General features: G+C 46.1%; 47 protein-coding genes and 4 pseudogenes (2 of these 51 only partly in view). 6 read left to right on the forward strand and 45 right to left on the reverse strand.

Features of this window, described 5'->3' with window-relative positions; genetic code table 11:
* A protein-coding gene (locus QMK20_RS23575) for a helix-turn-helix domain-containing protein (protein ID WP_283653508.1) crosses the window boundary here: on the reverse strand, window positions 1-176 show its start. It extends 1,222 nt beyond the left edge of the window; only the first 176 of its 1,398 coding nucleotides appear in the window; the start codon lies at window positions 174-176; its stop codon lies off the left edge, out of view.
* Window positions 177-473: 297 nt separating this feature from the next.
* Here QMK20_RS23575 and QMK20_RS23580 point away from each other — a divergent pair, with 297 nt between their 5' ends.
* A complete protein-coding gene (locus QMK20_RS23580) occupies window positions 474-1,049 on the forward strand; it encodes an RNA polymerase sigma factor (RefSeq protein WP_283653509.1) in 576 nt (191 codons plus the stop codon).
* A complete protein-coding gene (locus tag QMK20_RS23585) occupies window positions 1,021-2,166 on the forward strand; it encodes a DUF4179 domain-containing protein (protein WP_283653510.1) in 1,146 nt (381 codons plus the stop codon). Before QMK20_RS23580 ends, QMK20_RS23585 begins: the two co-directional genes overlap by 29 nt.
* 56 nt (window positions 2,167-2,222) lie before the next feature.
* On the opposite strand, the gene QMK20_RS23590 is transcribed toward QMK20_RS23585, so the two are convergent.
* The 10 genes from QMK20_RS23590 to ftsE form a co-directional block, all read right to left on the reverse strand.
* The gene (locus QMK20_RS23590; RefSeq protein ID WP_283653511.1) at window positions 2,223-2,585 is read right to left on the reverse strand and encodes a BLB8/JUQZ-1 family protein; all 363 of its coding nucleotides are present in this window, start codon (window positions 2,583-2,585) and stop codon (window positions 2,223-2,225) included.
* A 422-nt stretch (window positions 2,586-3,007) separates the two neighbouring features.
* On the reverse strand, window positions 3,008-7,045 hold the full coding sequence (locus QMK20_RS23595; protein WP_283653512.1) for a glycosyl hydrolase: 4,038 nt from the start codon (window positions 7,043-7,045) through the stop codon (window positions 3,008-3,010).
* Between the two features lie 132 nt (window positions 7,046-7,177).
* Window positions 7,178-7,393, reverse strand: a complete 216-nt coding sequence (locus QMK20_RS23600) for a hypothetical protein (protein WP_283653513.1) — start codon at window positions 7,391-7,393, stop codon at window positions 7,178-7,180.
* Window positions 7,394-8,069: 676 nt separating this feature from the next.
* The gene (locus tag QMK20_RS23605; protein WP_192512777.1) at window positions 8,070-8,453 is read right to left on the reverse strand and encodes a hypothetical protein; all 384 of its coding nucleotides are present in this window, start codon (window positions 8,451-8,453) and stop codon (window positions 8,070-8,072) included.
* A gap of 287 nt (window positions 8,454-8,740) precedes the next feature.
* The gene (locus tag QMK20_RS23610; RefSeq protein ID WP_283653514.1) at window positions 8,741-9,298 is read right to left on the reverse strand and encodes a class I SAM-dependent methyltransferase; all 558 of its coding nucleotides are present in this window, start codon (window positions 9,296-9,298) and stop codon (window positions 8,741-8,743) included.
* A 177-nt stretch (window positions 9,299-9,475) separates the two neighbouring features.
* Window positions 9,476-10,786 carry a serine protease gene (locus QMK20_RS23615; protein WP_283653515.1) on the reverse strand — a complete coding sequence of 437 codons (1,311 nt, stop codon included), beginning with the start codon at window positions 10,784-10,786 and terminating at the stop codon, window positions 9,476-9,478.
* A 165-nt stretch (window positions 10,787-10,951) separates the two neighbouring features.
* On the reverse strand, window positions 10,952-12,418 hold the full coding sequence (locus tag QMK20_RS23620) for a S41 family peptidase (protein ID WP_283653516.1): 1,467 nt from the start codon (window positions 12,416-12,418) through the stop codon (window positions 10,952-10,954).
* Between the two features lie 207 nt (window positions 12,419-12,625).
* On the reverse strand, window positions 12,626-13,909 hold the full coding sequence (locus QMK20_RS23625; protein WP_283653517.1) for a murein hydrolase activator EnvC family protein: 1,284 nt from the start codon (window positions 13,907-13,909) through the stop codon (window positions 12,626-12,628).
* An 84-nt stretch (window positions 13,910-13,993) separates the two neighbouring features.
* Window positions 13,994-14,911 (reverse strand): permease-like cell division protein FtsX, encoded by a 918-nt coding sequence (gene ftsX, locus QMK20_RS23630; protein ID WP_283653518.1) that lies wholly within the window; start codon window positions 14,909-14,911, stop codon window positions 13,994-13,996.
* A complete protein-coding gene (gene ftsE, locus QMK20_RS23635) occupies window positions 14,901-15,587 on the reverse strand; it encodes a cell division ATP-binding protein FtsE (RefSeq protein WP_014278394.1) in 687 nt (228 codons plus the stop codon). Before ftsE ends, ftsX begins: the two co-directional genes overlap by 11 nt.
* Before the next feature lie 224 nt (window positions 15,588-15,811).
* On the opposite strand from ftsE, the gene QMK20_RS23640 reads away from it, so the two are divergent.
* On the forward strand, window positions 15,812-17,230 hold the full coding sequence (locus QMK20_RS23640) for a VanW family protein (RefSeq protein WP_283653519.1): 1,419 nt from the start codon (window positions 15,812-15,814) through the stop codon (window positions 17,228-17,230).
* 94 nt (window positions 17,231-17,324) lie between these two features.
* Here QMK20_RS23640 and QMK20_RS23645 read toward each other — a convergent pair whose 3' ends face one another.
* Window positions 17,325-18,494 (reverse strand): S-layer homology domain-containing protein, encoded by a 1,170-nt coding sequence (locus QMK20_RS23645; protein ID WP_283653520.1) that lies wholly within the window; start codon window positions 18,492-18,494, stop codon window positions 17,325-17,327.
* Between the two features lie 233 nt (window positions 18,495-18,727).
* On the opposite strand from QMK20_RS23645, the gene QMK20_RS23650 reads away from it, so the two are divergent.
* A complete protein-coding gene (locus QMK20_RS23650) occupies window positions 18,728-19,516 on the forward strand; it encodes an alpha/beta hydrolase (protein ID WP_283653521.1) in 789 nt (262 codons plus the stop codon).
* A 113-nt stretch (window positions 19,517-19,629) separates the two neighbouring features.
* Here QMK20_RS23650 and QMK20_RS23655 read toward each other — a convergent pair whose 3' ends face one another.
* The 16 genes and pseudogenes from QMK20_RS23655 to hpf form a co-directional block, all read right to left on the reverse strand.
* Entirely contained in the window at window positions 19,630-21,261 is a 1,632-nt protein-coding gene (locus QMK20_RS23655) for an ArnT family glycosyltransferase (protein ID WP_283653522.1), read from the reverse strand.
* A gap of 46 nt (window positions 21,262-21,307) precedes the next feature.
* Entirely contained in the window at window positions 21,308-21,727 is a 420-nt protein-coding gene (locus tag QMK20_RS23660; protein ID WP_044646920.1) for a GtrA family protein, read from the reverse strand.
* The gene (locus QMK20_RS23665) at window positions 21,690-22,697 is read right to left on the reverse strand and encodes a glycosyltransferase family 2 protein (protein ID WP_044646921.1); all 1,008 of its coding nucleotides are present in this window, start codon (window positions 22,695-22,697) and stop codon (window positions 21,690-21,692) included. The genes QMK20_RS23660 and QMK20_RS23665 overlap by 38 nt, the downstream gene beginning before the upstream one ends.
* Window positions 22,698-22,720: 23 nt before the next feature.
* Window positions 22,721-25,183, reverse strand: coding sequence for a cyclic di-GMP-binding domain-containing protein, MshE-related (locus QMK20_RS23670; protein ID WP_283653523.1), 2,463 nt, complete (start codon window positions 25,181-25,183; stop codon window positions 22,721-22,723).
* Window positions 25,176-25,427: a hypothetical protein gene (locus tag QMK20_RS23675; protein ID WP_283653524.1), complete on the reverse strand. Its 252-nt coding sequence runs from the start codon at window positions 25,425-25,427 to the stop codon at window positions 25,176-25,178. The genes QMK20_RS23670 and QMK20_RS23675 overlap by 8 nt, the downstream gene beginning before the upstream one ends.
* A 524-nt stretch (window positions 25,428-25,951) precedes the next feature.
* A complete protein-coding gene (gene argH / locus QMK20_RS23680; RefSeq protein ID WP_283653525.1) occupies window positions 25,952-27,364 on the reverse strand; it encodes an argininosuccinate lyase in 1,413 nt (470 codons plus the stop codon).
* An 88-nt stretch (window positions 27,365-27,452) separates the two neighbouring features.
* The gene (locus QMK20_RS23685; protein ID WP_044646925.1) at window positions 27,453-28,688 is read right to left on the reverse strand and encodes an argininosuccinate synthase; all 1,236 of its coding nucleotides are present in this window, start codon (window positions 28,686-28,688) and stop codon (window positions 27,453-27,455) included.
* A gap of 114 nt (window positions 28,689-28,802) precedes the next feature.
* The gene (gene argF / locus QMK20_RS23690; protein WP_134912217.1) at window positions 28,803-29,759 is read right to left on the reverse strand and encodes an ornithine carbamoyltransferase; all 957 of its coding nucleotides are present in this window, start codon (window positions 29,757-29,759) and stop codon (window positions 28,803-28,805) included.
* Between the two features lie 43 nt (window positions 29,760-29,802).
* Window positions 29,803-31,071 carry an acetylornithine transaminase gene (locus QMK20_RS23695; RefSeq protein ID WP_283653526.1) on the reverse strand — a complete coding sequence of 423 codons (1,269 nt, stop codon included), beginning with the start codon at window positions 31,069-31,071 and terminating at the stop codon, window positions 29,803-29,805.
* 53 nt (window positions 31,072-31,124) lie between these two features.
* The gene (gene argB, locus QMK20_RS23700; RefSeq protein WP_283653527.1) at window positions 31,125-31,964 is read right to left on the reverse strand and encodes an acetylglutamate kinase; all 840 of its coding nucleotides are present in this window, start codon (window positions 31,962-31,964) and stop codon (window positions 31,125-31,127) included.
* A gap of 80 nt (window positions 31,965-32,044) precedes the next feature.
* Window positions 32,045-33,272 (reverse strand): annotated as a pseudogene (gene argJ / locus QMK20_RS23705) (bifunctional glutamate N-acetyltransferase/amino-acid acetyltransferase ArgJ).
* Window positions 33,273-33,378: 106 nt separating this feature from the next.
* The gene (gene argC, locus QMK20_RS23710) at window positions 33,379-34,428 is read right to left on the reverse strand and encodes an N-acetyl-gamma-glutamyl-phosphate reductase (protein WP_283653528.1); all 1,050 of its coding nucleotides are present in this window, start codon (window positions 34,426-34,428) and stop codon (window positions 33,379-33,381) included.
* A gap of 266 nt (window positions 34,429-34,694) precedes the next feature.
* Complete coding sequence (locus QMK20_RS23715) at window positions 34,695-35,594, reverse strand: YitT family protein (protein WP_283653529.1); 900 nt, start codon at window positions 35,592-35,594, stop codon at window positions 34,695-34,697.
* 99 nt (window positions 35,595-35,693) lie between these two features.
* Window positions 35,694-36,807 (reverse strand): peptide chain release factor 2 gene (gene prfB / locus QMK20_RS23720; protein WP_283653530.1). Its coding sequence is split into 2 segments (ribosomal slippage): window positions 35,694-36,734 and window positions 36,736-36,807, totalling 1,113 coding nucleotides; the frame shifts between segments, so codons are not numbered across the junction.
* Window positions 36,808-37,078: 271 nt separating this feature from the next.
* On the reverse strand, window positions 37,079-39,529 hold the full coding sequence (gene secA / locus QMK20_RS23725; protein WP_283653531.1) for a preprotein translocase subunit SecA: 2,451 nt from the start codon (window positions 39,527-39,529) through the stop codon (window positions 37,079-37,081).
* A 413-nt stretch (window positions 39,530-39,942) separates the two neighbouring features.
* Window positions 39,943-40,497, reverse strand: coding sequence for a ribosome hibernation-promoting factor, HPF/YfiA family (gene hpf / locus QMK20_RS23730; RefSeq protein ID WP_137060524.1), 555 nt, complete (start codon window positions 40,495-40,497; stop codon window positions 39,943-39,945).
* 307 nt (window positions 40,498-40,804) lie between these two features.
* Between hpf and QMK20_RS23735 the strand changes: the two genes are divergently transcribed.
* Window positions 40,805-40,948, forward strand: coding sequence for a hypothetical protein (locus QMK20_RS23735; RefSeq protein ID WP_283653532.1), 144 nt, complete (start codon window positions 40,805-40,807; stop codon window positions 40,946-40,948).
* Window positions 40,949-41,351: 403 nt separating this feature from the next.
* Here QMK20_RS23735 and QMK20_RS23740 read toward each other — a convergent pair whose 3' ends face one another.
* The 4 genes and pseudogenes from QMK20_RS23740 to QMK20_RS23755 all read right to left on the reverse strand — a co-directional run bounded on the left by QMK20_RS23740 (window position 41,352) and on the right by QMK20_RS23755 (window position 43,702).
* The gene (locus QMK20_RS23740) at window positions 41,352-41,549 is read right to left on the reverse strand and encodes a cold shock domain-containing protein (RefSeq protein ID WP_013373372.1); all 198 of its coding nucleotides are present in this window, start codon (window positions 41,547-41,549) and stop codon (window positions 41,352-41,354) included.
* Between the two features lie 267 nt (window positions 41,550-41,816).
* Window positions 41,817-41,945: a hypothetical protein gene (locus QMK20_RS23745; RefSeq protein WP_283653533.1), complete on the reverse strand. Its 129-nt coding sequence runs from the start codon at window positions 41,943-41,945 to the stop codon at window positions 41,817-41,819.
* A 368-nt stretch (window positions 41,946-42,313) separates the two neighbouring features.
* A pseudogene (locus QMK20_RS23750) lies at window positions 42,314-42,632 on the reverse strand (NucA/NucB deoxyribonuclease domain-containing protein); the annotation flags it as partial.
* A gap of 161 nt (window positions 42,633-42,793) precedes the next feature.
* Window positions 42,794-43,702 (reverse strand): annotated as a pseudogene (locus QMK20_RS23755) (IS30 family transposase).
* A 290-nt stretch (window positions 43,703-43,992) separates the two neighbouring features.
* On the opposite strand from QMK20_RS23755, the gene QMK20_RS23760 reads away from it, so the two are divergent.
* Window positions 43,993-45,093, forward strand: coding sequence for a fibronectin type III domain-containing protein (locus QMK20_RS23760; protein WP_283653534.1), 1,101 nt, complete (start codon window positions 43,993-43,995; stop codon window positions 45,091-45,093).
* Window positions 45,094-45,260: 167 nt separating this feature from the next.
* On the opposite strand, the gene QMK20_RS27465 is transcribed toward QMK20_RS23760, so the two are convergent.
* From QMK20_RS27465 to fliD, 13 genes and pseudogenes are all read right to left on the reverse strand, one after another.
* Complete coding sequence (locus tag QMK20_RS27465) at window positions 45,261-46,019, reverse strand: transposase (protein ID WP_349361875.1); 759 nt, start codon at window positions 46,017-46,019, stop codon at window positions 45,261-45,263.
* A gap of 24 nt (window positions 46,020-46,043) precedes the next feature.
* Window positions 46,044-46,442 carry a hypothetical protein gene (locus tag QMK20_RS27470; protein WP_349361876.1) on the reverse strand — a complete coding sequence of 133 codons (399 nt, stop codon included), beginning with the start codon at window positions 46,440-46,442 and terminating at the stop codon, window positions 46,044-46,046.
* Window positions 46,443-46,708: 266 nt separating this feature from the next.
* The gene (locus QMK20_RS23770; protein WP_283653535.1) at window positions 46,709-48,691 is read right to left on the reverse strand and encodes a glycosyltransferase family protein; all 1,983 of its coding nucleotides are present in this window, start codon (window positions 48,689-48,691) and stop codon (window positions 46,709-46,711) included.
* Window positions 48,692-48,742: 51 nt separating this feature from the next.
* Complete coding sequence (locus tag QMK20_RS23775) at window positions 48,743-49,897, reverse strand: DegT/DnrJ/EryC1/StrS family aminotransferase (protein ID WP_283653536.1); 1,155 nt, start codon at window positions 49,895-49,897, stop codon at window positions 48,743-48,745.
* Window positions 49,898-49,915: 18 nt separating this feature from the next.
* Window positions 49,916-50,542, reverse strand: a complete 627-nt coding sequence (locus QMK20_RS23780) for an acetyltransferase (RefSeq protein WP_283653537.1) — start codon at window positions 50,540-50,542, stop codon at window positions 49,916-49,918.
* Between the two features lie 14 nt (window positions 50,543-50,556).
* The gene (gene neuC / locus QMK20_RS23785; protein WP_283653538.1) at window positions 50,557-51,696 is read right to left on the reverse strand and encodes a UDP-N-acetylglucosamine 2-epimerase; all 1,140 of its coding nucleotides are present in this window, start codon (window positions 51,694-51,696) and stop codon (window positions 50,557-50,559) included.
* Complete coding sequence (neuB, locus tag QMK20_RS23790) at window positions 51,693-52,721, reverse strand: N-acetylneuraminate synthase (RefSeq protein WP_283653539.1); 1,029 nt, start codon at window positions 52,719-52,721, stop codon at window positions 51,693-51,695. Before neuB ends, neuC begins: the two co-directional genes overlap by 4 nt.
* Before the next feature lie 28 nt (window positions 52,722-52,749).
* Window positions 52,750-53,454 (reverse strand): acylneuraminate cytidylyltransferase family protein, encoded by a 705-nt coding sequence (locus QMK20_RS23795; protein ID WP_283653540.1) that lies wholly within the window; start codon window positions 53,452-53,454, stop codon window positions 52,750-52,752.
* Window positions 53,454-54,474 (reverse strand): annotated as a pseudogene (locus QMK20_RS27805) (UDP-N-acetylglucosamine 4,6-dehydratase family protein). Before QMK20_RS27805 ends, QMK20_RS23795 begins: the two are co-directional and overlap by 1 nt.
* Before the next feature lie 29 nt (window positions 54,475-54,503).
* The gene (locus tag QMK20_RS23810) at window positions 54,504-56,312 is read right to left on the reverse strand and encodes a motility associated factor glycosyltransferase family protein (RefSeq protein WP_283653543.1); all 1,809 of its coding nucleotides are present in this window, start codon (window positions 56,310-56,312) and stop codon (window positions 54,504-54,506) included.
* Between the two features lie 127 nt (window positions 56,313-56,439).
* Window positions 56,440-56,727: a hypothetical protein gene (locus QMK20_RS23815; protein WP_283653544.1), complete on the reverse strand. Its 288-nt coding sequence runs from the start codon at window positions 56,725-56,727 to the stop codon at window positions 56,440-56,442.
* Between the two features lie 56 nt (window positions 56,728-56,783).
* Window positions 56,784-57,167, reverse strand: coding sequence for a flagellar export chaperone FliS (gene fliS / locus QMK20_RS23820; protein WP_053326240.1), 384 nt, complete (start codon window positions 57,165-57,167; stop codon window positions 56,784-56,786).
* Window positions 57,168-57,181: 14 nt separating this feature from the next.
* Window positions 57,182-57,671, reverse strand: partial view of a flagellar filament capping protein FliD gene (fliD, locus tag QMK20_RS23825; RefSeq protein WP_283653545.1) — the 3' portion only. 983 nt of this gene lie beyond the right edge of the window; only the last 490 of its 1,473 coding nucleotides appear in the window; its start codon lies beyond the right edge, outside the window — the gene reads right to left on this strand; it ends in the stop codon at window positions 57,182-57,184.

The raw sequence follows: 57,671 nt of genomic DNA on the forward strand, positions 1-57,671 counted from the left end.
GCCTTGGTAATCAAGTCCATCTGCCGAACCGAGATCGGCTTGGGCGGGTTACTGTTCAGCATGGTGCTGAATGTGCCACGGTTAATACCGGAGATTTTACTAAAGCTGCTAAAGCTATAGCCCCTTTGCTTCAATTCTGTCTCTATCTTTGAGCGGATCGTAGGTGTATGTTCCATGTCAATCCCCCTCATCGAGTTTCAATCATATGAATAATGTTTCTTTTTATGTAAAATACGTCCTAAAAATAATCTTAAAATAATACAATAATGTGAAAGAAGAGAAATAAATGGTTTATATACTCACTCTAATTTATGATGCCTTAGACAGAAGTTTTTTTTTAACGAATCCCGTGATAATTGAAAAGTTGAATGAAGTACATAAAGAGAGGCATTAAAGCAAACTTCAAGTTTTTTTATTTGAATGTCACAAATGCATCCCTTTTTCAGTTATATAGGCAGAGAGGAGGGAAGTTAATGGAAAAACTACATGTAAATAAGCAAGATGCAGATATCAACCTTGTAATAGAACAGGTACAAACGGGCGACAAACAAGCATACACACATATCATACGGCGTTATCAACAACAGATCTTTTTATATTGCTACTATTTACTTAAAAATCAGGAAGAAGCGGAAGATGCTGCTCAAGAAATATTTATTAAAGGGCTTGAGCACATCCATCAGTTCGTACCTACAGCCTCCTTTTCAGCTTGGCTATACAAAATTGCTCAAAATCACTGTAATGACTTATTAAAAAGAAACACTAGAACGTTTAAATCCTTCATCCAGTATAAATTGAACCTGAAGCAACAACCAGTACACGAATATACAGATTTAATTCACGAGTTACTGGATCATCTAACGTTAGAAGAGAGGCAAATTTTATTGTTGCGCTCGTTGGAAGAATACAGCTATGAAGAGATTGCGACAATTATGGAACTAAAACCATCAAATATCCGGAAAAAATATGAGCGACTCCGTAAAAAACTAAATCACCAAAAGGAAAAGGGAGGAAAAAAGTATGAACAATCCTTTAAAACCGGAAGATAAAGAAATCGAGCATTTACAAAAGCTTATTCGGAATACTCCAATACAAGTTGATTTAATTAATAAAACGATGGAGCGCTATGGGAAAGTAGAAGGAAAACGATATAAGCGATCTAACATTCGACCAAAAAGGAAACGTAATACAATTATTGTGACTTCTATTATGCTTGCAATGACATTTATGCTTATGGTTGGTACTGGCTTCATTTCCCCGACAATGGCCGCCTCCTTAAAACAAATTCCAGGCATGAATTCTATATTCCAGCTAGCTGGTGATCTTGGTTTACAAACAGCGGACGAAAAAGGGCTGCTATCAAAACCAAATCTTAGCGACACCCATGATGGTCTGACTCTCAGCGTACCAGAGGTCATATTCGACGGAACACGAGTATCTATAGCATTAGAGCGAAAAACTTCCGATAAAAGATTTTTAAACACCGAATTACCCTTATTACTTGATGATTTAATACTTTCCATTAATGGCGAAGAAATTAATTCTTCTTATGTACCTACAAACACCAGCAGCTCCATTGACTCATATACGATACCTGGAAAAAATTCGAATTCAACCATTATACAATTTTCAGATTTACGTAATCAAGGAGGAAAACCTTTTCCAGATAAGTTTGATTTAACAATTTCCATGCCTGTCTCCGGCATTAAGCAGCCATTTAAAATAGAAATTCCTGTGGAAAAGAATACTAAGAATAACTTAGTTTTTACACCATCCCTTAAGCGAGAGTATAAAAACATTGACTATACTCTAGAAAAAGTTGAGCTCACGCCGATTACAACCAGCATCACAACTCGCATAAAGCTACCTGCTAATTCAAAAATTTCTTCGTCACTTCCTTTGTTCTTGAGTTATGAAATTTACGATGATAAAGGAAAGCAACTAAATTTTATTAGCAACAATGGTTGGAGTGCAACTGATGGCAACGTTCTGATAAATGATTCACGATTTGAACCTTTCCTCTCTCTTCCCAAAGAAATTACTATAAAGGTTTACAAATCTATCTTAAAAAAGGGTGATAGGAGTAAATTCGAACTAGGGAAAGATGGAAATCCAAAAAAAGAGTATTTCCCTGATTTAGAAATTACTTACCCAATTAATCCATAAAAATAAGTAAGTGAAGGAAGTGAAGCGTACTTCACCTCCTTCACTGCATACAAATACTATCTTTCAACCTTAAAAGTATAAACCCCAAGTTTGTCTCCATTAGATTTATATGCCGCCACTTGAGCTGTTCCGTAACCTATCATTTTAGCCTTATTGCCATGAAGTTCGACAACATCACTTCCGTACAAAATCATCCAGTTAGAACCTTCCATTCTATATGTGCTACCTATGCCTAAACGAAGTATGGGACTATCCTGCTTTGTAATGGGTGCTTTTTCTCCGTTGGCAGGACTAAAGGTTACGGTTACTTTTGCCGGAGTTACAGCTGATGCCGTTGAACTTACTGGTGAAGCCGATGCTACTCCCCCTAAAGATAACGCTAGCGCAGAAATTGATAATGCTAAGATGGCTTTTTTCATTTGTCATTTCTCCTCTTTAATAGTCTTCTTTCTAAGCTACTAAATGCCTTGCTTTATGTCTGTGACTACGTTTCTGTTGTTCTCAAGCTATTAGTACTTAACTAATCAAACATTGAACTTCCAATCATTTATAGATCATCAAGATATTAACCTTTTCATTTCCCCATCTCCTTTCTTCTAATTAATTCCATTATATTTCTTGATGTCTTTTGAAAAGGATATTTTTAAACAAATCATTTCTTTTTTTACAAAATAATCAATAAAAAGACCAATCCCTTAAGATTGGCCTAGTCTAATTGCATATGATCTTGAAGACTCTCCATAGAAACTGGTGGCTTAAACCAAGAGAAGAACGTAATGCCCCCCCCTCTCTTAGCAAATAATCCGTTGATTCACATGTTGCCGTATAACGGACGCTTGTCTTAATTAGCTGTCGGTTCAGTTCCCCAAACAAGTACGCCATTATGATACAACGTAGCTTTCGTATGATCAGCATATGAAGTCTGCGTGCCTTTATAAGAGTAATCGTCACTTTCGTTATAGTTCGACCAGTCTGTTTTATGAATACGGGTTTGAATTTCGCCCGTGCTTCCTCCAAGTGCTAACACGCCTGCATTCGAGTTGAAGCTGACTTCCAAATAATAATCAGCGCCTGTTACAGATTTATCCATTTTAACCAGCTTGCCATTCAGCTTCGAGCAGCTCAGCGTCGCATAGTCGCAGTTGAATGTCTGCGCGCGGTCGCCGTCGATCGTGTAGTAGTAGCGAATTTTCAACTCGTTGATCGGTACGGAGTTTGTACCTTTGTTTAAAATTTGGAAATACGGCTTCAATTGATTGTCGTTCACATTGGTATCCGCTGCGTGATACTGGAGCAACAGTCCCTTTGGCGGCTCCTGAGCATCCGCTTTCGGCGCTGCGCTAGCCGTGTTCGAAACCGATTGTCCTGCATTGTTCTTCGCTACGACTTGGTAGTAGTACGTCGTGTCTGCCGTTACGGCTGTGTCGGTGTAGCTGCTTCCGTATACATCGCTCGCTACTGTGGCGAACGCGCCGTTTTCAGCCGTCGAACGCTTCACTTCATAGCTTACCGCATTCGCCGATGCTGTCCAGCTCAGCTTTACTTTCGCCGTTTCGCCCGCTGCGTTCAGCGTGAAGCTGCCCGGTACTGACGGCTGTTCGGTAATGCCATACGTTTTTAAGTTAGTCGGGAGCTTTTCAAGCGTAATGACGTTCGGATGATTATACACTTTTTTCAGATGCTCAAGGCTGTTTTGTTTGCCGTCTCTCAGAAAATCCCCATACCATGTAGCAAACCAGCTCCAATGGGCTTGATACGCCTTCATCAAATCAGGATCCGGGATAGGTCCGTTTTCGCTCATGGCAACTAACTTTTTGTCCTTGCCCAATGTAACAAGGTCTTCATATTTTGCAATTTGCGGACTGTAGTCGCCTGCTTGCGGATAAGAGTCAAAGCTCAAAATATCCACATACTCGTCTCCCGGATACCAATCCGGAGCAACAGAATTCCAAACCCAAATCAGATTGTTCAATTTGTGCACATTAGTCAAACGGTCGTGCATTAAAATATACAATTTTTTAACAGGCTCAGGACCTTTAGCGCCCCACCAGAACCATTTGCCTTCCGCTTCGTGCAAAGGACGGAACAGGACAGGAACTTTCGCATCCTGCAACTTCTTCAATTGCCCTGCAATCACATCGATGTCGCGAATAAGCAATTTATAATCTTCGGACTCTGGATTATTCATCGCATATTCTATATCGAATGTAGTCGAATCGGCATAGAAGCCTCTCCACCATTCTTTTCCTTGCGTATCGATAAGACCTTTCGGCGCGTTCCAGTGCCATGCAAAGGTAACGATGCCCCCTTGCTTATCCCATTCAATCGCCTTTTCCGTCTCTGTGGAACTAAGACCGTGTTCCGCTCTGCTTGGCGAATAGTCAATCAGGTCAAGCGCCGCAATAGCCGGCTTTTTACCTACATTTGCTTGAAGCCAATCAATTTCGGGCATATCCTCTTGACCGGAAAGCATATTCTTCCCGTATTGATCAACCAGGTAGTTCATCAATGCTTTTGCTTCTACCGTCGCATTCGGATTGATGAGCGTTTTGGTTACCGCATGCGGTGGACGGTCAGCAGCAGGCTCCAGCTTGACGTAGTCGATATCGTACCAGCCCCAGCCTGTTTCAAAACCAATCGTATTCGCCCCTGCATTCAACAGAACCTTACCACCGGAAGTTTCTTTAAAATCAGCCGATTTCCAAAGTACCAGCTCGCCAGACGCTTTGCCGTTTAAAGAGAAATTCGTGCGTTTGTCATCATGAGGAGAACGGTAGCCGATTGTAAGATTGTACAAGCCTGCCGTTGGAGCCTGAATCGTCATCGTCAGGGAATCCCCTGCATTGTGGAAATTAGTTACATAACCAGTACCTGAGAAGCCGGTCCCGCTGGATTCCACAATGGTTCCCTTCAGCGTGCCATCTTCGGCTTCATAGCGAACAGGACCGTCTACAGGCGTCCTCGGAACCGCTTTCAAGACATTGGATTCGCTCGTTCCCGCATTTGTTTTTGCGGTTACTTTATAATAGTAAAAAGTGCCGTTCGTTACGTTAGTATCCGTATAAGACGTTTCGATCAAGTTGGATGCTACAGCAGTAAAAGGACCGTTTTCATACGTTGCCCGCTGTACACTGTAACCTACAACTCCGCTGGAAGCGTCCCAGGACAAATCGACTTTCCCATCGCCAGCCTCAGCTCTCAGCGCAAAGCTTTCAGGACCTTCCCCAGGTGGCACAGACGTATCATTGCCGGCAGTCAACACGATGTGATAAGCCGTCAAAGGCGGTACTGTATAGGTAAAGCGGTTGCCTGAAATTTGCGTAATTGGCGCTGCTTCCTTAATTTGCGAGCTATTTTTGTCGAAGCCCCATACTTTACCGGAACCGTAAGTCGTCTCGCCGGAAAGATCGAATTGGGCGTCGAATGCACTGTCCATGCTTTTATTCATGACAACGAGGTGCAGTTCTTTGTAGGATGCATCCGTTACGGAAGCATGCACCGAGCTATTGACAATATCCGACGTTTGCACATTAACGCTGATATCACCGAAAGTAGAGCTTTTTCCGTCATAATTGCGGTAAAGCTTGTAAGCGGCACTAACGTAGTTGTTGGCACCATCCTTTAACTTCCAGTAGTTTGCCATATAAACATCGTTTTTGCCCAAGATGCCCAGCACATCGGTCATAGCGATACCGCCGGAAATATCATTTTCGCCGCCATAGCTATACTCGGTCAAAGCCAGCTTGGTTCCCGGGTAATACTTATCCACCGACTGCTTCAATCGAGGCAGTAAAGGCAAGAATTCGCTGTTCCATTGAGCGATCCAGCTATCTTCCTTGTAGGTCGGATCCCACAAAGTACGAGGCGCCTGCATTCTGGCTTTCTTCGTTTCGTCGTTGCCTACCTCATTCGTAATTCGTATGCCTCCGCCCATCGCTTCGGGATACCAGTGTACATCGAAAACATCCAGCAATCTCTTGCCTTCGGCTTGCGAGCTGAGACGCATTTGATCCAGGTAATAGTCCACGAACCAGCTGTAGTTTCCTTTTACAGAGTTCCAATCAGGTGCAGTTTGAAGATCTTTATAGGCGCCAAAACCGTAAAGAACCGGCCCAAAAATTTCCGCACCCGCGTCAACCGATTTGACAGATTTGGATAAACTTACCGACCGATCTACCAACTCTTTCGCTCCGACATTTTCACCATGAATGCGTGGATGCGTATGCGACCAGAGAGCGGGTTCATTGTCAAGCGCATATCCTTTCACACCCGTCTTTGTTGAAGCAGCGCCGTACTTTTTCACTAAAAAGTTGACGAATTCATCCGCATAAACCTGATTGTCATTCAGATCAGGCTGCAGTTGAAACGGCGCATTTTTAGCGTTTACGACCTGATTCCAACGAGCGGAAGGAGCCTTTTCGCTTTCCTGCACACTTCCATTTCCATCCTTGGCCACATAACCGGCCATCGGCAGCGTAACTAAAGAATAAGTGCCTAGCTTCAGCGATTGATCATGAAACGAAGTCGTCACCGCCCCCGGCTTTTCACATTCAGCTTTTGTCAGACCGCCATTGTCGCATAAATAGTTATCGCTGGATTGCTCCCAATCGCTTCCTGCATTGGACATATTGTTTTCCCAGTTATATCCGGTCATTCGATTGCCACCAAGTCGTCTGGCAGTCAGATTCTCATCGCCTGCCAACTCCTGATTCGTACCGTAAATATAAGGGCTAATAGGCTTACGATCCTTGGATGTATCAACTTTAATGGTAACGGTCTTTGCCGTTTGACCGTGAACTACAGTTGGACCCGATAGAGCCCCCCTACTATAATCGTGCATGCCATGACGACAGGCAGCCATTTGGAACGTTTGAACCAAATACTACTACTATTTTCCACCTTCATGCCGCTTTCCTCCTTTAAGTTTGAAAAGAGCGGCACCCATACGAGTGCCGCTCCGTCAGGCTTTAAGGCTACTGACCCCAAACGAGTTTATCGTTCTGGTACAGCGTCACCTTACTCTAATCTGCAAATTAATTTTTTTTGTAGGATCGTAGGAGTATTCATCTGCCACATTGTAGCTCGTCCACTCGTTTTTGTTGATAAGCGCTTGAATTTCGCCAGTCGAAGCTCCAAGTATCCGGTTGACTACACTCTCCTCTCCGTCCGAAATCCAGAATTGGCCCAGATCTTCAAGTGTTGCAACAGCCGTATTCACACCGCACATGATGGGTTTGCCGTTTGCATCAAGGTAATACCGTTACCGGCTTCTTGTTGACAAATGTGTAATAGTACAGCTCTGCTATACGTTCTACCGACCAAGCCTGCATATCGAACTATTTGTTGGACGGAGGTCCATATACATAGATTATTCCATATAGCCATATAGTAGAACATGAATTCGCCGCTTGGACATTTGCTGTAACCGCCGTTCCAACTGTTCGTTGCGCCGCCGATCAGCCGTCAGCCGAAGACAGCCATATATAAAACTCAAGCTGGCGTTTCGGGGACGTATCCCTTTCAGTCTTGCTTGCCTGTTGCCGATTAAATAACCATAAAGCTTGGGGTATCGAAAAAGCCCCTTAGCCAAGGGACTTTTTTATTTTGCGGATTGCAAATCTCTATATCTGCTCCCAAATAGGGGCAGTACCTGGAACGAAGGGCATGGAGAACGGGCTGAAGGGCGGGCTATCATATTGCTTTATGTAGTCTTTATCATCTCAGTAGACACGGAGCCTGATAAACCATTCCTCATGGAAAATTAATACGCCGTCCAGTCGCCACCGGCGGCGATCACGACCCCGTTTATGAAACGGGAATCTTCAGACGCAATAGTTTTTCAATATTTTCATCATTCTTCTTCAATCTATTCAGAAACTCTTGTTGATTCACACCCATCTCCCCTACCGTACCTTGTCCTTTTGAATAAGCTTATAATAAATGCGTGCAGGCTCTGACTCTCCAGTGGATAAAATGTATTCTGCTAAAGGTGCGCACAGCTTTTGAAGATAGAAGGAGTATAGCAGCTCCGCCGTGTCAAAATGAATTTTCAACACCTGTCTCATCAATCCTTCAAATTTGGGATAATCCAGTTCCTCCGGGGTGATATCAAACGGGTATTCAGGAAAGGTTTTTTTCTGAATTTCGATAAATTGCTCCCTAAGCTTTGGTTGGTTGCCTGATCGCGCGGCTGAGAAATTCATCATAAAAAACGATATAAAATCTGTCTCACGATCACTTAATTCATAATACTCACACCAACGCATGAACATCAGCGGTTTTACCATATATAAATCCCCTTTTAACGAAGTTCAGATTAATCGTTGAATCACACAAAATCTAACAGGTTCCAGCATATGTAATATATAGGTTAAGTCCCATTTTAAAATATGATTCCTTAAACAAATTTTGCATTTTAACATATCCCTCCTATCTTACATCTCCGTAAATAGCCTACAAAGAACGCTCAACAAAAAAGACCTTTTCAACATCTTAATGACGCTGACCAGGTCTTCTCATGGAAATCCGTATCTTCACATTCGTGTTTATTCTAATCCTCTACATAGCTAACCGATTACAGACTGCAAGTGAAAACATAGGCGGGCGGGACGTTGTAATGTACCTTTTTGATCTGGATGTCGCCAAAGAAGGTACGAAAAAAATTGTGTTTTACCTTACTATACTGGAACGTAATAAATTTGCCCTCCTGACCCAGTACTTCGGCCGTTTGTCCCAAAATCAGGCTGGATAAGGCGGCAGGCAAGCTGGTAAAAGGGAGTCCTGATACGATGTAATCCACTTTCGAGACATGATACTGTTTCATATACCGGGCTACATGCTCGGCCGATCCATGAATGACGTGTACTTGCTCCAAGTGTCCGTACTTGCTTTGCAATGTTTTGTAAAACGATTCATTGGCCTCAATCACTAGCAGTAGCGTATCCGGGCGCTTGTTCTTAATCAGTTCTTGCGTAAACACACCGGTACCTGCACCATACTCAATGATGCACGATGCTTGGTCAAAGTAGATTGGTGTGGTAATTTGCTTGGCCAACTGTTTTGAGCTTGGTATAACAGCGCCTACGCTGCGTGGATGCCTGATGTACTCTCGAATAAAGTGAATCGCATTCATCTTTCCCTCTCCTTGCTTAACACACTTGATAGGCATTCGGTTCATCAAGGTATCGCATTACACATTCATTGTATATCGATCAGAATAGTCATTTCAAGCAGGCTACAGTCTGAATAAAAGAAAGAGGACAGCCTTATTCGAAACTAGTCAAATAAAACTTCCCTCTCGCTGTGCCATCTATTTTTCTATCGTGTCCAAACTTGGACTCTCCGTCTTGGATGCCTGTCCACCTTTGCGCCGCCGTGCGCCCAAGCGCATGGCAACAATCCGATAGATTGAGGCAGGGCGTATGGATACGGCCCAGTTCGCGTCCGCATCCGGTGCAAGCACGACTCCCAACTGGTGGTGATCACCATCGTACATACCGCGCTGCACAAACTTGCTCTCACCTTGAAGGTTACGTACCTCCAGCTTGCAAAAAGCAGAGTTGATCCGCAAGGCTTGGTGCAATTCGTTGCGGCTGTTCACGACGACGCTGTTGACGCGGTAAATGGCCTCGCCGGGCAGAATACCCATCGCCGTCGCCGGACTGTCCGGCAGCACAGCCAGCACACGCAGCCCTTGCTCCGGATGAACAAACATAGGGCTGAGACGGCTCTCTTCCATGTTGCCGTACCAGATCAGCGCCTCATGGGCCAGGAAGGAGAACAACGCTGCCACCAGCGTCAGCGGACTCCACCACGCCGCCAGCAGGCTCAGCAGGAGCAAGGCTCCACTGTAGAGAAGCAGGCGGTTGGACGTTAGCACCGCCTTCTGGCGTGGCAACTGGCCTAACGTCACGCTGCTGAAGCCCATAAGAACAGGCAAGGCTGCCAGCATATATCCGGTTCCATCACCAAACAGCGGCGTCCACGGAAGCGCAAAACCTCCCTGAACAGGAACCAGAAGCAACAACGGAATGGGCCAGAGGTCTTCCATCCGGTAGCCTCCGACCAGCCTTCCCCGCTTGCCCTCCACGAACAGTGGTGTTGCGGCCTTTCCTCCCTGCCAGCGAACCAGTAGCGCCTCAGCCACATGCAGCACAGCAACCAGTACCAGCAACGCAGGAATATCCAATCCACGGATGGCTGCCACCGATGTTCCAAGCGTTCCCACAGGCTGCCAGCCCTCTGCCACGTTCAGAGCAAACTGGGCTACACCCAGCAGGCCCACCGAATAGGCCAGGCACAGGTAACGCACGCGCACCAGCATAAGCAGCAATGTGGTCACCCACAGGCATACGATGGAGGCCGTGGTCAGATGCACACTTACGAACATTCCCAGAGCAGACAGGGCCAGCCCCGCAATTAGACCACTCCAGACCACACGCCACGTCTCCCCCGGCCAATTATGCAGCCTGGTATGAAAGAGCTTGCGCTCCAGCAGCATTTGCCGACGATAGCCAAGCGCGACAATGAGTATCGAGATATAGTAAAACGGCTGCAAAAGCAGGTACAAGCAAGCATTTAGAACGCTCCATCCCCATTGTAAAGCCCATTCCAAGTTCATTCACACTCCTTATGCCCCTGGCCCGCTGTTCAGCGGATCACGTACATTTCATATCCATTTATTCTATATGAAATTGCCAACGTAGGGAAGACAATCCGGCAGACTGCAAATAAATCCCAAAATAAAAGGAGGCTGTTTCCAGCCCCCTTTGTTGTAGCCTTATTACTATTTCGCTGCGCTGGTCTTCATTTCCTTCCGAATCTCTTCAATCCCCTGCTTGAGTTGATTGTCATTTTTCGGATCGCGAATTTTTTCGATCAGCTTGGCTTCCATCGCCGCTGCTGTCTTCGCATCAATCACACCGTTAACCGTCAGCTTCGCCTGTTTTTGAAAAGCATTAACGGAGCTTTCCGTCACTTTATCAAAATAGCCGTCTTCGCGGCCTGGCTTGTAGCCCAAGCCTTGCAGAATGATTTGCGCATTTTTCACATCGCCGCTATTCATATTGTATTTCAACGGCTTTTCCTTGTTCAGTGGTGCTGCTGTGAAGAATTCAGGCTGTTCCACCGCGATATCCGGCTTAATGCCTTTTTTATGAATCCACGTTCCATCTGGCGTCAGCCATTTGGCAATCGTGATTTTAAGCAGGCTACCGTCGCCCATTTGCTTGTCATAGCTGGTCTGTACGGTACCTTTACCAAAGGAATTTTCCCCGATCAATACTGCGCCAGCCGATTGCTGGAGAGCGCCTGCCAGGATCTCGGACGCGCTTGCGCTACCTTTATTCATGAGCAGCGTCACCGGATATTTCTTACTTGATCCTTTGGATTTCTCTTCTTCACGCTTCTGATTCTTGTCTTCCACTTGCACGATCGTTTTGCCAGAAGGTACAAATTGCTGTGCGATATCAATCACGACGGAAAGTACGCCGCCCGGGTTATTACGCACGTCGATGACGAGCCCTTTAAGTCCCTGTTTTTCCAGCTTCGCGAGTTCTTCTTTAAAACGATCTGCTGTATTCAAGGAGAACTGGGTAATCGTGATTACACCTACACCGCCGCTTTCCATATGAGCCGTCACGGTTTCCATATCAATGCTGTCACGGGTAATGGTGTATTCCAACGGATCAGGAGAGCCGTTGCGCTGAATTTTGACCTTGGCCTGACTACCTTTAGGTCCACGTATTTTGGAAACGGCCTTGTTCAAATCCAGACCATCCAGCGTTTCACCGTTAACGGACAAAATAATGTCCTTGGAACGCAGTCCCGCCTTCTCGGCCGGTGAGCCTTTAATTGGCGTTACTACGACCACTTTTCCGTTTTCTGCCGCTACCTCAGCCCCGATTCCGGTAAAGGAGCCTTCAATGGACTGTTCAAACTGCTGTGCTGTTTCTTTGCCCATATAAGAGGAATATGGGTCGCCGAGCGATTCCATCATACCGTTGATGGCTCCGTCCACCAGCTTGGTACGGTCGACGTCCTGATAATATTGCCCCTGAATCAGATCCATCGCTGTCTCGATTTTGCGGATATCACTTCTGGAGGTGGAACTGCTACCTGTCACGCTCGCCAGCAGTCCTTCGCCCAGAGCGCTGCTTCCCACTGTCGTCGTTCCAGTATAAGCAAAAGTGAGCAGGCTACCGCCAAGCAGCCCAATCACCATCAAGAGTACCGCTGTACTTTTTTTCAACATCTAATCGTCCACCGCCTTCTATTGATCTTGTATACTATTGCCTTACAACGCATATCCATCCACGCAGTATACGTCTAGCTTGTACGGAATATGTTAATTGTATCCTACTCTGTGTTTCAATGCACATGTTCTGCACCGGGTATCAAGCTATGAAGACAAAGCCCTATCTACAACCGTATTGGCTACAAATAGGGCTTCCCTTTTCAACTATAGATAGTTCATCGGATTTACTGGTTTGTTATTCTCGCGCACCTCAAAATGACAATGAGGTCCTGTTGAATTGCCCGTCGAACCAACTTCTGCAATTTTTTGACCGCGTTTCACAGTCTGTCCTGTACGTACCACCGTACCGCCATTGCGAATATGTCCGTATAGGGTCCATAATCCGTCTCCGTGATCAATCACGACCGTATTGCCATAGCCACTCCACCATTCCGCAACAATGACAACACCATCTTCTGCTGCATGAATATCGGTTCCCTGTGGAGCCGCCATATCAATGCCTGTATGGCCTTTAAGCTTGCCGGTAATCGGATGTACCCGCATGCCAAAAGTAGACGAGAGTCGGTAATTGGATACAGGCAAAGCCAACGTGCCCGATCCACCCGTATACGTACTGGCTGCCGTATGACTGGAATTCGAGCCTGCGCCTGAGGATGAAGAGGCATATCGCTTGGCTTCAGCGGCACGCGCAGCCGCTCTAGCACGTGCCGCTTTAGCCGCCTGCTCCGCTCTGAGCTTATTTTTCTCCTGCAACAGACCCACACGTTTGTTAGCGAGGGCTACCAGCATATCATTTTGCTCTTCACTGATTTCATCCGACTCAGCAATATCATGATCATAATTGGCAATCAGTCTTTGCTTCTCTTTTTCCTTCGAATTCAGTTCTACTTTGGCGTCCTGCTTAAGCGCATACAGCTTCTTGGCATTTTTATATTCTGTGTCGAGCTGCTTCTTCTTGCTTACGACCAGAGCCTTGTCCTTTTTATGCTCGTCCAACAAGATTTGATCCTGCTCCACGATCGTTTTCAGGGAATCCACCCGGCTGAGGAAATCGCTAAAGCTGGCCGAAGACATAAGCACGTCCATATACGAGACCGTTCCGTCCGTATACATCAAGCGCACACGGGTCTCCAGCATCTTTTCACGTGCCTGAATGCGGTCAATCGCTTCAGATAAATCTTTTTTGGTTGCACGCAGATTATCTTCGGTTTGATCAATCTGAACCGCTACACGAGTCAACTGGTCGCTGACGCTGTTAATCTGGTCGAGTACAATTTTCAGGTTTTGCACGGTTTTATTTTTGTAATGTTGGGCATACTGTTTATCTTGAGCCGCCTTTTCCTGCTGTTGCTTGGCAGATTGGGCCTGCTTTTCCAATTGATTCAGTTGCGAATTGATTTCATGCATGCTTTTGGCATATCCGTCAGAAGGCTGGATTAGCAATGCGGCTACCAAAGTAGCGGCCAACACAGATCCTGTTTTTTTCAACTTGCACTCCCCATCCTTTATCGCAAAATAACACCGGCTTCCCCGTTCTAAAGAATACCGACTGTGACGTCCACCAATGAATCTTTATACTTTCAAGAACTTGCGCATGGATAGGGTACTGCCTACAATCCCGACGAGCATTCCCAAAATGATTAGCAGGGCACTCAATTGAATCCAAACGCCCTGAAGCGGCATAAGCTTCAACATATTCAGTGCAATATCGCCTTGAACGGCTGTAAGCAAACGCTGATAACCAGCAAACAAAATACCTACCGTAATCACAGAACCCATCAGGCCAATAAGCGCACCTTCAATAAAAAACGGCCATCGTATAAAAAAGTTGGTCGCACCAACCAGTTTCATAATGCCAATCTCTCTGCGTCGTGCCAAAATGGTCACGCGGATCGTATTCGAAATCAGGAACATGGACATAAGTCCCAATCCAGCTACGAATATAAAGCCCACATTACGGATGAGCTTGGTAATGGTGAAGAGCGTCTCCACGGTACCTTTTCCGTAACGGACCTTTAAAATCGGTTTCTCCGGATGTATCGTGTTCAGCTTCTCAATCTTCTCAGCCACAAATGGGACCGTTGTCGGTTCAATGACCTCTACAACGATTTTGTCTGGAAGCGGATTGCTGTCCTTATCAAAACCTTCCAGCAGCTCCTTGCCGCTGTCTCCCAAATCTTTTCGCAGCTCCTCCAAGCCTTGAGCTTTGGTGATAAAGGTGGTTTTGCTAATTTCCGGCATCGCCGCGATTTCCTTTTGCAGCGTTTCACGCATGGTTTGTTCTACATTCAGCTCCAAAAATACGTTAACCTCCACCTGGCTATCCGCCTGATCAGCCAAGGAGTTGACGTTAAGCACCAGCATAATAAACACACCCAGTATAAGCAGTGACACAACAATCGAGGTGACGGATGCCACGGACATCCAGCCATTGCGGAATATGTTTTTGAAGCCTTCCCGCAGATGACGCAAGAAGGTATTAAAAGTCATATCCGTACTCCCCTCTCACCTGATCCCTTACGATGTTACCATTTTCGATGGCAATGACGCGTTTACGCATGGAGTTTACGATGTCCTTATTGTGTGTCGCCATAACAATGGTCGTGCCGCGAAAATTAATTTCGTCCAGCAACTGCATGATCTCCCACGATGTTTCGGGGTCCAAATTACCTGTGGGTTCATCGGCAATGATCACGGACGGATTGTTGACAATAGCCCGTGCAATAGCTACGCGCTGCTGCTCCCCACCGGAAAGCTGGGCAGGCTCGCGATTCATTTTCGTTTTCAAGCCAACCAATTCGAGCACTTCCGGCACCCGTTTGCGAATCAGCTTCTTGGGAGCCTCAATGACTTCCATCGCAAAAGCGACATTCTCATAGGCCGTCAAACGCGGCAAAAGCCGGAAATCCTGAAAAATGACTCCGATGTTACGACGAACGTAGGGAATTTTACGCTGCTTGAGCTTCCCGATATTAAATCCATTAACTGAAATTTGCCCCTTGGTCGGTACTTCTTCTCTATAAATAAGCTTCATAAAAGTCGATTTACCCGCCCCGGACGGGCCGACTACGTATACGAATTCATTACGGTCAATTTTGACCGATACTCCCTGAAGTGCGTGGGTTCCATTAGTATAGGTCTTCCACACATCCTGCATTTCAATCACTCGATCACTTCCCGCTGCTTAATCATAATACGTATAACTTAATATCCATTCGACATATTCCATGCATTTCCTTTAAAAAGTCCTGTATTTCATCATACCGTTTATCATTGTAACAAATTTGTTACCTAAATAGTACCGAAAGTTTTCTGCTTTTGGCACATATATATGAATATTATGGCACATGAACACGCTGCCAAGCTTACGAGACAGGAGACAGCCGCATTATGAAAAAAATTCATTTATCCTTCATCTGGATATGGACTGTAATTCTGGCGTTGGCCATGTTGTGGGGAGGACTGCATCTGTACGCCGACAGGCAAACGCTGCCGAAAGGCGTAACAGTCGGAGGAGTCAATGTGGGAAATATGGATAAAACAGCCGCGCTCCGACTGCTGGACACAAAGCTGAATACATTGAAGCAACGCCCCCTGATCCTGACGGACAGCGACAGTAGCGCGCAGGATATCAAGCTTACGCTCGGGGAAGCGGGTATCCACTATGAAGCGAAGGCATTCCGTGATGCCGTGAATGCGCTCGTCTCGGAGCATCTTTGGACTCGTGCGCAGACGCGGTTTTCCTTTGGAAAAGAATGGACCATCACACCTTCCCGGCAGGAGTCAGCCTTGCAGGCCAGGTTCGGAGCTAATTGGGAGGAACAGCGTTACGGCAAGCCTGTCAATGCCGTGCGCCAGATCGACGGGGACGATCAGATTCGCTATATTCCCGGCCGCTCTGCCAGGCGCCTGGATTGGCCCAAGCTGGGCGTAGCGCTGGATAAGGAGCTGCCCAAGGATTTTACCGCTTCCGGGGAGCCAGTGCGGGTAGAGCTGCCGTTTCGTCAACTAGAGCCGGACATTATGGTGGACAGTCTGCGGAGCGAAGGGATTGAGCGCAAAATTGTCCAGTTTTCCACCAGCCTCAGCAGCAGCTCGGAAGGACGTGTGTACAACGTCAATTCAGCGGCAAGCACCGTTGACGGTTTGATTCTCAAGCCGGGCGAGATATTCGATTATGGTCAGATCATTGCCAAGGCTGAGCGCACACATGGCTTTCGTGAAGCTCCCGTGATCGTAAACGGGCAGCTGGAACCGGGCATTGGCGGCGGGATTTGTCAGGTATCCAGCACCGTCTATAATGCGGCGCTGCGAGTCGGTCTGGACATTGTTGAGCGCCGCAACCATTCCTTGCCGGTCAGCTACCTACCCAAAGGTCAGGATGCAACTTTTGCTACAGGATCTATCAATTTCCGCTTCAAAAACAATACAGGCAAGCATTTGCTCCTTCGTGCCGCTGTCCAAAACCGGACGCTTACCGTCAAATTTTTCGGCACATTCCCGTCCAATGTGTCCTATGAGCTGGAATCGCGTACGGTTCGTGTATTACCCATTCCAGAGAAAACAATCCGTAATGACTCACTTTCCCCCGGCTTCTATCAGGTGCTTCGGCAGGGCAAGGCAGGATACGTGGTGGAAACGTACCGAATGAAGATCGTAGATGGCAAGACCGTGGAGCGCACCCGAATCAGCCGTGATACCTACCGTGCGCAGCAGCGTATTGTGGCTGTTCACAGCGGAAGCACATCGCCTGAGCCGCAAACACGCGAACAGCAGGAGCCTATTGTAGAAGACGGCATAAGTGAATAAAGCATGCATACAATCATAACAAAAAATCCCCTTCGACTACCGCCTGAATTGGTACCAGCGGAGTTAAAGGGGGATTTCAAGTGACGGGATGGTTTTACTCGCTGCGTTTGCCTGAAACAGAAATTTCTACAGGCGCACTTTCGCTTCCGTCTTCATCCACTGCTTTGACAACCAGCCTAACAGTGGCTTTTTGAGTAAGCACGCTAATGCTAAACGTACCATCGTCCTTGGCTACTTCACTACCGATTGGCAGATCGTTGGAATAGACGGTTACTGTGGAACCTGCTTTAGCTGTCCCCGTAATCGTACCTTCGCCGTCATGCACTTCGTTTACTTTAAGTGTATCACTGGAAGCTACCGCATCAGTGTTTGAATCTGTAGTTGTATCAGTGCTTGTGTCTGTCGCTGTGGAGCTGTCCGTAGTCGTATCCGTGCTGTTGTTCGTTGTGCTGTCTGTATTCGTTGTCGTGCTGTCTGTGCTGGTGCTGCTATCTTCTGTTTCGCTTCCAGGAGCAGTAGACGTGTTACCATACGTCGAATCCGTAACGTTACCGTATGTGGAATCTGTTACCGTTCCACCAGGAGTCGATGTGAGATTATCAACCGCGCTCAGGTTGTAACCGGAAGCTGCATCCAGAATAGCAACTGCTTCTGCACGTGTCAGCGACTTCAATGGCTGGAATTTACCATCAGGATAACCGTTGATGATTTTTTGCTCCGCAGCAGCGGCTACACTTTTTTTCGCCCATGATCCGATTTTTTCGGAGTCTATGAACTTGGTAACATCTGCCGCGTTACCTGCTGTCAGTCCAATGGCTTTGCCCACAATAGCGGCAGCTTCCTGACGCGTTACTTTTCCATTCGGTTTGAGCTTGTTATCTGCATAGCCGCTTATGTAACCTGCATTCACGGCATTTGTCAGTTCATTGAATGCCCAGTGCGAAGCTGGTACATCTGTGAACGTTCTGTTTCCATTACCGTTTACCTGAACACTGTCCGCATACGTTACGTCCGTCACGGCTGGAGTATCCTGCGTGAACGTACCGAGACTACGGTTCAAGAGAACGATAAATTCTGCACGTGTGATGGCCGCATCCGTTTTCACCGCACCGTCTAATTTTCCTGTAGCCGACCAACGTTGTACCTGGTCTCCTGCCCAATGACCGCTTGTATTCTGAGGAGCGGCTGCTGCTGCGCTGAATGCGCTAAGAATAAGACCTGTACTCAATACACTAGTAACTGTGTTTCTGAACTTATTTCCCATACTCTGAATTCCTCCTTATGATTGGCTTCACCATTCTTTTTTTAAACACTTTACCAGAAATCAAACCCAAAAAACCCCCAAATTAAAAAAATCGTCCCATATAACCATAACCCGTCCTTATGTAGCATAAATGGGACTCAGGACTTAATACCTAGTTATTCACTGGGATATGTATATTTGGACAGACTACGTTATACTGAAATCACAAAATCCCTAGTAAAAGAGGTTTTCCTATGGCTCTTATTCAATGTCAGTTTTATTCAGAAGTCCTTGGCTTGAGCACATCCATGCATGTTATTCTCCCTCAGGAAACCCGTTCGCAGATAGGACTCGAAGGCAAGCAAGGAACCGGACCACACCCAACACTGTATTTGCTGCACGGCCTGTCGGACGATGATTCGATCTGGTTACGCAGAACCTCCATTGAACGCTACGTTGCTTCACTGGGGATTGCTGTTGTAATGCCGCAGATTCACCGGAGTTTTTATACCGATATGGAGCAGGGAGGGGCTTACGGGACCTTTATCAGTGAAGAATTGCCGACTTTGGCACGTTCTTTCTTTCCCTTGTCCGCCAAGCGGGAAGACAATTTTGTGGCGGGTCTTTCCATGGGCGGGTATGGTGCCTTCAAACTGGCACTCCAGCATCCAGAGCGCTTTGCGGCCGCTGCCAGTCTCTCGGGGGTATTGGATTTACACGCGGCACGCATCGACCCTATACATAAAGCGATGAGTTCGGCGGAATGGAGTCACATTTTTGGTCCAGATGAAATACGCGGAACAGATCACGACTTGCTGGAGTTGCTACAACGTCATGCTACCTTGGGAACTTCACTCCCCCTGCTCTACCAATGCTGTGGTACGGAGGATTTTCTGTATGAGGGAAACCAGACCTTTCGTAAAGCGTGCGATACTGCCGGGATTCCACTGACCTACGAAGAGGGTCCAGGGACTCATGAATGGGGATACTGGGACGCGAAAATACAGGATGTACTCGCCTGGTTGCCGCTCAAGGGGCGATAAATAAGTGTAAAAAATACCCGCAGCTTCCCTCGCCGTATCATGGCGAAGTGGTAAAGCTGCGGGTATTCATTATGAAGCTATATGCCAATCAACATTCAGGGTCTTTCCACACATCAAGGAGCTGTCGTCGCAGCCGTAGATGGAGAATCGGATTGTGACTTGGGTAGCACTTTGTACAAGCGCCATTCCCCGTTAAACTCGCGTTCGAGCTGAACCCAGGGTGCTCCTTTTTCATACAAATTCGGATACACCATGTTGATTTTACTCAGTGGCATGCCCGACTTGATCTGAGGTACAAGGATATAATCCACATGACTTTCCTGCGGATAGCTTAATGCCCTATTAAACGTATAATCACTTGTGATCAGGAAGCGCTTCGGATACTGGCTATATACAATCATGGTGTAGGCTGAGGCCGAATCGGTCATAATGGTTGACTTTGGCAAATGCTCATCCAGCCAGACTGCAATTTTCCGGTCCGATTCCTGTCTTACATAGTTCACATTCCCTGTTCGTGTGAGGAAGCTGTTCTCATCCGGCGCGATATCCGGGCGAGTCAGTGCATAGGAGAGTAATCCGGCTGTAAGCACCAGACTGACGGACACCAGACCAAAGGCCGCCCGCCGCGCTCTATCCTGGAGCTGACTCAGCTCATACGGCAGCCAGGCAACGGTAATCGGAAACACGTACATAAAATAGCGGAACCATCCATATGAGGATTGCTTCATCATGAGTAAAAATTGTAAACCCGGCACAGACAGGAACAACAGTAAAATAACCAGCGTTCCCCACCGCAACAACCGCCCGCTTAACAGTCGAATGAACAGAATAGCGAACAACGGCACGGAATACCAGAGGGTTTTAGAAGCGATAAATTTCAAGGCAACCAACGGATGATTAAAGATTTCCACGAATTTATCATCATTTAGCAATTCTGCCGATTGCGCCGTGTTGGAATACTCCGAATTAAGGAAATAGAAGGCATTTCCCATAATGAGATAGTTAAAGAAAATCCACAACAGACCGGAAAAAACAACAGGCAGCAGGAGAAGCAGCCAGGTCGCCTCGACCTTATGTAGCTTTTCCCGAAAAGGCAGCTCACGTCTGCCCATGTTCCGGTGAAGAAACAGAATGGCCACGACCACGCCGCCCGCCATCGCCACCCCGAGGGGGACTGCCTCATATCGAGTCCAGAACGCCATGGCAAGCGCTAATCCGGATACGATCAGACTCGCCGTCATGCGGTCCTTGAGCCACAGCGCAAATTCAATCACCGTCATCATAATAAAATATATGTATAGCGAATCGCTCAGCCCGTTGGCACCGAACAATAAAATAAACGGATTCAGCGCATAGAACAGCGCCAGCATCAAGCTCATTCCCGAGCTAAGCCCTGTTCTGACACCCGCCCGATACAGCAGCACAGCTGTCAAAGCGGCAAAGGTAGCACTCAGGATGACAGCCGCCAATCCGTAGGATGCTAATGCCGGAAATAATGGGTACAGCAGTAATATCACCATTTCCAAAAGACTGGGCAACGGATTCCAGATGAATCCGATGGCACCCAAATGCGGATCACGGCTATATAGCACATAAAATGCATTGGCTACGCGACTGAGCGCGTCCGTATGCATGTATCCCAGAACATAACTGAAATAAATGCCTGCGAACAGCTCCAGCGCAAGTATAAACACAAACAGACCTATAACCATCCATCTGTTTGCTGACCATTTGCGAAAGGACATTCCTCTCGTTCCCCCTCAAACTTGTTACGGTGTTTTTTTCTCAAAATTATGAAGTCTCTTTCTGACGCTGTTGTGGAACGGAGAAAATCCAATAGCGATTCCAGATATAATTGTGAACGGGCACGATGATGGTGGTCAGTACCTCACCGATCAGATACGACCAGCCGATCCAGTGAATGGTTGCGTACATCAGACCTGCATTCAAGAGCAGGCCACAGGAGCAGACCAACAAATATTTAAGAAACTGGGTGCGACTCCCCTCCCCGGTAGGCTCGAATGTCCAGTTCCGGTTCAGCACATACGATACAAGCAGCGTGACTACGAATCCGATCGTAGTAGCCGTTACCGCAGGCACCCTGAACAGTTCCACCAGCAGTACAAGTACACCGACATGGATACCTGTACCCAGCAGCCCCACAATGCCATATTTAATGATTGGATACTTTAGATATGAACGTCTGATCATGTTGATTAAACTCCCTGTCCACCCACAATCGGTCAGCGTTCGCTCGTTTGTCTGCAATCAGATAACGAGGTCTGGCTTTGACTTCGTGATATATGGCGGCGATATATTCTCCTACCACTCCGATGGACAGCATCAATACACTGCCGATAATCAAGAGCAGCAAAATAACAGTTGTAAAACCGGTCACAGCGGTACCCGTTAATTTGTGCGCCAAGGTTTGAATTCCCAATATAACTGAAATCAGCATAAAAATGAGTCCCATTAAACTTACTACCCGCAACGGCACGGTTGAAAACGAAACTATTGCTTCCGCTGCCAGCCGAACCAGTCCCAACGGACTCCAGCGACTGGGGCCCTCCTCCCGAGGAGCCACCCGGAACGAAATCTGGGTTTTGCGGAAACCAAGCCAGGCCGTCATCCCGCGAAAAAATGGAATCCGTTCAGGCATCGCCATCCAGGCATCCACCACCCGGCGATCCAGCAGCTTATAATCCGAGGCATCTTTGAGGTTAAAGCCCGTCAAACGGTTCAAGGTCGCGTAGAACAATGAAGCCCCAAACTTTTTGCCTACCGACTCTTCTCCACGGAATTCCTTCACACATTCGACCAGATCGTAACCCTCATCCTGCCATAAACGCACCATTTCCCCAATCATCTCAGGAGGATGCTGCAAATCTCCGTCCATGACGATGATGGCATCGCCGGAGGCGTTTTCCAGACCTGCGCACAGCGCTAGCTCCTTGCCGAAGTTCCGGCTGAGCCGAAGTGCGAGCAGAGAAGGCATACGACGGGACAATTCGGACAGCTTGAGCCACGTATCGTCTCTGGAACCGTCATCTATGACAATCAGCTCATAGCGTGAAGTGACCACAGACAGCACCCCATCAATCACCTTGAGTGAACGCTCCAGATGTGAGCTTTCATTATACATGGGAATGACAACAGATAAAAAAGGTGTTTTTGTCTCCATTCTTGCTCCTTCTTTCTTCATATTCAGGAGGACTGTGCCGGGGCTTCATCCAGGTCATGCATATCGGTCAGACCATGCGTCGTCTTCTCCCAATAGAACGGCTTGGTAATGAGCTGCCAGGCTGCCTTCACCGCAGCAATACTCATAAGTACCCAATACAGCGGAGAGAGAAGCCCATATTTGACCATGGAATATGAAAATGTACGTTCACCGCGCTCTTCCAGTTCCCCGATGACCCAATACATTCCGGCCACGTTACTGAATACGAACAAAAAGTTACCGATATAAAATTCCGCGCTGGCCAGGTAATACACATATCCCGGGAACAGCTTGGGAATAAAGGCCATTTCCCAACCAAACCATAAAATCAGCAATCCCCAAAAAATTGGATTCAACAAAGGCAGCATCGGTGTCGCCAAAATCATTACCTGAAAGCCGAAAAAGCCTTTCCAGCCCACCTCACGCACCAACTTCACCGGATTGCGCATATGAACCAGCCATGTCTGCATATATCCCTTGATCCAGCGTGACCGCTGACGAATCCAGTTCCCTACGCGACTGTTCGCTTCCTCCCATGTACGGGAATCGACAATGGCGGTTTTGTAACCGCCTTTATACAGACGTATACCCAGATCGGCATCCTCGGTTACATTGTAGGGGTCCCACGCATTGATATCTTTGAGCACGGATACCCGAAAATGATTGGATGTTCCGCCCAAAGGAATAGGCGTATCTAACTGCATAATACCCGGCAGCAGCAGTTCGAACCACATACTGTATTCCTGCGTGAACCAGCGGGTCAGCAAATTTTGCGTACTGTTAAAATAGTTGAGCTTCGCTTGAATACACGCATAATGCTCAGGGAGCGAGTCGAACGCCGCAATGACCTTTTTTAGCTGGTCGGAGTCGGGACGATCCTCGGCATCATAAATAACCACAAATTCGCCGCGCGCCCGAATAAGTCCGTAGTTACACGCCTTCGGCTTGGTTTTGGGCAAGCCGTCAGGGACGACCAGTGTCGTATAATAGGCGGGCAGCTTCATTTCACGAAGCAGCTCAATGGTCTCAATATCGTCCTCTTCAATCAGCAGCCGCACATCCAGCTTGGATTTTGGATAATCAAGCTGCTCCAAATTCCGCAGCAGCATCGGAAGCACGCCCGCCTCCTTGTACATCGGTACGAGAATCGTATAGATCGGCAGCTTTTTCTCATCCATGGCGTCGACCTCTTCCTTCGTGAAGCGAAGCTGCGCCCCACGCCGGGAACCGAGATAAATAATACCAAATTTAAATAGCGTCATGGCAAAATAAAACAGCTGAATCAGCATATTGATGATCAGCACAGTATTCCAGCTGTTCCAGAAAAGACCGAGCAGCGTAATCACGCCCATCGCCGCGAACACCCACAGTTGTCCCTTCGTAAAGGTCGTGCGCGCCGAATTATGCGGCTCTTTTTCCAACAATCCGGTCGTGCTCTCCTGCATCATTTCTTCACCGTAGATCTTACCCCAGAGCTGCTCCATCTCTTCCTTGGTCGCCAGCACCTGCTCCACCGGCATGCCGAGAATGTCCTCCAGCTTCAAGCGCCGCTCTTCCAGCAACGGATCACTGACCGCCACAATATAGCGGTTCATATATTCATGAATGACGACCACGCCGTAAGCCATGGCCACCTGCTCGGGTAACTTATAGGCTGCATCCAGTGCCAGCTCTTCACCAATACGGCCGATCCGGTTCTGTGTAGCAATCGCGCGGTACAAATCCGCAGGCTCCAGCATTTGCAATGACAGCAAAATATCGCCGAGCAGCCCGCCGCTCTTCGCTTGGAACTCCAGTGCGCGCTCTAGCTGCTCTGGTGAAATATAGCCGTAACGTACCAGCATGTCGCCCAGTCGCTCTTTGGATTTATCACTATCCACCTGCTCCTGCAACTGCTCTGCGGTAATGAAGCCCATTTCTACCAAAATGTCGCCCAGCCTGCCACCGTAACGTTTTTGGTTTCGGATGGCGTCGGTAAGCTGGTCGCGGGTAATTATGCCGTTGTCCACCAATTGGTCTCCAAGGCGGGCCTTGCCGTTCCGTCCGTTCTGCATTCCCGTGGCGGCCTCTCCGCCTGCGGAACCAGGAGCGCTGAAGACTACTCCCAAGGCGGCTCCTGCCGCAGCCTGTTCCTGTTGGCCGCTAAGATATTGGACATGCGCCTCCTGCGCTTGTCCATCCTGCACACTTTCATCCAGCAATTGCTCCACCGCTGCTGCCGTATCCGCCGCGCTCTGTAATGCCTGGATTCGCAGTTCCGTATCCTGAAGCCGCCGTTCCAGCTCCTCAATATGAAAATCCAGCTTGTATAACACCGGGGCCTGCTCCGTCCGCTGGGCCTCCAGTTGCTGCTCCAGTCGAGCGATCTGCTGACGCTCTTCTTTTATTCTTCTCTTCGTTTGGGGAATTGAAACTCCCCCAATCTGCCACCTCAGCCTGTCACCCATGGATTCCCGCCCTTTCAATCCAACGCCGCTCTTCTGCGAGCGCATCCGCAAGCAGCTGCTTCAACTCTGCATCCCGTTGCTTCTTCCGTTCCAGCGCCGCGTGGAAAAGCTCCCGTTCCTCGCGCAGCAACTTCTCGTCCTTCATCCGCTCTTCGTGCAACGAAGACACCAGCTGATCGGCGTCAGAAGCGTGATAACCGATCCATGCGCTCTTTAACTGCCGCGCCGTTCTTTTGCTTCTCATAATACCTCCCTGAACCGTCCGGACTCTGCCTCTTGATCTGTCCCTGCATCTATGGTCTTACGTCTTCCTGAAAGCAGGACATTCTCTTATTCTCATTTAAACCCTTCGTTTACACATTGATGCAAGTCTTCTGGTCAAGAGAGACCTGTAAAAACCTTACATTTATTCATTCGATACCAGTTCTGTCCTGATGAATTGGTAATGCAATTAAAAACTTAGTGCTATTCTACCATACTCGTAGTAGGAGTAGGTATACAATAATGTAAATTCTAGAAACTTTCACACTAATGCATACATAGGTATATAGAACTATTTAATGATTCCCGTGATTGCACCTGTCCAGGAAATCTTACGCAATCTATCAATGTTCAGATCACCATTAAAGCCAATCCCCCTCCTAATACTTTAAAAAGCACAAAAAGCACCGCGAACGGTGCCCTTGCTATCTTGATATCCTGCTTATGTGCTAAACTATTAAATTCTACACAGCGTCCCGCTGCTGTGCAAGAATTCTTTTAGCCTCATTAGTTACTCCGTTTGTGCCCTTCAAACCATGTAGACGTGCTGCTCAGAAGCTGTTCACTGCGTCCGATGGCTGCCTGTACCTGTCCGGTTGCAGTTCCACCGTATACATTCCGGGCATTAACCACCGCTTCCGGTTGAAGCACCTCATAGATGCGGTCGTCGAACAAGTCGGAAAACTGCTGGAATTCCTCCAGTGTCAGATCAAGCAAATACTTGCCATGCTGGATGCAATACAGTACCGTTTTGCCGATGACCTCATGCGCCTGACGGAAAGGAAGTCCCTTGCCGACGAGGAAATCTGCAATATCTGTCGCATTGGAGAAGTCCTGATTGACCGCTTGACGCATGCGATCCTTGTTCACCTTCATCGTTGCGATCATTGGCGCGAACAACTGCAAAGCCCCTTCCAGCGTAGCAACAGTATCGAACATGCCTTCCTTGTCCTCCTGCATATCCTTGTTGTACGCCAGCGGCAAGGATTTCAATACGGTCAGCAGTCCAACGAGATTGCCATAGACGCGTCCAGTTTTACCGCGTACCAGCTCCGGTACGTCCGGGTTTTTCTTCTGCGGCATAATGCTGCTGCCTGTGCAAAAAGCATCATCCAGCTCCACGAAGCCAAACTCCGTGCTGCTCCACAGCACCAGCTCTTCGCTTAGACGCGACAAATGCGCCATGATCAGCGAAGCTCCAGCCAGAAACTCTACGATAAAGTCCCGGTCGCTAACGGCGTCCAGACTATTTTCATACACGCCATCAAAACCCAGTTGCTCGGCTACAAAATGACGGTCTATCGGAAAGGTCGGTCCAGCTAAAGCACCCGCACCGAGCGGTAATACATTAATGCGCTTGTAGCTGTCTTTGAGTCGGTCAATATCGCGCTCCAGCATAGATACATATGCGAGCAAATGATGCGCGAACAAAATAGGCTGCGCCCGCTGCAAATGCGTATATCCGGGTACAATCGTATCCAGATTATCCTTCGCCTGCCCAATCAGTGCGGCTTGTACATCATGCAGCATACCGACCAGCGCCACCACACGTCCGCGCAAATACAAGTGCATATCCGTTGCCACCTGATCATTACGGCTGCGCCCGGTGTGCAGCTTCCCGCCAACCGGACCAATCGCTTCGATCAGATTTTTTTCGATATTCATATGAATATCCTCGTCCGAAACCGAAAATTCAATCTCCCCACGGCGGATACGCTCCAATACCGTGTGTAGTCCTTCCCTGATCGTATCCGCATCGGCCTGCGGAATAATCCCGCATTTGCCCAGCATGGCTACATGAGCCAAACTGCCCTGAATATCTTCTTCCGCCAACGCCTGATCAAACCCGATGGAAGCCGTGTATTCCTCTACCAGCTTGTTGGTCTGCTTCGTAAAACGTCCGCCCCATAGCTTACTCATTTTTGCAAGATCCCCTCTCTGCAATACAAGCCGCCCTCGTCACTTGGACAAGGACGGCCCGCATCCCGTACATTTTTAGGTAATTCATTTATTTATTATTTTTGGCTACCCCTGCATTGACCTTCAAGCGCAGGGCATTCAAGCGGATAAAACCTGTTGCATCCCCTTGATCGTAAGCTTGTGTCGGATCAGCTTCCATCGTCGCAATATCCGGGTTGTACAAGCTGACCGGACTTTTGACACCTGCGCCAATAATATTGCCTTTGTACAGCTTCACGCGCACGGTACCACTGACATTCTTTTGGCTCTCATGAACCAGTGCCTGCAAAGCCACACGCTCCGGCGCGAACCAGAAACCGTTGTAGACCAGCGTAGCATATCGGGTAATCAGACTGTCGCGCAGATTCATAACCTCGCGATCCATCGTGATGGACTCCATTTTGCGATGAGCTGTGAACAGGATCGTACCGCCCGGCGTCTCGTACACTCCGCGGCTCTTCATACCGACAAAACGGTTTTCCACCATGTCCACACGTCCGATGCCATGCTTGCCGCCCAACTCATTCAGCTTTTCCATAACCTGCAACGGGTTTAGCTGCTCTCCGTTCAAAGCGACACAGTTTCCTGCTTCAAACTCCAGCTCCAAATATTCCGCTTCATCAGGAGCATCCTCAGGTGCATTGCTGAGCAAGAACATTTCTTTATTTTCAGGAGCGCTCGGATCAAACCAAGGGTCCTCCAGCACGCCGCTTTCATAACTAATATGCAGCAGATTACGGTCCATGGAGTACGGCTTGGCCGCAGAAGCGGTTACCGGAATATCGTGTTTCTCCGCATAGGCAATCATTTCTGCCCGGCCCGGGAACTGATTGCGGAACTCTTCCAGCCGCCAAGGTGCGATCACCTTGATATCGGGCGTCAACGCCGCCGCGTTCAGCTCGAAGCGCACCTGATCGTTGCCTTTGCCTGTCGCGCCGTGAGCGATAGCTGTTGCACCCTCTGCAATCGCAATATCCACCATCCGTTTAGCGATCAATGGACGTGCAATACTCGTTCCGAGCAAATATTGTCCTTCATACAAAGCACCCGCCTGAAACATCGGATAAATAAAATCCTTGGCGAATTCATCACGCAGATCATCAATATACACTTTGGAGGCTCCCGTAGCGAGCGCTTTTTCCTCCAAACCATCCAGCTCTTCCTTCTGTCCGATATCTGCGGTAAACGCTATAATTTCAGCGTCGTAGGTTTCTTTAAGCCATTTCAAAATGACCGACGTATCCAGACCGCCGGAATATGCGAGTACGATTTTTTCTTTTGCCATGATTGAAAGTCCTCCCCGAATGCTTCTAGCCACTATCTTTCATTCACATCTGCATCTAAATCTACAGATCATCTTCCACAAATGCAATCTTTCTAACCATAAAACATAACTTCTTTATCCCATCAAAGCAACCATCAATGCTTTTTGTGCATGCAGACGGTTCTCAGCCTCATCAAAAATCACTGAATTCGGTCCGTCGATTACACCTGCGCTCACTTCTTCGCCACGATGCGCAGGTAGACAGTGCAGGAACAGATAATCCGGCTTCGCCAGCTTAACCAGCTCCTCATTCACCTGGAAGTCGGCAAAAGCAAGCTCCCGTTCCTTCTGCTCTTCCTCAAAGCCCATGCTCGCCCATACATCCGTGTAGATTGCATCTGCATCCTTTACTGCTTCTTGCGGACTTTGGGTAATCACAATCTCACTGCCGGTTTGCTTGGCAATCTCACGGGAAGCTGCCACAACACTCGGATCAGGCTCATATCCAGCAGGACTTGCAATCGATACATGCACGCCAAGCTTCGCTCCACCAATCAACAGGGAATGCGCCATATTGTTGCCGTCCCCGATGTAGGCCAATTTAAGTCCTTTAAGCTTGCCCTTTTGCTCATACAAGGTCTGATAATCAGCCAGCACCTGACACGGATGCGCCAAATCGCTCAAGCCGTTGATCACAGGAACAGATGCATAACGCGCCAACTCTACAACATTATCGTGTCCGAAAGTGCGGATCATAATGCCATCCAGATAACGAGACATCACCTGTGCCATATCGCTAATAGGCTCACCGCGTCCTAGTTGAATGTCGTTTTTACTGAGAAAAAGGGCATGACCGCCCAATTGAAACATGCCGACTTCAAAAGACACCCGCGTACGTGTAGAGGATTTTTCAAAAATCAGTCCGATCGTTTTCCCCTTCAGCGGCTGATAGGTTTCTCCATTTTTATGCTTGCGCTTGATTTCGATGGCGAGATCAATTAAATATTGAATTTCTTCGGTCGAGTAGTCGTCCAACTCAAGGAAGTCCCGCCCCTTCAAGTTAATTTGCTGCAATGCCCCGCCCTGGCTCATGCTATCGTCTCCTTTTACACTCTAATCTAGGCAGTTTAACCACCTAAGCAATATGCTCCTGAATCAACTCAGTAATAAGTTCTACAGCCTGATCTATCTCGTCCTTCGTTACATACAGGTTAGGCAACAGGCGAACCACGTTCGGTCCTGCGGTAATGAACAGAATGCCCTTCTTTTGTCCTGCCAAAACAAGTTCCGCCACAGGCTCAGCACACTCGATGCCGACCATCAGGCCTTTTCCACGGATATCCTTCACAAAAGGAATCTCTCCAAGCTGCTTTTGCAGACTTTGGAACAAATACTCGCCCAGCTCAGCCGCACGCTCTGGAAGTTTTTCGTCAATAATCGTTTCAATGGTCGCCTGAACCGCTGCCATAGCAAGCGGAGTACCGCCAAAGGTGGAGCCGTGACTGCCCGCCGTGAACGCTTCGCGCAAATATCCTTTGCCCAGCATCGCACCAACGGAAAAACCACTGCCCAACCCCTTCGCCAACGTAAAGATATCCGGCTCTATGCCGTAGTGCTCAAAGGAAAACAACTTGCCTGTACGTCCCATGCCCGTCTGTACCTCATCAATGATCAAAAGCAATCCATGCTCGTTGCAAAGCTTTGTAATCACGTCTACAAAAGCAGGTTCGACCGGATACATTCCGCCTTCTGCCTGCACCATTTCCAGCATGATTGCGGCCGTATTCTCGCTGATTGCCTCTTCGAGCGCAGCCTGATCGTGGAGCGGAACGCTTTTGAACCCGGCTGGAAGCGGTAAAAAGCCTTCTTTTACTTTATCCTGACCCGTAGCGGTCAAGGTTGCCAGCGTCCGTCCGTGGAAGGATTGCGTGAACGTAATGATCTCGTAGCGTCCAGTCTGCTTCACCTTCTGGTGATAACGACGCGCCAGCTTGATCGCAGCTTCATTCGCTTCTGCGCCGCTGTTGCAGAAGAACACAGCATCTGCGCTGCTATTGGCAGTCAGTAGAGCGGCGGCCCGTTCCTGCCCCGGAATATGAAACAGATTGGATACATGCCATAGTTCATCAATCTGCTTTTTCAAGCGTTCAGCTACAGCCTGTGGCGCATGTCCAAGATTGGTAACAGCAATGCCTGACATGAAATCCAGATAACGCTTGCCCTGATCATCCCACAGCCAGCTTCCTTGTCCTTTGACCAGTGTGAGCGGGTATCTTGCGTAGGTTGGAAAAAGAGAGCTGTTTGTCTGCACAGCTGCGGATGCCTTTTCCGTTTCTGCTCCGGCAACGGTTCCGTTCGTACCTGGCGTTTCGACGCTCACCAGCGTATTTGCTTCCTTACTCATTATGTTCACGCTCCCTTTTCGCTTTGTTTTATAGACTGGTTTGTATAGGATGACTACTGCATACGCATGATGCGCGTTCCAATGGCTTCTCCACCCAGCACACGGCTTAATACCTGCGGTTCACTGCCGTTCACAATGACAACTTCCTTCACCTTGCCGTGGATGCAGGCAATAGCCGCTCTCACCTTAGGAATCATGCCGCCGTATATTTCACCTGTGCTGATCATATCCTCAATCTCCTGTACGGTGATGGAGTCCAGCACCTTCTTTTCTCCGCCAATCTTTTTCAATATGCCCGGCACATCCGTAACGACGATCATCCGGCTGACTCCAAGATGAGAGGCTACTGCACCCGCCGCTGTATCTGCATTAATGTTGTAGCGCTGACCAGATCTATCAATCCCGATGGGCGCAATAACGGGCATGTAGTTCATATCCAGCACACCTGTAATAATCGAAGCCTGAACAGACGTTACTTCTCCGACCCAGCCGACCTCTGCGGCATTCGACACAGGCTTTGCCTCGATTAAATAGCCATCACTGCCTGACAAACCCAGTGCTCGACCTCCGTGTATTCCGATTCTGCGTACAATCTGCTTGTTAATGCTGCCCGCCAGCACCATTTCCACGACATCCAGCACGGGTTCGGTTGTTTTGCGCAACCCGTTGATGAATTCCGTTTCGATGCCCAGCTTCGCCAAATTGTCGGAGATCGCAGGGCCGCCGCCATGTACAATAACAGGTTGAAGGCCTTCCGACTGCAAGCGGGCCAGATCGTCAAAGAAGGAATCAGGCAACGCAGCCAGCGTACTTCCTCCGCATTTCATCACAAAATTACGACGTGCCAATCCCGCATGATTTGCTTGATCCGCGTTTTCCACTGCCGATTGCATATAATCTCCCCTTTTCTCCTCTGCACAGTCCGTGCCATTTTACAATAATGCCAGCATTCCATCCGTGCTTATTCCGTTGTCTATGTCCGATATGCAGCGTTAATCCGCACGTAATCGTAGGTTAAGTCACAGCCCCATGCTGTGGCGGTTCCGTTCCCGTGATGCAAATCTACAATAATCCGCACCGTATCTCCCCGAAGGTAGGAGAGCGCCTCATCTTCATCAAAAGAGACCGGACTGGACGCGCTCAGCACAACAATATCACCCAAGCGGATGTCTACCGTATCCGGGTTGACCGGCTCTCCGGCCCGTCCGACAGCTGCAATAATCCGGCCCCAGTTCGCATCAGCTCCAAAAACGGCCGACTTCACCAGACTAGACCCGATCACTGTCTTCGCGATCGCTTGAGCAGATGCATCGCTTACCGCGCCGCTCACGGACACCTCTACCAGCTTCGTAGCGCCTTCCCCATCGCGGGCAATTGCCTTCGCCAGCTCACGGCAGATATAGGTGAACGCTTCGGCAAAAGCAGCCCAATCGGGATGTCCTGCGTGCAATTCACGATTACCTGCCAGCCCACTTGCCATCGCGATCAGCATATCATTCGTGCTCGTATCGCCATCTACTGTAATCATATTAAAGCTGGTATCCGTTGCCTGCTTCAATAGCTGATGAAGTGCAGTCTGCCCAATCGCAGCATCACAGGTCATAAAAGCCAGCATCGTCGCCATGTTCGGATGAATCATGCCCGAGCCCTTCGCTGCTCCGGCAATGTGTATGGTCACGCCATCCACTTCAACCGCCACGCATGCTTCCTTCTTAACCAAGTCCGTCGTCAGAATGGCTTGGGTAAATTGCTCCGCTCCATCGCTTTCCCCGTTCACACGGCCAGGTAATGCAGATATGCCGCCAAGCACACGGTCCATTTTCAAATGCTCACCAATCACGCCCGTCGATGCAACCGCTACATTGCTCTCCGCAACACCCAGCTCACGAGCAGCAGCCGAGCGCATGGCGTAAGCATCTTGCTCTCCTTGCTGTCCAGTGCAGGCATTGGCGTTCCCGCTGTTCACCACGACCGCTTGCAGCCGACCATCCACGAGGCTCTCGCGAGTCACTTTGAGCGGTGCAGCCTGAAATACATTGGTGGTGTATACCGCAGCGGCTGTAGCCTCAACCTCGCAGCGAATCGCGCCGATATCGTTGCGGTCAGTATTTTTAAGTCCGCAATGCAATCCTCCGGCTGTAAAGCCGCGCGGGGTTACGATATTCCCCCCCGTTTACTACCGTAAACCCTGATTTGCTCATAATTGTGTGCCCTCGTCCGCAACGCTTTCTATAAGTAACGGTTCTATTTGCGAATCCATTCCCGCCCGCTTACGTTTCCCGTTCCATGTTGTGGCTGCTTGCTGCTTTACGGATATACCGGTATGAAGCCCAGTCCGAGGTTCTCCTCCCATCCCATCATCAAGTTTAAGTTCTGAATCGCCTGTCCGGCAGCACCCTTCACGACGTTATCAATGACCGAAATAATCGTAAGGCGCCCAGTCCGTGCATCTGCTGCAAAACCGATATCGCAGTAATTGGAGCCAAATACTTCCTTCGTTGCTGGCCATACACCTTCACCGCGCACACGGACAAAAGGTTGGTCTTTATAATAATCCCGGTATAGCCCGATGAGATCCTGATCTGTGTAATCACCCTTCAACGTGACATAAATCGTACTCATAATTCCTCGGGTCATCGGAACCAGTTGTGTTGTAAACGTAATCGTAACGTCCTCACCCGCAATATCGCCCAAAACCTGTTCGATTTCAGGGATATGCTGGTGCTTGTTAATCTTGTAGGCTTTAAAATTCTCGTTCATCTCCGCATAATGCGAAACGAGACTTGTTCCCCGGCCGGAGCCGGATACTCCGGATTTGGCATCTACAATCAGCGTCCGATGGTCGATCCAATCTGCCTTCAACGCAGGGATAATTCCCAGCAATGTTGCCGTTGGGTAGCAGCCCGGATTAGAAATAAAAGAGACGCCAGCAAGCTTTTCTGCATACACCTCGCTGAGTCCGTATACGGCTTGCTTGAGATATTCGGGTGAAGCCGCAGGCTTTTTATACCATGCTTCGTACGTTTCCCCGCTTCGCAGTCTGAAATCCCCAGAGAGGTCAATGACCTTCAATCCGGCATCAAGAAGCTGCGGCACCAGCTTGGTGCTGACACCAGAAGGTGTAGCTGTGAAAACCAGATCAGCCTTGGCAGCCGTCTCTTGAACATCGACACCGTCCAAATCCTGAACCACAATGTCCGTCAGATGTGGAAACCCGTCACTGATCGGGACACCCGCGCTGGACGAAGAAATAACAGATACGATCTCTACCTGCGGATGATGAACCAAAAAACGAATGAGCTCCACCCCGCCATACCCGGTGGAACCGACAATTGCCACTTTTAGCTTGCTGCTCACAGACCTTCCTCCATTCCGTTCCTATGAAATATGTATTATTATACGACTCTATTCATATAAATACAACATACTCATGTAAAGTTATTCACCCAAATTTGAAGTGATTGTCTCATGCATTGGTATTTATTTAGATTGCTCATTTCTGCATCTGATGTTGAAGTTCCTATCAGAACCTGTATAAATACAAAAAGGGAAACCACGTTTTGCAAAAACGGAGTTCCCCTTATTTATTAGCTAAAACAAGCCTTTCGGCAGGCCACTTTGTTTCAGCCTTCCTTCTTAAAACCTTCACCCAATACTTCACGCGTATTACTAATGATCACGAAAGCATCCGGATCTACCAAGCGAACAAGCGTTTTGAGACGGGTCACCTCATTTTGGCCTACCACAACCATTAGCACAGGACGTTCTTCGTTCGTATAACCGCCTCGTCCAGCCAACTCCGTCAATCCCCGATCCAAGTCATGTAAAATAGCCTGTGTGATCTTTTCCTTCTGATTGGATATGATATAGGCCACTTTGGAGTAGCTTAACCCCATTTCCACGGCATCAATGACCTTGCCAGTTACAAACAAACCAATTAGTGCATACAGCGCCCGCTCCGGCGATAGAGCAAAGCCAGCCAGTGTGATGACTGTACCGTCCATAAGCATGACGCAGAGTGATAGGCTGAGGCCGGTATATTTTTGAATGATCTGCGCCAAAATAGCCAGCCCACCCGTCGAGCCTCTGCCCCGGAATACAGTGCCCAATCCCAACCCTACTCCGATTCCACCATACAGCGAAGCCAGCAACGGATTCGTTGTCGGAACTGCCCAATCCTTAGTTAGATAAACGAATAAAGGTAACATGATACTTCCCAGCAGGGAACGCAAACCGTATTTCTTTCCTAACAGCAGCACCCCCGCTATAAATAACGGAATATTCATTCCCCACTGCGTATAAGCTGGTTCCAGACCAAACAGATCCTGGCCCAAAATAGATAAACCCGACACACCCCCGGATGCAATTCGGTTAGGAAGCAGGAACATATTGAAGGTCAGCGCCGTAATGAAGGAGCCGAGCACAATGAGCAGAACATCCATCACATTGCGAGCGGGGCCGCTGGCGGCAATCAGAGGCCTACGGCGTCTTCGCCGAGCAGCGGGGAGATTCATTTGAGACATCTTTCGTATTCTCCTTTAATTTAAAAATACCGTGTACACAAAAATTCCTACAGTCCATAGGCACATGGCCTATGGGTCTGTAGGAAAACATACAGGCTATTATTCTGCGTCCAGCTTGATCTGACTGCGCAGGTAACCGTCGATGAACGGGTCCAGATCGCCATCCATGACAGCCCCTACATTGCCTGTTTCCACACTGGTACGATGATCCTTCACCATGCTGTATGGGTGGAACACGTAAGAACGAATTTGGCTGCCCCATGCAATATCGGACTGTTCCCCACGGATTTCGTCCAATTGTTGACGCTGCTCTTCAATTTTGCGCTCGTAGAGCTTGGAACGAAGCATCGTCATAGCCTGCTCACGGTTCTTGATCTGGGAGCGCTCATTTTGACAAGTTACAACAATGCCGGAAGGAAGATGCGTAATCCGAACTGCTGAATCGGTCGTGTTAATATGCTGACCGCCTGCGCCGCTGGCGCGGTACGTATCAATTTTAAGATCCTCTGTCCGGATTTCCACGTCCACATCATCCGCAATTTCCGGCACGACATCACAGGATACGAACGACGTATGCCGACGACCCGAGGAATCAAATGGAGAAATGCGCACGAGACGATGCACGCCTTTTTCTGCTTTGAGGTAGCCGTAAGCATTATAGCCCTTGATCAACAGCGTTACACTTTTGATCCCTGCTTCATCACCCGCAAGGTAATCCAGCGTTTCTACCTTAAAGCCGCGTTTTTCTGCCCAGCGTGTATACATCCGTAGCAGCATTTGACCCCAGTCCTGCGACTCGGTTCCGCCTGCCCCCGGATGCAACTCCAAAATAGCATTAAGCTTGTCATATGGCTGATTTAAAAGCAATTGCAGTTCGAACTCCTCAAGCTTGCTCAGCAAGGATCTGATACTGTTCTCAATTTCTCCAGCCAGTGTTTCGTCGCCTTCCTCATCAGCCAGCTCAGCCATCATCCCCGCATCCTCATATTCCTGACGGAGCTGTTCATAGCTGTCTACCGAAGACTTAACCGCGTTCATTTCCGCGATCACAGCTTGGGCTTTATCGTTATCATCCCAAAAATCAGGCACAGCCATCTTTTCCTCAAAGTTTGCGATCATTTCCTGTTTGAGATCTAAGTCAAAGAGACCCCCTAAGGTTTGTTAGTTTCTTGCCTATTTCTCTTAAATCATGCTTAACATTTGGATCAATCATTATGTCATTCTCCTTTTGGCGATGGGTTAAGGGTTTAAAACTGTTATGAGTACGGCTGGGTGAGGAGACGCTACGCGAATGATTTGATCTTATGATCGCTGACACTTCTCCAGATTCAAATCCTTCGCTTCGCTACCGACCGCCGTAAAGTCAAACGGCTTTTAAATAACCGGGTGCTCCCCTGTATGGCACAAAATGGCCGACGGTCAGTTGGATAAACTGCCGCCTGCCATTATATGCATTACAGGAAATGAATGCTTCCCTAAATCCGTTATCTTCTGCGCGGACGCGAAGGGGCAGATTTCTTTTTAGGAGCAGCAGGTTCGCCACTCGTCGAGATTTTGTCTTCGTCGATGACAGCCTGACGCTCTTGGTTGGATTCAATTTGCGCCTTCATGATGTAAGTCGCTACTTCCTCCTGGATGCTGGCGATCATGGCATGGAACATTTCAAAACCTTCAAACTGGTATTCACGCAACGGATCGGTACCACCATAAGCACGCAAGTGAATACCTTGACGCAGCTGATCCATAGCATCGATATGATCCATCCATTTGCTATCCACTGCACGCAGTACAATAACTTTCTCGAACTCGCGTACCATGTCTTCGCCAATCGTCTCTTCACGTCTGTGGTATCTTTCGTTAACTTTCTCGAAGACCAGTTCAACGATCTCTTCTTTTTCTTTACCCCACAGGTCATCACGACTGATTGCATTTTCATCAAGCAGATTGTTATTCACATATTCTGCCACTTCTTCAAGTTCCCAGTTTTCAGGGATGTCATCGCCGCAATGTGCTTCCACCACACGCTCAATGACAGGCTTGATCATGTCGAACACGACTTCTTTAATGTTCTCGGATTCCAGCACTTCACGACGCTGTTTGTAAATAATAGTACGCTGCTGGTTCATCACGTCATCATACTGGAGAACGACTTTGCGCTGGTCAAAGTTGTTGCCCTCAACGCGTTTTTGCGCCGATTCGATAGCACGTGTAATCATACGACTCTCGATTGGTTGGTCTTCCTCGAAGCCCAAGCGCTCCATCATATTGAGTACGTTGTCCGCACCAAAACGCTTCATCAACTCATCGCCCAGCGATAAGTAAAACTGTGTAGACCCCGGATCACCTTGGCGTCCTGCACGGCCACGAAGCTGATTATCAATACGACGTGATTCATGACGCTCTGTACCGATGATGTGTAAGCCGCCAATACCCGATACGCCTTCGCCCAACACGATGTCTGTACCCCGCCCTGCCATGTTCGTGGCAATGGTTACTGAACCCGCTTCACCTGCGCGGGAAATGATTTCAGCTTCCTCGGCATGATACTTGGCGTTAAGCACTTTATGCCGTACTCCTTTGCGTTTCAGCATTTCGGAAAGAAGCTCCGAATTTTCAATAGAAATCGTACCTACCAATATCGGCTGGTTGTTTTTGTGGCGCTCCACAATTTCATCCACTACCGCATGGAATTTACCTTTTACGCTCTTGTATACTACGTCAGGCATATCCACACGCTGATTTGCCCGGTTCGTAGGGATCTGGAGAACTTCCAGACCATATATTTTTTTGAATTCTTCTTCTTCTGTTTTAGCTGTACCCGTCATACCTGCCAATTTGCGATACATACGGAAATAGTTTTGGAAAGTAATCGTCGCCAGCGTCATGCTCTCGTTCTGTACAACAATGTTTTCCTTCGCTTCAATCGCCTGATGCAAACCATCGCTGTAGCGACGTCCGGCCATCAGACGGCCTGTGAACTCATCGACAATCAGAACTTCGCCGTCAGCTACGACATAATCCACATCCAGACGCATAATAGCGTTAGCCTTCAAGGCCTGTACGATGTGGTGATTGATTGTAACACTTTCCTGATCGTACAGGTTCTCCAGTCCGAAGAAATTCTCAGCTTTGGATACACCGTTCTCGGTCAAAGCAACCGACTTCACCTTGATATCCAAGGTGTAATCTTCTTCAACATTCAGACTCTTCACAAAACGGTCAGCCGCAAAATACAGCTCTGTGGATTTCTGAGCTTGTCCAGAGATAATCAACGGCGTACGGGCTTCATCGACGAGAATCGAATCCACTTCATCAATGATACAGAAATACAACGGACGTTGTACCATCTGTTCTTTGTAGAGCACCATGTTGTCACGCAGGTAATCGAATCCAAACTCATTGTTCGTGCCGTATGTGATGTCGCAAGCATATGCAGCTTGCTTTTCTCCATGACCCAGACCAGACAAATTCAGCCCGACCGACATGCCCAGGAAGTTATAGATTTGTCCCATTTCTCCGCTGTCACGTTGCGCCAAATAGTCATTGACCGTAACCACGTGCACGCCTTTACCCAACAGTGCATTCAAATAAACCGGCAGTGTTCCCACTAGTGTTTTACCTTCGCCAGTTTTCATTTCGGCAATTCTACCTTCATGCAGCGCAATACCACCAAGCATCTGCACGTCATAATGACGTTTGCCCAATACCCGCTTGGACGCCTCACGAACGGTTGCGAAAGCATCCGGCAAAATCTCTTCCGCCGTAGTTCCCTGCTCAATCCGGGCTTTAAACTCCGCCGTTTTCGCTTGCAGTTCCTCATCCGATAGCTTCTCGAAATCCGGCTCTAATTTATTGATCAGCTCAACCGTCTTCATTAAACGCTTGACGTCACGTTCGTTTGTATCTCCAAAAATTTTCTTTACAATTCCTAACATGGTTTACCCCTTTCACGCAAAACAATTAATAGAATCAATTTCACAATAAGAAAGGGTCCATGATGAAATTGATCCCGATATGTTTGACAGGCCCGGCTATACCAGCCCATCGTGCGATGTTCTTTGCATAAATTGTAACAGTTTGTAGGACATGCCGCAACACAAGCCGCTCCCTGATTTGCATCCGGTTAAAGATACCAAAACAATTCACGCATGAAATACACATTTAGTTACGTTTATTTGCTTAAAATTTCATTTCATTTTCAGAAAAACATATAAAAGAGCCCTACCCCGCCAGGTTCGCAAGGATAAGGCTCGTCGTTAGTTTCATTCTTCCCAATCTCCAATGAAGCATGCTTTCAATCGGGAACCCTCTATTCATTTTAAAACATGATAAGTTCCTGTCTTACAGATTATTCCCGTTCGATCAGGCCGTATTTACCATCATTGCGCTTGTAAACCACGCTGACTTCTTCGTTATCAATATTGGCAAATACAAAGAAATTATGTCCAACCATGTTCATTTGAAGAATGGCCTCTTCCACATCCATCGGTTTCAATAAGAAACGCTTGGTGCGGACGACTTCCAGCTCATCCAATTCTGCATCTTCAGCAACAGCCACGCCACCTGCCGTATCTTCTACAAAAAGGGTTTTCAAGCTGCCCTCCTGACGAAATTTACGGTTCAGCTTGGTTTTATGCTTGCGAATCTGCCGCTCAAGCTTGTCTACCACGGCATCAATGGACGCATACATGTCGTCGCTTTCGTCTTCGGCACGGAGTACAAGCCCCGGCAAAGGAATGGTTACTTCTACAGTGTGCAAATCTCTGGTTGTGCTTAACGTTACACTTCCGTCAGACGTCGGGGGTGCATCGAAATACTTCTCAAGTCTGCTGAATTTCTTATCAACGTATTCCTTCAAAGCGTCGGTAACCTCGATCTGTTGACCTCGTACTGTTAAGTTCATAGGGCACGCCTCCTTTGCCCCTTCAGTATAACACATATGTTAACGCCAAGTAAAAAAAGCACCCGACATTTCGAAGCTATTTTACAAAATTCTTCTTTTTTCGCTAAAACGCTTCCTCAAACCTCATTTTTTGAAAAAGATCATGTTTTAAAGAGACACACATACACATGTGAATAATGAGCACATATAAAAATAGTTGCTCTGCTGCATCGTGACATTTATGTATTCCCGGCTTTACGTTCAGCTGCTTTAACGAAAAAGGAGGGGTGGCCTTTACACACTGAATCCGATGCAGGCCTGTGGTGGTATGCACGGCTTTCCTAAACTCACACTTAGCTCCAGCGCTCTGCGTGTCGGGCAGGAAGATACTTTGTCCTTTACCGTCAACGTAGAAAACATCGGCAACACTCCGCTGGAGGAGCTATTGCTCACCGCTCCATTTGCAGCCTAAGATTTCCTTTTGCTGTGAACGGTCACTGTGAGCTCTGTGTCGCTTCCATTTCCTAAGCTGCTCCAAGGTATCCCGTTGGCCGTCTTGACCCACCCTAGGGCCGTCATCGTCTTTTCCTTGGACATTGGATCCGCACTCCGTGCTTATCTAATCACTCAAGTCATCCTGCGCTATTAATTCCGCTTTCCAGACGGACGCTTAGAGAAGCAGTTGTGGAGATGGCTGACTTCGACGGTTCTGTCGAGTAGTTTTTCATTGTGCAGCTCCTTACATCGTGTAAGGGGCCTTTTTATATACCCAGAAAACATAAAAAAGCCCTGGAATACATTCCAGGGCAGTTGCTAGCGCGTTATCCATTGCTAACCATCTTACCAATTATGTAGGTCGGCTATGCCGGGGATGATTATAATTTGGTTACGTTAGCGGCTTGTGGTCCACGTGCGCCTTCGACAATGTCGAACTCCACGTCTTGTCCTTCTTCAAGTGTTTTGAAGCCTTCTGTTTGAATTGCGGAAAAATGAACGAATACGTCGCCGCCATCAGCAGTTTCAATGAAACCATAACCTTTTTCTGCGTTAAACCATTTTACTTTACCTTGCATGCACTAACATTCCCTTCGTCATCAAATGAAGTGAAGCTCTCGCCCACATTTCCGACTATACCATCCAAAGTTATCCATTGTCAATTGGAATTGATAATGTTTTCATACATAGTTATTCCAATTTTTATTTGTAAAGCACTCTATTCCTATAGATTGGCATGGTATAATAAGCAAAAGAGCCTACTATATTCATATAGTAAACTCTTCGTGAGCGTTCGAAACTCATAAAATAAATTCAATTAAATTTTTTGTTGCGTCCCATTTTGCTTAATTATAGTAAACCACTGTTGGATGCGGCTCAATCCCTTTGGCATAGTAGTAATTCAAGCTACTTGCAAAATCAATGACTTTCTTTTTATCAAGATCATATACAAGAATATCTGGATCTCCAGCCATATCAATAAAATCCAGACGTCTTGGAGTAGTTCTGCCGTTGGTGTCAACGAAAGAGGAACTGTGATAGGGAGGGTTGCCAGAACTATATGCTGATTCAAAATAGGTGAAAAGCGTCCCTTCATTTAGAACAATTAAAACCGCATTATCCGAGCTTGCATAATTCGAGGTATATTTCACAGGGTTGTATTGGAAATTTGCGTCCCGTTCACCTTAATGTCTCCGTTTGTATACTCAAATCTAGAGGACTTTCCTCCAAAGCCAGTCAGTAAAAATATATAGTTGGTATGAGACTTTAATTGGCAGAGCCTCGTTTATTATAAAATCACTCGGGTTCCATTTGGGTACTTAGTCTACTCACGAACCAACTAACGATTATTCTTTGGACTTATGTATTGGATATCAGCACCTGCGCCACCTTCCACGCACATTGCCATAGGCCATTCGTCGTGGTCATATCCCTTTTTAGTCGGAACCCCTTTTAAGGACTCCTTGTGGTTTTCCTCAGCTCCATCCCGATCAATCGTACACAGAATGTCCGGCTGCAATCGCATCCTTAATGTGTGCCCCCGTTTCTGGATAGCGTGAGCTTGGAAATTCCAAAGTGTACTCAGAAACTGCTTGTTGGTTGGCTACCGATGGTTCGGCATAGACACCTTGTTCAGAAAATAGCCGCCAGTAAAAACACAATTAATCCTCTCACAAATCCTTTCACCATATGACATCTCCATAGTACTTTAAATCCTCTCAATGATATATTGTGGGACGTGTCAAAGTATCGAGCATGTTGTCACAAAACAAACAAATAGCAGCAAAATTATATAATGTAAGAGATATTACTCGACGGATTGTCAAGCCAAGTACGACAGTTCTTCTGAAAAGGATTCGTGAGCAGTTTTCCAGCCCAAACATTTTCGTGGTCTGTGGTTGATGAGGTCTAGTGCACGCGCCATTCATCGTCCCTCACTTGGGCGAAATCGGTCCCTTTGGGGAAAAATTCGCGCAAGAGCCCATTGGCGTTCTCGTTGGAGACGCGCTGCCAGGACGAGTAAGGGTCAGCAAAGTAGACCTGCACTCCATGCGTAGCTTCCAGACTGGTATAACAGGCAAACTCCTTGCCTCGGTCGGCGGTTGCGGTCTGGAAGGCGCCGACAGGGTACTGGGAAGCGGCAACGCCAAAGGCATTCTCCATAGATACGCCGTGCGATCAGACATCTGACTGGCGGTGTACAGACGTGTCTTGCGTTCCACAAATGTAGCTACACAGCCTTTACTTTTCCCACGTCCCAAAACCACGGTGTCCAGCTCCCAGTGTCCAAACGTCTGACGAGAACGGACTTCTTTCGGACGCTGGGAAATCGGTCTGCCTACGGCAAACTTGCCACGGGTTTCAGCAGGCTTCTGTCTTTTGCCTTTGTGCCGAAGGGCCGTTAACACGCCCTTCACCAAGCGACTCGTATACAGCCAGCGAGATGGTTTTAAAGCACACGATACGTTGTCCTTCCTGACGCAGTCGCTCCACGATCTGCTCAGGAGACCAGGTGGCCTGAAGCTTCTTTTCGATGACCGCAGCTTGTTCTGGTGTCCACTTGCCCGACAGGTACGGAAGCCCTACGGCGCTGCTTGTAAGCTTCATGAGAACATTTAGCTTCATACAGCTCCTGCTTTGCATTACGACGAAGCTCTCGGCTAATGGTCGCAGGATGTCTTCCGAGTTCCCAGGCAATGGCTCGTGCGCTTTTCCCTTGCTGGTGGAGGATTTCTAGCTTGCTGCGTTCGACTTTGCTAAGATGAGTGTAGCTCGTGGTGGATTCTCCTTGTGTAGAGGGTGTTGTGGTGACTGCATTCTACACGAATCCGGCCATTGGCCCTTTATTTACTTATTTCCAGTGAGTGTGTCGCACTTCATATTACAATCCGTCACTCTAAAAAAATTAAATCCACAATTAAACTTATATTTGAATATATAGACATTAATGTTTAGACATCCCTTTGTTATTTTTATATTCTCATGAAGCAAAATAAATATGTCAAAGGGGTTCTACATTAAATGAGAAAAAAATTCGGATTAATTACACCAATCTTGCTACTGATTTTATTATTGATTCCATTATCTTCAGTAAACGCCTATCCAGGTGGTCTTGCCAATGGGAAACCAGGAACTATAACATATGGCACATTCAGCGGAGGTGAAACAACCTTATTAGCAACTGATGATAATAATAAAACATCGGTATCCTTGAAATCACAGACTCTAGTTATAGATTTAGGAGAAACTCACACTATTAACTCCTATCGTCTGGATGCTACTGGAACATTTAGATGGAAATTATACAATGACAATAAAACATACATTGGCGGGTTTGAAACTTCAGCATATCCCATGAACGGCAACCCATTTGTAGGTCATGCTTCTGGTGTTAGATACCTAGTTATGGATGGAACTGGAACCATTAATGAATTAGATGTTTTTACAGGAAGTATATTACCTAGTGCACCTCAGAACTTAGTTGCTGTTGGTGGCGATTCAAAAGTAACCTTGAATTGGGACGCAGTTACGGATGCTAAAACTTATACAGTTAAAAGATCGACAACCTTAGGTGGACCGTACACGAATATTAGCGTATCAATAAAAGATACCTCTTTCATAGATACTTCAGTTACAAACGGATTACCCTATTATTATGTCGTTTCAGCCATTTCTGATGGGGGTGAAAGTCCAAATTCAAAAGAAGCATCAGCAACTTCCATTGGAGTAGTTACACCGGATCCATCTACAACACCAGATCCGTCTACTAAGCCTGATCCATCTACAACACCAGATCCGTCTACTAAGCCTGATCCATCTACAACACCGGATCCGTCTACTAAGCCTGATCCGTCGGATACAGATGGTACCTCCCAGCCTACTGGTGACCGTGCAATTCTGACTGTAACAATGGATAATGGATTTGATAAAGAATTCGATTTAAGCAAAAAAGAACTTAATGCCTTCATCGCTTGGTATGACGCTAAAGATGCTGGTAGAGGTGCTTCATTCTTTGCCATTGATAAGCACAATAATAACAAAGGTCCATTCAGCAACCGTAAAGACTACGTAATATTCAATAAAATACTCACGTTTGAAGTAAGCGAGTATTCAACTAAATAACAAAAAAAGACTCTATCCGGCTACTGAACTGTGACCGTATTTATGGACAATTTGAAAAAGTTGACGGAGTAGTTAAGAGCATGAAACAAAAGACGATCTCAATTTCGTAGTAATAGGGAATGAAGGCCGTCTTTTTGTTATAAATTCAGGTCTTTATGCCTTATTTCTTACTTCATCAGCTTCAATATTCTCTTCAAGTTTACAGTAAAGATCGCCATTGCACCTTGTAACTGCATGCCAGTTAGAACCGAAGATGACGCTACATCATACCCTTGTCTGTGTTTGAGTTCACTATTCTTCGCTTCAATTTTGTAGCGTTCTCTTGACTTCGCTTTGAAGTACTCGCTTTCCTGGAACGACATTTGTTCCGTGTGTTCGCCAGATTTAATACTCACTGAGTAGGACTTGCTTTTTGCTCCTTCATTGTAGCATCCTCCTTTAAAAGAACACCTCTTACATACTTCTACATCGAAGTTATAGGTATTCTTTTGGTTATTGTTAACGCCCTTTTCTCCTGTCCGTGCTCTCTGAATCGCCATATGGCCGGCCTTACACACGTACATGCCTGCATCTTTATTGAATTGAAATTCATTTTCTTTCTTACGTGCCCCTTGTGTAATGAGCGGATTGAGTTTGCCGATCAGTTCAATTTCATTGCTTTTAGCGTAAACGATGTTGTCTTTTTCAGAGTAAGCTGTATCTCCGATGATCGATTTGATTTCCATACCCGTTGCTTTACTTTTTTCAATCAGCAATTGCAGTTGCTTGCTGTCATTCTTTTCACCCGTTGTGACAACGGCTGCCGTTATGATTCGTTCCTCGGTCATGGCAAGATGGGTCTTATAGCCAAAAAACGAGGAATCCGCGCTCTTGTGGCCCAACTTTTGCATCTTGGTCTTCTGAGATACGTAATTGTTGCAGGTCATCGGCGACCGTTTCTTTCAAGAAATTCAAAGGTTCTTTAATTTTCGGCAATTCGCAAATACCGCCTTCAGCTTCAAGCACGGCAATGAGTTTTTGACAGTAGTCGATCTCTTCCTCAAGTACATTACATTCTTGACCGGGAACTTGGCCTTGAGTGATTCATCTGCCTTATAGACCGCTTTTCTCAACTTGCGGGAACGATCCAGCAAGATTTTCCGGGGAGATTTCTGGTTGTAACGAGCTTTTGTATGAGTGGCATCGACAATGATGACTTTGCTTTTAATAATGCCCTTTTCCAATGCAATTTCAACGGTTTTGCCCACTAGCATGTCAAGTAAATTCAAGTCTTTCAAGTCTTCATAAACAACAGAGAAGCCAACCAGTTCGTTGATTTGTTGTAACATATTGTCTTTCGGTACTACCAAGTTATAAAGTTCCAAATAAGGACTTAAAGTCATAGATTGTGTTTTTGAGTCATCTCATTCACCTACTTGGTTTAATACCTTAATTATATAGAGAGAAGGTACAATCTTCTCGCTAAAACTTGAGAAGATTGTACCTTTTTTCATACGCCTCTATTTTATTTAGGGAATCGTCTTTTTATACGTTTATTTACTTTCTCTCACAAAATTTAATTTTAAGTGGTCTCTTTTTAATAGCGGGGTGCCTAGACAAGCTGAATAGATAAAATTTAATCTTCTTTCATAGCTACGATTTGCATCTGGCCTAAATACTCCGAGCCACCAGATATTTTAAGAATTTTGAAATTATGCATTCTCATAAGTATTCTCAAGGAAATATGATCATATAGAATAACATGTAATGGTGGGTCTAGATGTCGCCAACCGCTTCCAGAATGATAGCTGGCTGTCGAACTGACATTAGGTGTATTTACAATAAATAATCCTCCGGCTTTTAGCACCCGTCTTATATTCTCCATGAAATGATGCGGATTAGGGATATGCTCCAATACATCAAAAGCTGTTACAACATCAAACGATTCATTATCAAATAAATGCTCATCCAATGAACCCGTTGTAATATTTAGTCCATGTTTTTGTCTACCTAATTGAGCTGCTTTTTCTGATATCTCCACTCCTTTTACATCCCAGTAGCGAAGTTGAGCCTCTAGTACAAAATTACCTGTTGAGCATCCCAAATCAAGTAGCTTACCTCTAGGATACTTAGTCTGATCTACATATGTCTCAACCAAATCCATTCTAGCTTCTAATACAGCTAATAGGCCTGGAGTAATTTGTTCCAAATCTGTAGACCAACCCATTTTTGTCCGATGCTCGTTAGAATAATAGACATTGTTATAAAACCAGTCTAAATAGCCCTCTGTCGGTTGAGGATTCATAAACACTGTACAGCATTCAGCACAGCGGTGTAGATTGGTTTCAAAACCATCATGTCCTTCAATAGAATACAACGGTGAGAAACTAGTTCCACTACAAACAGGACATTGTTTCGATACTTCCTTACTTTTATCTGCTTTGTAGGAGTTTAGTTCTTTTTCTCTCGCATAATTTAATTTTGAAGCAGTTACGATCTCGATCACTTCCATAGCCCGTTCCTTATAGGTATGTTTCGTAATAACATGCTCATATAATTCTTCCACAAGCTCTATTCTTTCTTTAGGATGAGTTAAGAAATAATCCCCCTTAGTGACAAGCTCTTCAAGACTCCCAAAAGAGATTTCGTTCCATACATCAGGGAATAACAGCTTCATGTCATCTTTATAGTCACTGAGAACAAAGGATTTAGAAGCAAAAACGTCGAAAACTCTGTTATTGACTGAAGTCTCAAGCTGGAGAGAAGAAATATTAAGATTTATCGCATAGCTTTGATATAACGAACTAAGTTCACTATTAGCTACTGACGGATGATGAATAAGATGGGTACTCGATAATTCCTTTGATCCATATACATGAATATCAATCCCACTAATACTATTCAAAACATGCTGACGTAAAATAGCACTTCCACGGATATGAATCGGCGCATAAATATTTCTCCAAAATGCATATGGATGTTTTTCATAGAGATATCGAATAGGTTCAAAATCCTTTAATAAAAATGCTTCCCTACATAAATCATAAGTGGGGATATTTATATTCTTCACTTTTTCATTAATGATGAAATTAATGAACTTTTGTTCAAGATGTTCTTCTACAACGTTATTATCAACTTTGGCTATGTTACCAACGAACGCCATTTCGCCTTCTTTAGCTCTAATTTCGGGATTCGGATAAAACTTCAGAGGATTTGTAGCAAGCATTATTGGATGTACATTCTTAATATTTCGTTCAATAAGCAACTGCAAACAATATTTATCCCACACAAAATGATAATAATACGAAGCATGCTCTTGAAATTCTGCTTCCAATCCTTCATCTATTGAAAAAAGAGGATTGTCATAATGTAAAGAAACGAGTGGAATGCCCATTTGGCGCAACAGGAATTGTTTTCCATCTTGAAAGATTCCAACACCCCCATAAGCAACAGCCATATCTGGATTAAAATCCCTTATATTTTGAATTTCTGAAAGCCCGAATCCCTCTTCTAATCTAACATACAGTATTTCATGTCCCAATTGTTCAAATGCAACAGCATAATCGTCGGTGATATAAGGAGCAATAACACCGTTTCTCCTGAATAGTACAATTTTCATGTTCTTCTCTCCCATTCGTGTTGCTCTAAATATTAGTTATTAAGAATACCTCTAAACCCTGCTACTAATTATTTTTGTTAACTGTTCAATGACAAACTTTTGATCTTCGAAAGTCATATTGGTATCCGATGGTAAACAAATTCCATTCAAAAACAATTCCTTACTCACATCTTTTTCTACATCATGTTTAAAGTAATCTGCCTCCGCAAACAGAGGCTGTATATGCAGCGGTTTCCATACCGGACGTGATTCAATATTAAACTCTTCCAGACCATCAATGATATCGGTAACGGTCTTTCTAATTTTTTTTGAATCAATTAACATAGTAGTTAACCATCGAGTCGACTTTCCAAATGATGCTTCTGGCATAAACTCTATACCATCTATGGCAGATAAAGCGTCATAATAGTTTTTAAATATTCCCCTCTTTTGAGAAATCCTTTTGTCCAAAACCTGTAGTTGACCGCGCCCAATTCCTGCTAAGACGTTACTCAGACGGTAGTTATATCCGATCTGACTATGCTGATAATGCTTGGCACGGTCTCTGGCTTGTGTGGCGTAAAATCTTGCCTTCTCTAACAGAATCACATCTTCAGAAACCAGCATTCCTCCACCTGACGTTGTGATTATTTTATTTCCATTAAAGGAAAATATACCGAATTTACCTATTACCCCACTCATTTGCTTACCATATGTAGCTCCTAGTGACTCTGCGGCATCCTCTATGATAGGGACTTCATATTCATCGCATAACTTCTTCAACCGATCATAATCAGCACTTTGCCCATATAGATTAACCACAATGACAGCCTTAGGCTTCTGCCCTTTATCTGCATATGTTTTAAGCGCTCTCTCTAATGCCTCTGGGGACATATTCCAGCTGTCGGGCTCAGAATCAATAAAGACGGGAATAGCCCCTTGATATAGTATAGGGTTAGCACTAGCAACAAAGGTGAGTGACGAACAAAAAACGATATCATCTTGTTGAACATTCAGCAAAATTAAGGCTAAGTGAATAGCTGCTGTACCGGAACTCAGGGCTACCGCTCCTTTGCTACCTACGTAATTTGCCACTTCCGATTCGAAGAGGTCAACATTCTTACCCAAAGGCGCAATCCAGTTCGTCTCAAAAGCCTCGGCAATATACTGCTGCTCCGCCCCGTCCATATGCGGTGATGATAAATAAATTCTTTTGTCACTGGACATTTCACTTCATCCCTTATCCTATAAGTTTTTGATAACTCTCGCTGGACACCCTACGGCAACAACATGATCCGGCAGATTACGGATTACGCATGAAGCCGCTCCTATTATTGTGTCATTCCCTATACTCACGCCCGGAATAAGGCTCGCACTTATACCTACATGACTCCGACAACCGATAGTAACCCCTCCAGCCACATGCACCCCTGGTGAGATATGTGCAAAGTGTTCGACACAGCAATCATGGTCTATGGTAGCTGCCGTGTTAATGATGACATGCTCTCCGATATGGGTATCTGCATTAATAACTGCGTTAGGCATCACTACCGTTCCTTCACCTATGGAGACATTGGAGCCAATGACAGCACTTGAATGGATAGCAGTACCAAATTGAACCTGCATCTGTTTTAAACGCTCCACAATATTCATACGAATGGAATTGTTCCCGATTGCTACAATGTACAAAGCTTCCGGGTACTTTAATGTGACCTGGTGTAATTGCCCCATACCGCCAAGATTCAGTATGCCATTCCATTCTTCTATCGGACAGCCGTCATCCATCACACCAACGATTGTTTCTTGACAGGAACGCAAAATATCTACAACTACCTTGCCATGCCCGCCTGCTCCGAAAACGATGTAGCTCAAATGCCATCATCTCCCTAATAGGTAATCGTTTTTTGGATAAGCTCATCTGTTTTAACCGTACTTTTTAATACATCAACGATACGTGCACTTGTACCCTTCTTACTGTACACATTACTTGAATTGGCAACCGTTTGTTGAAACAAAGCGGATAGCGCATATTCCAGTGCAATGGAGAGTTCCTTTTCATTCTGAGCAATATCTATGGTGTTCGCAGAACGCTCTCTGCCTGTCTGCCGAGTTCCGATATTAATGACTGGAACATGAAAAGAAGCAGCCTCAATAATCCCCGATGAAGAATTTCCAATTAATATTTTTGCATTCTTCAACATCGTCAGATAATCAAGCTGCTCAAAACTGGCTACAAAGTATATCCCCTCTCTTGTAGCAAAGCGATTATACACGTCCACGATCGCATCGGCTCCAGCATCCGAATTAGGCATCACACAAATAACCTCATTCTCTCCAGTCAAAAGAACTTCTAGCATCTTACCAAGCATGCTCATATCGGCCTCTTCCGTTGTGACAGGATGGTAAGCAAATAACACATAATCGTTATCTAAATCCAGATCGTATTTACGTTTTGTCTCCTCTAGCTCAGGCAAGGATGTCTTCATCATCGTTTCAATTCTCGGGGCACCGACTACATGAATTCTCCGCGGTTCTTCACCAAGCCTGATTAGGCGCTCTCTACTTCCATTTGTAGCCACGAAGTGAATGTGAGCCAACTTACTGATCGCATGCCGAACAGACTCATCAATCGTGCCGGACACTTCGCCACCATGTAAGTGAACAAGCGGAATGTTCATGTGAGAAGACACAATCGCGGCTGCAAGCATTTCTCCCCGATCTCCCAGAACAACGACGAAGTCTGGCTCCAAAGCCTCGATGGATTGCGTCATGCCCATGATTGCTATTCCGATAGAGCGAGACATGTTGGCATGAGTTGACCCTTGCAGCAGACAGTCTACCTTAGCGGATACACGAAATCCGTCCTTTTGAATAGCGTCCAATGTATATCCGTACTGTGGAGATAAATGCATTCCTGTCACCAACAGATGGAGCTCCAGAGCATTTTCATCCTCAATAGCCCGCAAAACCGGGTAATATATCCCATAATCAGCCCGTGTTCCGGTAATCACCAATACTTTCTTCATTGCACATCATCCCATGACAACAAATAGTCTTCATGTACATCCTTTAAAAGCTGCTTGCCAACTAAATCAGCATAATATTTAGGCGCTATTCCCGTTCCAGGGCGTTTGATGACTAGGTCTTCTTGAGTTATCGTCTGGCCTGCCTTTTTAGGTGCTGCCATCACAACACTTTTTCTTGCAACAGCTCTGGTGCTTTCCTCAGAGGGCATACACCTTTTAACCCCATCCCCCAGAGCCTGCTCTACATTACGAATCGCAACAACCATTCTGGAGAAATCAACAGGCTCCAGTGAAGCCTTATGGTCAGGACCTGGAAGTGATCGATCCAACGTAAAATGCTTTTCAATAATTCTCGCTCCCAATGCTGAAGCCGCTACAGCAATCTCAATCCCAGCAGTATGATCCGAATATCCTGTGACCTTCCCAAAAGCTTTAGAAATGGTATTCAGAGCCAACAAGTTAACATCTTCCAAAGGTGCCGGATAGTCGGAAGTACAGTGTAGCAATAATACGTCACTTTTTTTGAATGCTTGTAACGATTCTCCAATTTCATCCAGATTAGACATTCCGGTAGATAAAATAATTGGACGCTCATAGCGATCGAGCTTCTGAAGAAAGGGAATATTGTTCATATCTCCCGATCCAACCTTGAATGCATCGATATCAATTGAATTCAGAAAATCGGCACTTTCTTCATCAAAGGGTGTAGAAAGAAAGTCTATTCCTTTAACCTCACAATACTTTTTCAACAGAACAAAATCATCAAAGCTTAATTCCAGCTGTTTTAACATGTCCAGTTGGCTCTCGGTGGAGTTCGTATTTTCTGTCTGGTAATTAGCCTTTTGGGCGTACTTGGTTACCAGTTTTTCGCTTTTAAAGGTCTGGAACTTCACCGCATCGGCACCGCACAAAATCGCCTGATCAATACACTCAAATGCGAGATCCAATGATCCGTTATGATTTACGCCCACCTCTGCAATAATGTAGATGGAGTGGCTGTCGTTATTCGATAAAAAACTTTGCATGTTACACTACTCCCTCCTATTGCGAGGATCACTTGTGATTGGATTCTCTCCAAAGAAACTCTGCCATTTTTAAATCAAACTCGTCATCTATGTCAACAGATCGCTCTTTGGGCATAATGTAGCCACAATTATTAGGTCCTATCAGAGTGCCACTGTTCATCAACAAATCTCTTTTTACGATATAGATGGCTCCGTTTAGAACATACAATTCCTTGAGATCCTGTCTCCTCAAATGCTCCCTTTCACCTTTCAGGTAGGACGTAAGCCGTCCGTTATCCATTTCTCTTAGCAGGTAGGGTTGAACTTCTGATAAAGCGACACTTTGTAGTGAATCAGCCTGATTACTTGAAAATATTGTATACGCCTCTTCAATATCCATAGCATTTCGCAATGGAGATGTGGGCTGCAGCAGCATAATAACATCAAAAAATTGATCCAGTGTCTGTTCATAAAATTCAACAGCATGCTTTAATACATCAATGCTTTTGGCCTCATCGGTAGCCAGCTCAGCGGGCCTTATAAATGGAACTGCTGCGCCAGCTTGGCCTGACACACGAGCAATTTCTGCACTATCCGTTGTAACTACAACTTCGTCCACACAGCTACTGTTCAACGCTGCCTCAATACTATATTGAATGAGCGGTTTATCATGTAACAATCTAATGTTTTTACCAGGTAAACCTTTTGATCCACCGCGCGCAGGAATAATCGCCAGGCATTTATGATTGCCCATCATACAGCACCAATTGTAAAACCCAATCCATTTTTTTCAATCAGTTCCCGAATGGCTGTCTGGAAGATCTGCGGTGCAGTCTTCGAAGAATACTCTTGAGGAATCGCCTTTTGAAAACCTTCATATTCCTGCTCTGCTGTATGAAATGACGAAGGGATAATATACATTTGTCCATTCTCCAGTGCTCTTTCAGATTCCTCAAGCGACATTAGTTCTTCATACAGCTTTTCTCCCGGCCGTATTCCAGACTCGATGACTTCACCCGAATAGATATTGCCAGTTGCCTGTTCAAACGAATCAATCAAACATTGGGCCAAGTCTGTGATTTTAAGAATCGGCATTTTAAGTACAAATACTTCTCCGCCTTGTGAGTGATGCGCTGCATCTATTACCAGTTGAGCTGCTTGAGGAATAGACATCATAAATCGGGTCATCTCTGCATGTGTGACAGTCACCGGGATTCCCTTAGCAATCTGATCCCGGAATAACGGAATAACAGACCCCCTTGAGCCCATAACATTCCCAAAGCGGACACATGAGAAGACGGTACGTTTGCTACCTTTGTACAAGTTGGGCCGCTGAAATCAAACGTTCTGATAGTAACTTTGTAGCACCCATTGTATTTGTTGGATTTACCACTTTATCTGTGCTGATGGCTACCACTTTTTCTACATTATGCTCAATAGCTGCCTCTATTAAATTTTGTACACCTATGACATTCGTTTTCACTGCCTCCATGGGGTTGTACTCGCATGCAGGCACATGTTTAAGAGCAGCGGCATGAAAAATGTAATCTACATCCTCCATGGCATAGCTGAGCCTCTGCTTGTCCCTGATATCACCGATCAGATAACGGACATTCGTATATTCTTTTAATTCCTGCTGCAGATCAAACTGCTTACTCTCATCCCGGCTAAAAATTCGCAGAGCTTTAGGATTATAGGATAAAATATTACGTACAATTTCGCTTCCAATCGAGCCTGTGCCGCCCGTAACCAGTACAATCTTGTTGGTAAACATAATGACCTCCGGAGTGTAAAACGATTAATTTATATATCTTTATGGACCAATGGATCGCTATCTGTTTTTTTATCTAAACGGCGAATCGATTCTGAAAACATTTCTTCAAGTATTGGGATTTGTGCTGTGATATCCTCTAGCAGCTTACCCAGATGCTCATAGATTAGATCAGACTTACGAGTCAACTGATGTTCTGTCACAATCACAGGGAGCACCTGATCAAAACGCGCAATTTCGATAGGCATAATGGACTCAAATATAGGTGAGAACCAATCCCTGTTGGCAATCAATCCCCACATCTGCTCTATAGACTCCACCATACTTTGGGCCTTTGCTGGTTTAGTCCGGCTAAATTCGCGTATTTTTTTCATCAGCTTATGAATTGCTGCAATCTCAGAACGTACATTGGAAAGATCTCCGAGTGTCGCTATCAGCTTATCTCTGACATCCTGCACCTTATTCATATCAGCAGCAATATTTATTTTGTTTATCAAATCGGCAATTGCATCATGATCAACAGATTCTGATGCTAACAATTTATACATCTCTTCCATCGGTTCGTATGGGGCTCCCTCAATCACTGCACCATTTCGAGTTGAATTGATAAATTCAATCCTTGGAAGTGCCTTAATCAGATTTTCGAGTCCATCCTTCATCTGGGAGAAACTTTCGTCTGTAGTATTGTATGTCCCCTTTACATTTAGCACTTTTTTAGGTGCTTCCTGCACTTTCTTATCTGTAGTTTCGGCTGCAAAATGTTCAATTCCATCTGCGTAGAATTTGTTATCAGGGAACGACAAATCCTGACCTGCAAGTATGATCCGTTTAGCCCCTAGACATGCTGCTACTTGAATAACTGTTCCTGCGACCGTCTCTGTAGGGGATATAAAGAGTTCCTCTTTACTGAGTCCAAAGAAATACTGAGATATAGCATCACTTTTCATAATACTATGGATTTTCTCTGCACAGTTCTGGTCAGAGATTTCATAATAAGAAGAGGAAGTAAACAATAAAGGCTGCTCTCTCGTTTCAGAGGAAGCAAAGATTTTCTTATTGACTGAATGGCCATCCATTATTACAGCAAGGTGAGGCTGTATTCCATGCTTTATTAATGCCTGAATGCTGGAGCCTGCTGAAATAATCAGTGCGTGAGGACGTAATTTTTTCAGCCATTCGATATCTTCCTGTAAAGATGGGCCTGATGATACAACAATCACCGTCACACCCTCAAAAGCGTGAAAAAGCCGCTCAATGGAAGGAGTGTATAGTACATCAGATAGATGATATAGAAAATTTCGAGTCCATTCTTCTCGAAAACGATGCTCTGTATGTTTATCTATCATAAAGCTCTGGCGGTACTCCTGAAATTTTCCCTTTACTTCACGTAGCATACTCATATCATCTGATAGATACTTACGCAGCGCAATAAACACTAAATCTTCCATCATGTAACTATTCAGCATATGAAACATCATATTGAGCTGAGAATCACCAACAGATAGCCAGTACAAATTGGGATGCCCCAGCAAAAGACTGAGGTCATACTCCGTCACAGCCTTCCGAAAAAGCCGCTCATCCGGCTCGTATACAAACAGCCAGTGATTCGGGTACAATTCGAGGAGATCAACAATGCTGAGTCCCCTTTCAAATCCATATACAAAAAGGATCTTTCCGTTTCCAATTGCTCCCTGAACAGCATTAAGCCAAGCGATATCCCTTTCAAAGGGCTCCGTAAACAAAGGTATAGATAAGTCATCATTCGGCAAACTATTTATTTGGGTTGCAACATGAGGAAACCTCTGCTCTAGAATTGTATGGTTTATTTGTAGTTGAGACAAGGTAATACCACCGTTTCGCATTAATATTTGTTAACTAGTATATCGGATTTACTCTTAATGGAATGAAGCTTTTCACAGAAAATACCCCCATTCTTAAATCGAATGGGGTACGCTCCATAAAGCATTTTTATTTGCGATGATCAATAAACAAACTGTCTACAGAATAAGCCTGCTGGTATGCATGCTGCTGCACACGAATGGCTCCACGTTTCTCCATCCAGTGACCCGCTTCATCCTTAAGTGCATGCATACGCTGTAAAATTACCGAATCGTGACTTAGTATATCACGAATTTTCTGCTTATTATTTTCCGTTATCGACGGCTGAAAGGACTGCATCTGTTCTACAATGCGCTGCCTTTGATCTGCAAACTGTTCAAACTCTTCCTCACTTAAATTCATAAGGTTAGATAACACTGCTTCTGTCCTATGTTGCAGTTCTTCAAGGAGTACTTGCATATTAGGATCTGCCATTACACACTACCAACTACACCAGGCATTTTCATGGCTTCCAACCAAGCTTCCCGTAGGTCAGTCAAATGTTCCAGCACCTCTTGTGCCGGAGCGGCTATTTTGTGAACATTCGCCTCGATCAGCTCATGCAGCATATATTCATACACCCGCAATAAGTCATGGGATATTGGATACTCAAAATTCAACGCAGATATCAACTCGTGTACAATAGCTTGTGCTTTACACAAATTATTATTTGCTTTCTCGTTATCCCTATTCTCTATCCCCTCAATCCCCGCACGAACGAAACGAATAGCCCCATCGTACAGCATAATCAGCAGTTTAGGCTTGGATGCAGTTTGTGCTTGAGTCTGCCGGTATTTCTGATAGGGTGTATTGATCAATTGTAAAACCTCCTTTATGACGACATGCCTGTAAGACTCGAAGATGTATTATTATACTTGCTTATTGCCGTTTCCATGGCGGTGAATTTTTTGTAATAGTTAGTTTCAATCATCGTTAGACGGCTGGTCATGTCACTAATTCGACGGTCCAGACTCGTTAATTGCTCTCCCATTGTGCTCGTAGAAAGAAATGAAGCCGTTAGATCCTTACTAACTTTTGAAGTACCGGCTGTATCGGCCATTCTTTGCAGTGAAGTATTCGAAATCTTTTTAAGTTTAGCAATAACACCATCTTGCTGTGTGTATTTATTGGTTAGCGCGGTACTTGGATCCTGTTTCCCAAAAAAATTCGTGATAATATCCGGGTCTTTTTCAACCGCTGCACGCAATTTGTCTGCATCCAAAATTAGCTTGCCTTTCGTATCATACGTCCCCGTAGTGATCCCAAGCTCAGACATCATTAAAGGCTTATTCTTACCATTTGCATCAACTCTGCCGATATCT

It is taken from the genome of Paenibacillus sp. RC334, from assembly GCF_030034735.1.
Classification (GTDB): domain Bacteria; phylum Bacillota; class Bacilli; order Paenibacillales; family Paenibacillaceae; genus Paenibacillus; species Paenibacillus terrae_A.

Bases quoted from the DNA above. Each gene is read 5' to 3' on its own strand.
- QMK20_RS23580 (WP_283653509.1), top strand. From the start codon at position 474: ATGGAAAAACTACATGTAAATAAGCAAGATGCAGATATCAACCTTGTA.
- QMK20_RS23735 (WP_283653532.1), top strand. From the start codon at position 40,805: ATGCACGGCTTTCCTAAACTCACACTTAGCTCCAGCGCTCTGCGTGTC.
- secA (WP_283653531.1), bottom strand. From the start codon at position 39,529: ATGTTAGGAATTGTAAAGAAAATTTTTGGAGATACAAACGAACGTGAC.
- QMK20_RS23760 (WP_283653534.1), top strand. From the start codon at position 43,993: ATGAGAAAAAAATTCGGATTAATTACACCAATCTTGCTACTGATTTTA.
- QMK20_RS23675 (WP_283653524.1), bottom strand. From the start codon at position 25,427: ATGAGAAGCAAAAGAACGGCGCGGCAGTTAAAGAGCGCATGGATCGGT.
- QMK20_RS23650 (WP_283653521.1), top strand. From the start codon at position 18,728: ATGGCTCTTATTCAATGTCAGTTTTATTCAGAAGTCCTTGGCTTGAGC.
- hpf (WP_137060524.1), bottom strand. From the start codon at position 40,497: ATGAACTTAACAGTACGAGGTCAACAGATCGAGGTTACCGACGCTTTG.
- QMK20_RS23770 (WP_283653535.1), bottom strand. From the start codon at position 48,691: ATGAAAATTGTACTATTCAGGAGAAACGGTGTTATTGCTCCTTATATC.
- neuB (WP_283653539.1), bottom strand. From the start codon at position 52,721: ATGCAAAGTTTTTTATCGAATAACGACAGCCACTCCATCTACATTATT.
- argH (WP_283653525.1), bottom strand. From the start codon at position 27,364: ATGAGTAAGCTATGGGGCGGACGTTTTACGAAGCAGACCAACAAGCTG.
- QMK20_RS23610 (WP_283653514.1), bottom strand. From the start codon at position 9,298: ATGAATGCGATTCACTTTATTCGAGAGTACATCAGGCATCCACGCAGC.
- QMK20_RS23615 (WP_283653515.1), bottom strand. From the start codon at position 10,786: ATGAACTTGGAATGGGCTTTACAATGGGGATGGAGCGTTCTAAATGCT.
- argF (WP_134912217.1), bottom strand. From the start codon at position 29,759: ATGAGCCAGGGCGGGGCATTGCAGCAAATTAACTTGAAGGGGCGGGAC.
- QMK20_RS23775 (WP_283653536.1), bottom strand. From the start codon at position 49,897: ATGTCCAGTGACAAAAGAATTTATTTATCATCACCGCATATGGACGGG.
- QMK20_RS23655 (WP_283653522.1), bottom strand. From the start codon at position 21,261: ATGTCCTTTCGCAAATGGTCAGCAAACAGATGGATGGTTATAGGTCTG.
- QMK20_RS23740 (WP_013373372.1), bottom strand. From the start codon at position 41,549: ATGCAAGGTAAAGTAAAATGGTTTAACGCAGAAAAAGGTTATGGTTTC.
- QMK20_RS23795 (WP_283653540.1), bottom strand. From the start codon at position 53,454: ATGGGCAATCATAAATGCCTGGCGATTATTCCTGCGCGCGGTGGATCA.
- QMK20_RS23620 (WP_283653516.1), bottom strand. From the start codon at position 12,418: ATGTTGAAAAAAAGTACAGCGGTACTCTTGATGGTGATTGGGCTGCTT.
- QMK20_RS23605 (WP_192512777.1), bottom strand. From the start codon at position 8,453: ATGGTAAAACCGCTGATGTTCATGCGTTGGTGTGAGTATTATGAATTA.
- QMK20_RS23715 (WP_283653529.1), bottom strand. From the start codon at position 35,594: ATGTCTCAAATGAATCTCCCCGCTGCTCGGCGAAGACGCCGTAGGCCT.
- QMK20_RS23590 (WP_283653511.1), bottom strand. From the start codon at position 2,585: ATGAAAAAAGCCATCTTAGCATTATCAATTTCTGCGCTAGCGTTATCT.
- ftsX (WP_283653518.1), bottom strand. From the start codon at position 14,911: ATGACTTTTAATACCTTCTTGCGTCATCTGCGGGAAGGCTTCAAAAAC.
- neuC (WP_283653538.1), bottom strand. From the start codon at position 51,696: ATGAAGAAAGTATTGGTGATTACCGGAACACGGGCTGATTATGGGATA.
- QMK20_RS23600 (WP_283653513.1), bottom strand. From the start codon at position 7,393: ATGTGCGGTGTGAATACGGCTGTTGCAACACTTGAAGATCTGGGCCAA.
- QMK20_RS23745 (WP_283653533.1), bottom strand. From the start codon at position 41,945: ATGGCTGGAGATCCAGATATTCTTGTATATGATCTTGATAAAAAGAAA.
- QMK20_RS23670 (WP_283653523.1), bottom strand. From the start codon at position 25,183: ATGGGTGACAGGCTGAGGTGGCAGATTGGGGGAGTTTCAATTCCCCAA.
- QMK20_RS23660 (WP_044646920.1), bottom strand. From the start codon at position 21,727: ATGATCAGACGTTCATATCTAAAGTATCCAATCATTAAATATGGCATT.
- QMK20_RS23640 (WP_283653519.1), top strand. From the start codon at position 15,812: ATGAAAAAAATTCATTTATCCTTCATCTGGATATGGACTGTAATTCTG.
- QMK20_RS23585 (WP_283653510.1), top strand. From the start codon at position 1,021: ATGAACAATCCTTTAAAACCGGAAGATAAAGAAATCGAGCATTTACAA.
- QMK20_RS23695 (WP_283653526.1), bottom strand. From the start codon at position 31,071: ATGAGTAAGGAAGCAAATACGCTGGTGAGCGTCGAAACGCCAGGTACG.
- QMK20_RS23685 (WP_044646925.1), bottom strand. From the start codon at position 28,688: ATGGCAAAAGAAAAAATCGTACTCGCATATTCCGGCGGTCTGGATACG.
- QMK20_RS23665 (WP_044646921.1), bottom strand. From the start codon at position 22,697: ATGGAGACAAAAACACCTTTTTTATCTGTTGTCATTCCCATGTATAAT.
- QMK20_RS23645 (WP_283653520.1), bottom strand. From the start codon at position 18,494: ATGGGAAATAAGTTCAGAAACACAGTTACTAGTGTATTGAGTACAGGT.
- QMK20_RS27465 (WP_349361875.1), bottom strand. From the start codon at position 46,019: ATGACCTGCAACAATTACGTATCTCAGAAGACCAAGATGCAAAAGTTG.
- argB (WP_283653527.1), bottom strand. From the start codon at position 31,964: ATGCAATCGGCAGTGGAAAACGCGGATCAAGCAAATCATGCGGGATTG.